Consider the following 54,804-nt stretch of genomic DNA (forward strand, 5'->3'; position numbering starts at 1 on the left):
ACGAGGTGGAGACCTTCCTGACGCTGGCCGGGGAGTTGCATTTCGGGCGTACCGCCGAGCGTCTGCGGGTCACGACCGGGCGGGTCAGCCACGTGATCAAGAAGTTGGAACGCCGGATCGGTGCACCGCTGTTCGAGCGCACCAGCCGGGTCGTCCACCTCACCTCGATCGGGCGTCGACTGGCCGACGACCTGACACCGCTGGTGGCACAGATGGACGCGGCCGTACGCCGGGCCGTCGACGCCGGGCGCGGCATCGCCGGAGAACTGCGGGTGGCGTTCCTGGGGGAGTGGACCGCGCCCGTACTACTCAGGGCCGTCAGCCTCTTCACCGAACGTCATCCCGACTGCGAGGTGCACGTCCACGAGGCCCAGCTGTCCAACTCCCGGGCGAGCCTGCTCGACGGGTCGATCGACATTCTCATCGCCTCGTACCCGTTCGACGGCATGGCCTGCGGACCGGCCCTGCTGTCGGAGGAGCGGGTACTGGCCGTCGCCGCCGGGCATCCGTTGGCCGGTAGGGAATCGGTCTCTCTCGAAGCCCTCGCTGAACACCCCGTCGTGCAGTACCCGACGGTCACCTCCGCGGATTTCAAGCGTGACCGCACACCCGAGCACACCCCGTCGGGCCGGCCCGTTCCGAAGGGGCCGATGGGCAACACGTTCTCCGAGATGCTGTCCCTGGTTGCGATGGGCAAGGGGGTCCTGCCGGTCGGCGAGCACACCCGGCGTTACTACCCCCGACCGGACGTCGCGTACGTGCCGATCCACGATGCGCCACCGATCCGACGCGGGCCGGTCTGGTTGGAGACCAACACGACCGCGCGGGTACGCGAGTTCGTCCGGGCCGCGACCGACGCCAACCTTCCCCTGACGTCAGGCGTTCAGTAGGACGCCAACGGCGATCAGCGGAAGGGAAACGAAGAGGAAGATGCCGACTCCGGTGAGGACCATGCCGCCGCCGGCATCGCCCAGTTCGGGAGCTGCTCCGAACCAGGCTCTCATGTCCGCCGTCCCCATTCGGCTGAGGCTCAGGGTGCCGGTTATGGCCAGCAGCGCGCCAATCGCGATCAGCGACATGCCGAGCCGGGTGGTGAACTCCCCGTCGCCGGCAAGGACCCAGATCAGCGCCGCAACGGCAGCGAGGATCGCCGCGGCCACTCCGAGCACGAGCGCTTCGAGTAGGCCCCGCAATACGGTCGTCATCGTCGTTCCCTTCCGCTCGACAGAGCCCATTCGGCGGTGGCTTTCGACCCGGGAGTTTTCCGGCCGCCCGACCGTCCCATCGATCTGGATGGTTCCAGGTGGATCGGTGTCGGGCAACGTACCCGATGACAGTCCGATCCGGGCGGGGCGAACCGGAATGTTCTAGGCGGCTGGCGTCGATGCCGGCTGATACTTTGGCGCGTATGCGCCCGGAGCGTCACCTGACCCTCGATGTCTCGGCTGCCGACTTCGTCGTTGACCTGTCCAACATCATGCGGGAACGGGGGATCTGCTCCGATCGGGAGGTGGATCCGCAGCGGTTCGACGCGCTGATCGCAGCCCTGGCGGCGTATACCAGTGACGAGTCGGTGCAGGTGTACGCCGTCGCGGACGGCTCGCTGCTGCGCCACCGTGGCCTCACCGCCACGGAACGGGGCACCCTGAACCGCTGGTTCCACCGTGGCCGGATCGAGGTGCGGCCCGGTGCCGACGACCGCATCCTCGAGTTGGCCGACACGGCTGAGCTGCGGGTGGTCAGTGGCGACAACTACCTGGATGCCTACCGTACGTATCCGTGGCTGGCGGACAACCGGGACCGGTTCGTCTGGGTGGCCGCGAAGTCCGACGGCGACGGGCTCGTCATCGTGCCGCGCATCATGCCGAGTCCGCCCGAGTGGCAGATCTCCCGCAAGGAGGAGGAGAGCAAACTGCTGGTCGCGGGCATGTACGACCGGCGCAACGGCACCGGTGTCCGCCGTGGACTGCTCAAGCGGCTATGGCGCTGCCCGGTCGACGACTGTCCGCTGTTCGGGGCCGACGGTCCCGCCGATCAGCCTCTTCCGGTGTTCCGTGACGGGGTCGTACGCTGCCCCACCCACCGCAGCCCGATGACCGACATCGGCCCGGCCGACTCGCGCATCCAGGTGAAGGTTCGTATCGACGGTGTGGTGCGGACCCGGTTCATGGTCCGTACCGGGATCCAGACGGTGGTGGGACGCTCCCCGGGGGAGCCGGGGGTCGCCCTGCCCAGGTTGACCGGGGCGGCACGGGAGTGGGTCAGTCGTCGTCACGTGCAGCTGACCTGGAACGGCTCGGTGCTGGTGGTCCGTGACGTCAGCGCCAACGGCACCCGCGTACGCCGTGAGGGTGTCTCGGGCAGGGGCCGGCGCATCGACCGGTGGCGGGACTGGAACCTGCGTAAAGGGGAGGTGATCGTGCTGTACGACGGCGTGGAGTTGCTGGTCAGCGGCCGTACCTTCGTCTTCGATGCCGATCCGGGCGTACCGGTGCAGCCGGCTGAGGTGGCATCCGAGGCGGATCTGTCGACGATGGTCCGTCGTCGTCCGGGCATCCGATGACAGGGCACGGGAGCCGGCTGCCGGAGCGGTACCGGATTCTGCGACGTCTCGGCGGTGGCGGGCAGGGGATCGTCTACGCCGCCCACGACGAGGTGCTGAATCGCGAGGTCGCGATAAAGGTGCTGGCGGCCGACTCGGATCCCGGCCACCTCGCCCGGTTCCAGCGCGAGGCGCAGGTCCTGGCGATGATCAAGCATCCGAACGTCGTGTCGATCTTCGATCTCGGTTGGCACGACGGCGGCGCGTTCGTGGTGATGGAACAACTGACCGGCCCGGACCTCGGCCGTATCCAGTACGACGCCGGCTGCCTGCCGGTGACCCGGGTCCTGCACTACACCGTACCGGTCGCCGACGCCCTGACCCGCCTGCACCAGCCGCCGACGCCGGTGGTGCACCGTGACATCAAGCCGCAGAACCTCGTCCTGGACGGTGACGGCACGGTGAAGGTCTGCGACTTCGGACTGGCGGCCCTGCCGGAGGCGTCACTGACCCGGTTGACCGAGCCGGGGGTGCCGATGGGCACCGCCGCCTACATGTCGCCGGAGCAGTGTCGCGGTGACGACCCTGGTACGGCCACCGACATCTACTCCTTCGGCGCCGTGCTCTACTCGTTGCTGGCCGGTGGGCCGCCGTTCGCCGGGCCGGGACCGTTCGCCGCGTACGCCAGGCGGATCATCCACGATGTGCCCGATTCGATCGTCGACTACTGTCCCGATGTCCCACCGGATCTGGCCGACCTGATCCACGGGATGCTGGCCAAGGAACCTGCGACCCGGCCCACCGCCGGGGAGGTCCATGACGCCCTGCGGGCGCTCGCGGTGTCGACCGCCGATCCGCGGCACGACCTGGTCCGGGAACGGGAGAACCCCACCGGCGTACGGCTGCCCGTCGACCAGCCCGATCCCGCGTACGATCCGGCCGCCGGTGAGCTGTTGCTCAGCCAGGGGCGGTACGCCGAAGCGAACCGGTTCTTCACCGCTCTGGCACATCGCCTGCGGGCCGATGGCCTCGACGCGGACCCGAGACGGTTCGCCGCCGAGCTTGGCCGGGTCCGCAGCCGGTACGGCCTCGGTGACGAGGAGGTCGCCGCCCTGCGACTGATCCGGCTGGTGGCGGGGGCCGAGGCGGCGTTGGGGCCGGATCATCCCCAGGTACGGGAGATCCGGGCCTATCTGGACCTCAAGAGCCGTCCGGGTTGGGCCACACCGTCGCCGTCGCGGTGAGCCCATAGGTGAAGCTGTTGGAGTGGGTCTTGATGACCAGCACCGCTGTGCGCTTCTTGTCGGTGATGAGGCAGACGACATCCCGGACGGCGACGCCTGCCTGGTGCGCGCCCTGAGTGGAGACCAGTTCGGCGCACTGGGCAGGGGTGGGGATGCCGGCACCGGTCCATTTGAAGAGCGTCGGCCCGGCATGGCTGTAGAGCGTCCCGTCACGTTCCCCAACCAGCCCGAGATGGACGTCGTTTTCGGTCCTGCTGGTGGGCTTGACGACCGGTGGCACCAGGTCGAGGTCGATCCCGTCATCGGTGATCCGGACGACCCCGGTCCATTGCGGTGCCGGGGCCGAGGCCGGGGTAGTACCAGTCGGGGTGGTGGTTGGCGTTGGCGGGGCGGTCGACGTGGCAACCGGGGGCTGGCTGGTGTCCGTACCCGGCCCTGGTGTGGTCGCCCCGCCGAGGGACTGTCCGGACCGGTCCGGGTCCCTGCGGTCGGCCCAGTTCACGGCGAGGGCCGCCCCACCGACCATTCCCAACGCCACCAGCGCCGCAGCCAGCGGGATCAGCCAGGCCCGCCGTCGTCTGGCCGGACCCGGACCGGGATTCGCTGGGTTGGCTGCGCCGGGACGATCGACGCGAGGGGGTGCGGGTGGCAGGGTCGACAACGCCGCGGTCTGCGCCTGGATCATCGCGGTGACCGGTGGCGGCAACCAGCCCGGGCCGAGCCGTGGGACACCGCCCCACGCGGCGACGATCTGCGCGGTGCTCGGCCGGTCGGCCGGATTCCTGACCAGACACGCTTCGATCAGCGGGCGCAGTTCCGGTGGGCAGCCGGTCAGGTCCGCCTTGGCGTCCGCCACGCGGCGCAGCACGCTGAGATAGTTGCCGTCGCCGAAGGCGGACCGACCGGTGGCGGCGAAGTAGGCGACCGCACCCAGGGAGAACACGTCGGCCGCCGGGGTGACCCGTTCGCCGTTGGCCTGTTCCGGTGCCATGAAGGCGGGGGTGCCGACCGGGGTGTGGCTGATGGTGACGTGCGTGGTGTCGACGGCCCGGGCGATGCCGAAGTCGATGACCCGTGGTCCGTCGGCGGCCAGCATGACGTTGCGCGGAGTCAGGTCCCGGTGCACCACGTCTGCCGCGTGGATCGCCTGTAACGACAGCGCGACGGCGGTGACCAGGGGACGGACCGAGGCGACCGGCAGTGGCCCGTGGGTACGTACGGTGTCGAGCAGGGTCGGACCGGGTACGTACGTGCTGGCCAGCCAGGGCGTCGGGGCGTCCGGGCCGGCGTCGAGCAACTGTGCGGTGTAGACACCGTTGACCCGTTGCGCCGCCCTGACCTCCCGGGCGAAGCGTTCCCGGAAGTCGCGGTCGTTGGCGTACTCCTGGCGAATGATTTTGAGGGCCACGGGCCGACCACCGGGGGTGAACGAGAGGTACACCTGTCCCATGCCGCCGGCACCCAGTCGGGCCCGCAGTTGGTAGCCGCTGATTTCGGCCGGGTCGTCACTGGCCATGGGTGTGAACATCGGCTTCCCTCGAGTCGTGCCGTTGGTCGGCATCCGTGCGGGGTCGGGTGGAGTGCAGGGTCGGGTGGAGTGCGGCGGATGGTGCGTCGTCGATATCTCGTCCGGGGCAGGCATCCGGATTCATCTTAGAGATCGTCCACTTGGTCGGTTTGCCCGCCGGCTCGTCGGTCGGTGCCGAGCTGTGATGATCAGGAATGCCGCCGGATGGCGCGCCAGTCGGATGAACACTGTGGAAGCCGTGATACATCTGTTTCGCCAATTGGCAATTCTGCTGCCCGGGTCGGTTGTCGAAGTCGTACGTGAATGAAACTAGATCACTGGCTGATGAGCAGCTCAGGGTCGGTGTTGTCCGTCGCGATCATTTTCGTCGGCGCATCGGAATGCGGAGTTGCCGGCAACGTCGAACGCACTGGTCGCAAAATTTCACAAATCCATAACCGTGAATGTCCTTGTAGGATCTTCCCAACCGTTCAGGATCACCTTCCCCGGGTCTGGGGCCCGATGGAAGCTGATCCAAAGTGAGGGAGGGCTGGAAGTTGACACTTCCACACACGTACCGGCGCAGACTGGCTGCCGTGGGCGTAGCCGTCGCCACGACCGTGGCCACCGTCATGGTGGGCGGTCCCGCTGCGGCGGCACCCGCCACCGGCGAGATCATGTACGCCGACAGCGCCACCGCGATCGCGGACAGCTACATCGTGGTGCTCAAGGACAGCGCGGTCGGCGGCCGGGCCGGCACCCAGCAGGCCGCGGTGGCCAGCACGGCCAGGTCACTGGCTGATCGCTATGACGGCAAGGTCGGCCACGTCTACGGCGACGCGTTGAACGGCTTCGAGGCGCAGATGTCGGAGAAGGCCGCCAAGCGGTTGGCCGCCGACCCGGCTGTGGCCTACGTCGAGCAGAACCAGACCGTCACGGTGGCGGCCACGCAGACCAACCCGCCGTGGGGCCTGGACCGGATCGACCAGCCGAACCTGCCGCTGAGCAACACCTACACCTACAACAGCATGGGTACCGGGGTGACGGCGTACATCATCGACACCGGTATCCGGATCGCGCACACCGACTTCGGCGGCCGGGCCGTCTACGGCTACGACGCCACCGACGGCTCCCTGCCGGCGGACGACTGCAACGGTCACGGCACCCACGTCGCCGGCACCGTCGGTGGTCGGACGTACGGTGTGGCCAAGAACGTCCGCCTCGTCGCCGTACGGGTCTTCGGCTGCGGCAGCAGCGGCTCGCTCTCCGTCATCATCGCCGGCGTCAACTGGGTGACCGGCAACCACGCCGCCGGCCAGCCGGCGGTGGCGAACATGAGCCTCGGTGGCAGCCTGAACACCTCGCTCAACACCGCCGTCTCGAACTCGATCCTCGACGGTGTCAGCTACGTGGTGGCGGCCGGTAACAGCAACGCCAACGCCTGCAACTACTCGCCGGCCTCGGTCTCGACTGCGTTGACCGTGGGTGCGACGGACAGCACCGACACGCGGGCCTCCTTCTCCAACTACGGCCAGTGCCTGGACCTCTTCGCCCCCGGCGTGAGTGTCCTCTCGGCCTGGTACACCAGCAACACCGCGACCAACACCATCAGCGGCACCTCGATGGCCGCCCCGCACGTGGCCGGTGTCGCCGCCCGGGTGCTCCAGAACAACCCGGGCTGGACCCCGGCCCAGGTGCACAGCTACGTGGTCAGCACCGCCACCCCCGGCGTGGTGATCAACCCGGGTCCCGGTTCGCCGAACCGCCTGCTCTACATGTCTCCCACTGCCTGAGTCGACCCGACAGCCCGGCCCCGAGGCGGATCCCGCCCGGGGCCGGGCCTGCCTGAACGGAAGGGACGAGTCATGATCACATCAGGATTCCATGGTCGTCTCCGGCTGGCCGTCAGTCTCGTCGCCGCCCTGGCCGCCGTACTCGCCCCCGGCCAGGCCGATCCGGCCCCGGCGACGAGCGGAACCAGCGGCGAGATCCTGCGAGCCGGCGGGGCCACCGCCGTACCCGACAGCTACATCGTGGTGCTGCGCGATTCGGCGGTACGGCCAGCAGCCGGCGCGTCCGCGACCTCGGCCACGGTCGCCACCGTGGCGGACCGGCTCAGCACCGGCTACGGCGGGACCGTCGCCCGCGTCTACCACGCCGCCCTCACCGGATTCGAGGTACGGATGCCGGAGGCGGCGGCCCGTCGACTGGCCGCCGACCCGGCGGTGGCGTACGTCGAACAGAACCACGTCGTCACCCTGCCCGGGAAGACCACGGCCGGCGGAGCCCTGTCCGGGGTGCAGCCCAACCCACCGTCCTGGGGGCTGGACCGGATCGACCAGCGCTTCCTGCCGTTGGACCAGCAGTACGTCTACCCGAACACCGGGCAGGGCGTACGCACCTACGTCATCGACACCGGTATCCGGCGGGCGCACGTCGACTTCGGCGGCTCAGTCACCTACGGCTTCGACGCGACCGACGGGAGCCTGCCGGCGGACGACTGCAACGGGCACGGTACCCACCTCGCCGGCACCGTCGGCGGCCAGTTGCACGGGGTGGCCAAGGACGTGCAACTGATCGCGGTCCGGGTGCTCGACTGCCTCGGTACGGGCACCTACGGGCAGGTGATCGCCGGAGTCGACTGGACCACCAGCAACGCGGTCCAACCGGCGGTGGCGCTCATGGGCATCGGCGGCCCTGCCAACACCGCACTGGACAACGCGGTGCGCAACTCGATCAACTCCGGGATCATCTACGTCGTGCCGGCGGGCAGCTCCAACAGCAACGCCTGCAACTACTCGCCGGCCCGGGTCACGCAGGCGATCACCGTCGCCGGCACCACACCCACCGACGAACGGATGGGGCCGATGAACTACGGCAGTTGCCTGGACCTCTTCGCGCCCGGTCAGGGCATCACCTCGACCTGGCACACCAGCAACACGGCCACCAACACCCTCAGCGGCACCTCGATGGCGGCGGCCCACGTCGCGGGCTGTGTCGCGCTGGTCTACTCGGCCCATCCGGACTGGCCGCCCGGCATGGTGATGAACCACGTGCTCGTCAACGCGACGACCGGAATCGTCGGCAACCCGGGAACGGGCTCACCAAACCGGCTGCTCTACTGCGGGGAATGACCCGGACTGCGGGGAATGACCCGACCCGCCGGTCAGGAGGGTCGACGTACCGAGGGTGTCCAGTCGGGCCGACCGGACACCCTCACCTGTCACCCGAGCCAGTCGGGCAGCGGCTCCCGGGCCGCCAACCAGTCCCGGGGTACGCCCCGCACCCCGGCACGCTCACCGATCCCGGTGTACGCAGCGACGATTCCACCGACGATCGCCGAGGTGGTGTCGATGTCCCCGCCGACGCGTACGCACGAGGTCACCGCCGCCGGATAGTCGTCAAGGTGGGTCGCGGCGACCCACAGACAGAACGGGACGGTGTCCTGGGCGGTCACCTGTGAGCCGTTGCCCAGCTTGTACGCAGCCTCTTCGACGTCGCGGCCGAGCAGCTCACGCGCTCGCCGTATGCCCCGGCCGACCTGTCCCTTGTCGAGCTGGTCGCCCACGACAGCCAGGAATTCCACAGCGGACGGTCGGACGTCGCCCCAGCGGGCCGCCCCGGCCAGCGCGGCACCCACGGCCACCGCGACCGCACCGGTGATGCCCTCCGGGTGGGCGTGGGTCACCTCCGCCGAGCGTGCCGCCTGCTCGGCCGCCGTCTCCAATTCGTCGGCGAAGTACGCCCCGAGCGGCGCGACCCGCATCGCCGCCCCGTTGCCGCAGGAGCCCTGCCCGCCGAACAGCTCACCGGCGGCCGTACGCCAGTGCGCGCCGTCCCGGATCCGGTGCAGCAGCACCACCGCGCCCGGACCGTAACCACGGTAGGGCTCACACCGCTGCGCGAACGCCTCGGCCAGCAGGTCCTGGTCGATCGTGCCGAATTCGCGCAGTATTGCCGCGACAGAACAGGCCATCTCGGTGTCGTCGGTCCAGTCCCAGAGCCCGCCCGGAACCCTGCCTTCGACGAGGTCGGCACTGTGGTGACCGGGGACGAAGTACTGTGCCCCCAGCGCGTCACCGACCGACAACCCGACCAGCGCGTCGTGGCACAGTTCCCGCCGGTCCTCGTCGTGCATTCCGCAATCCTGCCATGTCCACCGGCCGGGGCGGGCCGCCCGTTAAGCCATCGGTCTGGTTGGCCGGCGGGGTCCCGGCTGACCAGACCGCTCTTTACGCCATCGGTCTGGTTGGCCGGTGGGGTCCCGGCTGACCAGACCGCTCTTTACGCCATCGGTCTGGTTGGCCGGTGGGGTCCCGGCTGACCGGACCGCCCGTTAAGCCAACCGTGAACGGGCTTGGGTGTCCCGGAACATCGGTGCTTGAGTGGCCCGATGGAGATTCTGGTACTGGGTGGTACGGCGTGGCTCGGGCGGGAGGTGGCCCGACAGGCGGTGGGCCGGGGCCACTCGGTGACCTGTCTGGCCCGGGGCGAGAGCGGCGACGTGGCCGACGGGGCGGTGCTGGTCACCGCCGACCGGAGCACACCCACGGCGTACGAAAAGTTGGTCGACCGTGACTGGGACGCGGTGATCGAGGTGTCCTGGCAGCCGGGGTTCGTCCGGGGTGCCCTGGCGGCGCTGGGTGACCGGGCCCGACACTGGTCGTACGTCTCCTCGGGCAACGTCTACGCCTCACAGGCCACCCCGGGTGCGGACGAGTCCGCCGAGACGCTACCGCCGACCGACCTGGACGTGGTCGACCGCGAGTTGTACGGCGAGGCGAAGTCCGCCTGCGAGCAGGCGTCGCGGGCCGCAGTCGGGGACCGGTTGCTGGTGGCCCGCGCCGGGCTCATCGGCGGTCCGGGAGACGCCAGCGACCGTGCCGGCTACTGGGTGGCCCGGGCCGCCCGCGATCCGGGTACGCCGATGCTGGTCCCGGCCACGCCCGACCTGCCGACGCAGGTCGTCGACGTACGCGACCTCGCTGCCTGGTTGCTCGACTCGGCGGCGGCGGGAACCGTCGGGACGTACAACGCGGTCGGGCCGGTCGGCACCTTCGCGGAGTGGATCGAGTTGTCCCGTTCACTCGGCGGGCACACCGGACCGGTGGTCCCGGCCGACTCGGACTGGCTGCTGAAGCAGGGCGTGGCGGAATACATGGGGCCGGAGTCGCTGCCGATGTGGCTGGTCGAGCCGGGCTGGGAGGGCTGGTCGGCCCGCAGTGGCGCGGCGGCCGTCGCGGCCGGTCTGCGTCACCGGCCCCGTGCGGAACTGCTGGCCGACACCCTGGCCTGGGAGCGTGAGCTGGGGCTGGACCGGGTACGCCGGGCCGGGCTCAGCGCGGCCCGTGAGCAGGAGTTGCTGGACCTGCTCAGCTGAGGCGATCAGGGGTTTCTGGCCGCTCCGTGGGGATATGCCGACACGGTGCGATCCACCCAGAGCGATACGGCGACGTGTTCGCAGCCCGACCGGCCAGGATCACTTCGTTCTGATGTTCGTCCTGCTGCTGGCCAGTTTTGTTCTTTCGGCGTTCCTGCCCGGCCGGCAGATCCAGGTCCTTCCCCTCTGTCTCTACCTGGCTGCGCTGCTGTTGGTGATGCGGGCGGCGAAGCCACGGTCCCGGGCGTCGAAGTGGTGGAGATGGGCTCTGGTCACCGGGTCGGTGTCTGCTGCGGCAGTCGCTTCGACCAGTGGTGTCCGGGCCGTGCACGGCGTCGTCGCGCTGTGGCTGGCTGTCATCCTTTTCTACACCATTGTGGTGCTGCTACGACGGGTGCTGGTCGGGCACCGGGTCGTCACCCTACAGACGATCTTCGGTGCCCTCAGCGCGTATCTGCTGATCGGGTCCTTCTTCGCGGCGGTGCTCTCCGCTGTCTCGCTGTTGCAGAGCCAGCCGCTGTTCGCGTTGGGGCAGCCGGCCACCGTCAGCAGCATCCAGTACTTCAGTTTCAGCACCCTCGCCACGGTTGGCTACGGTGACTACACGGCCGCCGGGGAGCCGGCCCGAACCCTTGCCGTGCTCGAAGCCCTGGGTGGGCAGATCTTCCTGGTGACCCTGGTCGCCCGCCTGGTGACGATCTTCGGAACACCACGTCGGCAGGTAGCTGGCGATACCTCGGCGTCCGCTGACTGACGAGTTGTCCTAACTGTCCTCGGTGGCGGCCCCGGACAGAAACGCCTCGATGGCGACCAGGTCGTCGGGCTGCAACCCCCGTCGGGGTGACGGTGCGATGAGCAGGGCCCGGCCGTCCTGAACCAGTTCGTCGCGGTCCGGCCCGTCGGGTGGGACCGCCTCGTCGTCGGTCCAGACCAGTCGGCGGCCGGAGGCCAGGACCTTGCGGGCTGCGGCCAGTTTCAGCGGCCACCCGTACGAGCCCTTCGGTACCGGGTTTTCCGCCAGCGCCCGGTCCAGTGGAGGGAACCGCCACAGCCGTTCCAACTGGTCCGCATCCGGGCACCACGTGGTGCACCAGCGCACCTCGACGGATTTCGCGACGTGCAGGGCGCGGATCCGGTCGACGAGGGTCGGTGCCCAGCGAAGGGGGTATTGGCAGTGGTCGGTGGGGGACCAGACGTCGGCCCGGTGGGGAGCGGCGCTCCATCCGGGCCGGGCCGCGTTGATCACACCGTCCACATCGAGCAGCCACACCGGGGGTTGGGACATCGTGACTCCTTCGAACGACCGGCCGGACCCGAAGAACGGGCGTGCCGAGGGGCCGATTCGGCTTCCCCCGCGTGGCCAGCGTCGATGCTAGTGGCGCTCGGCAAGCCGGTCAGGCGGTCCGTGTGGACCTCCACTCGTCGGCCAGCAGCGACCAGATTTCGAGGTCGATACGGACGCCGTTGAGTGGGAACACCTCACGTAGGACGCCGTCCCGGGTCATGCCGAGCCGCTTGGCGACGGCGATGCTACGGGCATTGGTGGCGTCCACCCGCCATTCCACCCGGGCCATTCCCCGTACCTCGACCGCCCAGGCGATCATCCGCCGGGCGGCGCGGGTGACGAGTCCCTGCCCCTCGGCCTCGGGGGAAAGCCAGACGCCCACCTCGCAGACGCCGCTGGCCGTGTCGAAGACCCGGAACAGCGTGCCGCCGACGAGGGTGCCGTCGAGCCAGATGGCGTTGATCCGGCCTTCGTCGGCCGCCTGCCGGTCGGCGTAGCGCTGGAGGAACTGCCGTGCCGTCTCCGTGTCGGTGACGATCTGCGCCCACGGCAGCCAGGGGGCGAGGTGGGCGCGGTTGCGCTCGACGTACGCAGCGAACTCGGTCGCCTGCCACGGTTCGAGCGGACGAAGCTCGGCGTTGTCGGTGAGTGGGTACGCGAACACTGGATCCCCTTCGGTCCACATGCCAAACGTTTGTTACGTACTATACGACCGCCCGACCCACCGCCCGACGCGGCCGGTGCCCGGCGGTGGGCCTACGGCTTCCCGGCGCGGGCGCGCAGCGCGTCGGCGGTCTGCGCGTCGGCCGGATAGAACGACTCGATCGACAGCTCGGCGAGGGTGATGTCCAGCGGGGTGCCGAAGGTGGCGACGGTGCTGAAGAAGGTGAGCACGGCGTCGCCGTACTGGAAGCGCAGCGGCACGACGATCTCCCCGGGGCCCGGCAGGTCCACCTCGGGTTCGGGCTGGTCGCAGGGGTAGTCGGCCAGTTCAGCGGCGAGCGCGACCAACTCGGCGTCACCGCTGATCTCCACCTGCCGGCGCAGTCGGCTGAGCAGGTGGGCCCGCCACTCGCCGAGGTTGACGATGTGCGGCGCCATGCCCTCGGGATGCAGGCTGGCCCGGAGCACGTTGACCGGCGGCTTCAGCAGGTGCGGAGCGACCGTGTCGGTGAACAGGGCCAGGCTGGCGTTGGCGTCCAGCAGGTGCCACCGGCGGTCGACCACCACCGCCGGGTACGGCTCGTGCCCGGTCAGCACCTGACGGACGGCGTCGCGTACCGCCGACATCTGTGGGGCGTCGAGCGAGTTCTCCGAGTACGCCGGGGCGTACCCGGCCGCCAGCAGCAGTCGGTTGCGTTCCCGCAGCGGCAGGTCGAGCTGCTCGGCGAGTTGGAGCACCATGTTGCGGCTCGGCGTCGACCGGCCGGTCTCGACGAAGCTGAGGTGCCGGGTGGAAACCTCGGCCTGGATGGAGAGTTCGAGTTGACTGACCCGTCGACGTTCCCGCCACTGACGCAGCAACTCGCCGAAGGGTCGGGGTGGATGGGCGACTGCGCTGGTCATGACGTCCTCACCCGGACGATCCTACGTGTTGCCGTGGGCCGGGCCGCCGGGCCGCCGAGCCGCTGATCGCGACGATTCCCGGCACGGACCGGACCGGGTTACCTCCGAGGTAATCGACAGTGCCGCGGAACCGGGAAATGATTCCTTCAGCGCCGACGAGCGAGCCGGAAAGGCTACTTCGTGAGGGCGTCGATTCGTTATGTGGATTACCGAGGAAGGGCAGAGAAATGGCTGAGTTCAACGAGTTGGTCGACCGTTACCTCGCTGTCTGGAACGAAGGGGACGATCAGGCTCGGGCCGCAGCGGTCGCGGCACTGTGGACCGAGGACGCCACCTACACCGACCCGATGGCCGAGGTCACCGGCCATGCCGGGATCGCTGCGGTCATCGGTGGTGTGCAGGGCATGTTCCCCGGGTACGTCTTCCGGGTGCACGGCAGGGTCGACGGCCACCACGACGTCGTACGGTTCGGGTGGGAACTGGTACCCGCCACCGGCGGCGAGTCGCTGGTGATCGGATTCGACGTCGCGGTGCTGGCGGAGGACGGTCGGATCCGGGCCGTACACGGTTTTCTCGACAAGGTGCCGGCCGCCGTCTGAGCGCCTGTCGCCACGGCTGAATATCTGATTAGTCGCCGGCGCGGAATCGTCGGACGAGCGCTGAATACGATGCTGCGGCGGCGTACCTCGAATATGGTGGTCACACACGATATTCGAGGTACGCCGCCGCGTGATCGGGTCAGCCGGGTGGACGCGGAACTCTCGGTAGCCAGCCGAGGAACCGCTGGAAGAGCACCCCTGGATCGGGACCCTCGTAGGGGTGGATCTGATGCAGGTCGGTGGCCGCCTGTACGTAGAGCGTGGCGAGGTGGAAGCTGAGCCCGATCCGGTCGTCGGCGTACTCGCGCAGCAGTTCCAGCCGGCCGTCACCGCAGGGCCAGGGGGCGGCGCAGACCCGGCAGAGCCAGAACGGCTGAATTGCCCGGTGTGGTGCCCGGGTCATGCCGAGGGTGCGGGGCCGTCCGCTTCGGCTTCGGCTTCCACTTCCGGTTCGGATTCCGGTTCCGGTTCCGGTGTGGCGGGCCCGTTCGCCGGTACGCCGGACGACTCGCCGCCGGCCACAGAAGTGGAGGTGGGGTGCCGTACGGGGTGGGGGATCTGCTCGTAGTCGCCGCTGAACATGGCCGGGTCCTCTCTGCCGTGTCGGATGGGTGGGAGGGGCCGCCGTCGGTTTGGGGAGACCTGCTGGGACGGCGGCCCCGGATCGGGTGCGTCCCTTGTCGTGGTCTTGCCGAACCACCGCAACCCGATGGTCACAGTCTGCTGACCCGGGGACTACTGTCGGAAGGGATCAGCAGCTCGCGCGGCGGATCGGTGGGGGATCGCCGGACCCGTCGGGCGTGAGCGTCACGACCAGCACGGACACTGTGGAGGAAGTGTGGCGACTGATGGCGAGTCCACGGCAGACCTCATCCGCGCCCAGTTGCGCCGGATGCGTAACGCGGCCGGGCTGAGTCAGGAGGAGTTCGGTCGGCGGGCGCACTTCTCCCCGTCGATGGTGTCGGCGGTGGAGTTGGGGCAGCGACCGCTGGACGATTCCTATCTGGCCCGCGCGGACGAGGTGCTTGATACGGGTGGCCTCTTCGTCAGGCTGTTGAAGCTGGCCAAGCGGGACGGGGAGCCGTTGTGGTTCCGGCCGTGGTTGGACGCCGAACGCCGGGCCAGCCAACTGCGCTGTTTCGAGCCGAATCTGATTCCCGGGCTGCTCCAGACGGCTAACTACGCCCGGACCCTGTTCCGGGGGGACACCAGCCTGACCGACGACCAGGTCGAGGAGTTGGTGGCGGCCCGGCTGGCGCGGCAGGCCATCCTGGACCGAAGCGATCCGCCGCAGTTCGTCGCGGTGATCGACGAGTCGGCACTGAACCGGTTCGCCGAGGGCTGCGCCGAGGTGATGGCCGAGCAGTTGGTGCACCTGCTGGCCTGCGCCGAGCGGCCGAACATCAGCGTGCACGTCATCCCCCGCACGGTCGGCCTGCACATCGGGCTGACCGGTCCGTTCGTCCTGGCCAGGTCGGCGGACGGCGGCTGGGTCGGCTTCATGGACAACCAGCTCGAAGGGGTCGCCAAGGACCGGGTCGAGGATGTGGCCACGCTTCTGGCGAGGTGGGAGAGTGTGCGTAACGACGCGCTGCCCCGACGGCAGTCGATCGAGCTGATCAAGGAGTTGGTGAGGCCATGGATCTGAGCGGTGCCCGGTGGCGCAAGTCCACCCGCAGCGGCGCGAACGGCGGCAACTGCGTCGAGGTGGCCGACAACCTGCCCGGTGTGGTGCTGGTGCGGGACACCAAGGACCGTGACGGCGGCACCTTGGCCTTCGCTCCGGCCGTGTGGCGGGCGTTCGTGTCGTACGCCGCGCCGCGCGACTGACGTCCACCTGGCCGTAGCCACCCCCGTCGGCGGTGCCGGCGGGGGTGGTGCCGGTCGTCGACCCGTACGGACCCTCCGGTCGACAGTACCCAACGCTCGTTACGTACTATGGGCGTGGTTACGACAGGTGAGGTGAACCGGGATGCCCGCACGGGGAGATCATGACGCCCGACGTGCCGATGTCTCCGCGGCCGTCTGGCGGGTGCTGGCCGCCCGGGGTTTCGGTGGGCTGACGCTACGGGCGGTCGCCGCCGAGATGGACGCCACGACCGGCCTGCTCACCCACTACTTTCCCAACAAGCAGACCCTGGTACGGCACGCGCTCAAGGTCGCCGAGGAACACAGCGAGACCAGGGCCCGGTGGGCTGCCGAAGAACCGGGTCTGGCGGCACTGCGGGCCGCCCTGCTCGACGTACTGCCGCTGACCCCGGAGGCGGTGGCGATGAGCCGGGTCTGGGTGAGCTTCTGGGACGCGGCGCTCGGCGACGCCGACCTCGGGGCCAGCCAGACCGGACGGTACGAACGCTGGCGGGGACGGCTGCGGGGCCACGTCGAGGCGGCCCAGGACCGGGGTGAGCTGCCCGCCGACGTCGACCCGGAGGAGTTGGCCACGACAGCCGCCGCGTTCGCGCACGGGCTGGTCGTACAGGTGCTGTTCGACCAGGACCGCTTTCCGTCGGCGCGGCAGGTCAGGCTGCTGGACGACTTCCTGACCGGGCTGCGGACCGGCCGCTCGGCGTAGGGGCCGCAGCGGCGGACGGCGTCAGGGCCGGCTGCTGGGTGGCGGGCGCGCTGAACCGGTCGACGACCACCAGCGACGTTCCCGGACGGATCTCGGTCAGCAACTCCCGCTGCCCCTTCTTCGTCAGCCGGATGCAGCCGTCGGTGGTGTTCCTGCCCAGCTCCCGGTCGTGGTACCACGTGTGCACCCCGATGTGTGCGCCCTTCAGCGCGGGCGGGATCGCCCCGGGGTCGTCCGGCACCGCCCCGAGGGCGAACACGTCGGTGTCGGCGTACACCTCGCCGGCCAGGGTGGACCGGCCGAGCACGAAGGTACGCCCCAGCGGGGTCGGCGTCTGCCGCACGCCGAGGCTGACCCGCCAGGAGCGTACGAGCCCGCCGTCGCGGAGCCAGAACAGCTGATGTGTCCGGCGGGCCACGACGAGCTGGTCCCGCAGCGGCACGGTCGTCCAGCCACCGGGCGGCACCCAGGCCACGCTCCGGTTGACCGAGGGCAGCAGCACCGCTGCCCAGCCGGCGCGGCGCTCGATGACGGGCATCGTCAGTTCGACCCCCCGGATGGTCGGGGCCAGCCATGCCAGCGGCCGACCACCCGGTGCGTCGTACGCCCCGACCGGGACGGTCGGATGGAGGGCTTCGCGTAGTGGCGTGGTCGACAGTGGTGCCGGATCGCTCGGGAACCCGGCGGGCGGCGGTGGCCAGTAGTCCACGGTGGGCAGGTTGGCCGGTGGCGGCGTCGCGACCAGAGGTGCTTCGGGCGGTGGCCCGCTCCGCCCCGCGTCGTCGGCGCCCGGGACCGGCATCGCCATCCGCTGCTCGGTCGGGGGGTTCCGCAGGTCGGGGACGATTACGAAGGTCAGTGCGGCCGTACTGCCGACCAGCAGGACCATGCCGATGCTGAAGAGCAGCCAGGGTCGGACAAAAGCCACATTCCAACTGTACGGCAGTGCGCCGCCCCCGGGCTGGCGCTAAGGAAACTCTCAGTTACATGATCGGTTGCATTGCGGCGAAGGAAGATCCTCATTGCGCTACGCAGTGCAACCGTTGCGGAGGAAATTGTTCTGGGGCTGGCGGGGGCGGATGTGGTGGTCGGTAACGCGCCGGAGGTAGGGGTTCGTGGATGCCGTCGACCGATGATCCCGCAGCGGAAGCTGAGGATCGTTCAGGTCCCGGAGAGGTCGGGATGCTTGCTGCAGATCTCTCTCAGGAGGTCCACCAGCGGGCGGATGTGTTTCGGGCGAGGGTTGACCGTGGTGGCGTAGACCCCTAGCTTCAGTTGCTCCCCGTCATGGTGGAGTGGTATCCGCCGGGAATGGTCGGTCCCGGATCCACCGAATCGATATCCCGGTTTGTAGAGTAGGGCGACGTCCGAGGCGGCGACGACGACACGTCTCGATTTCGCGCCGAACTGCCGATGGTCGTCGGACGTACGTTGAACGCTCATCGTTATCTCGTACGTCTCGGCCGCTATTCGCTGTTCCTTCGGTGGTGCGTCGATTTTCTTCTCCGCTATCCGGCGCTCAAGCAATTTGCGGGAACGCGCGGTCTCCGGTGCCAGTAGCGCGCGGTGGTTGGTGACCAGTTCGGTGATGCTCATCTGGTTGGGCTCGTAGGAGCTCGGGACCATCACCTCCAGCCGGGCGGTGTAGAGCAGGTCAGACTGGAGATCCTCCTTGTCCGTGGTGCCCTTCCCGCCGATGGCGATCGCATGGTGGCCGAGGGTGAGTGGGAACAGTGCCTCGTCCTCGAATCCGTCGTCGCTGCGATCGCTGTGCCCGAGTTCCTCGACGGTTATCTGGTCCTCGTGGTTGGGGTCCTGTTCGCGTAGGTGGCATTCGAGGAGACTGGTTATGTAGACGTGATGGGGCAGGCAGACAATCTTGGGTAACGAGCGCTGGCTCGTCGGCATCCGCTCTTCTTCGTACGTGGCCACGATCTTGTTGGCGAATCTGAGGAAACGCTTCCCACGAACGGTCAGTTCGAGACTTCCCTTACGCCCCTCGGTGAATGCATCCTCGCCGATCCAACCGTCGATCTTCCGGAGGATGCTTTCGACGCCCTTGGTGCTGATGCTCTCGTTGTGCTCCGTCGCCAGGTGTTCGACGGCCTTCTTCTTGTTCTTGAACCTGGCGATCGTCGTGAAGACAACGCAGTCCCACTGGGAGGGGGCGCCGTCGCGAACTTTTCCCATCCGGTAACCCTATGGCTACGCCTTGTGCGTGGCGAAGGCTAACTTCCGACAGGAAGAAGTTTTTGTTCCAGAGGCGCGAAAATTAGCCTGCGCTCTGACTGTGTGTAACCGTAACTCAAGGTGAAAAATGATCGGGCCCGCTGTTGGCGCAGCGGGCCCGATCATCTCTGCAATCCCGCATCATCGAACGTCTTGAGGAGACCGATGCTGCTCCAGAAACGTACCGCCCCCGACGGGGCATGGAAAGTAGCCGTTCCGTTACTTCGCGACTCGGGTGGCGGGCGGTTGTACGTCTCGTTCGTCCGACCGACCTGGCACTCGGCCATCCTCTTCGGGGGTCTGGCCAGCATGACCAGGGAGGGTCTGACGATCGGCGGCATGGCGGACGACGTCGCGTTCTCGTGTCTCGCCTACGGGGCCGCGGCAGTCACCGCGCTGGCCGGTGGTCAGTTCGTCAGCTGGTACGCCGGCAGCGAGCGGACCTCCCGGATCCTCAGTGGCCTGCTGAGTCTCGCCGGATTCGGGCTGGCCGGCACCTTCGGCGGCTTCTCGGTGCTGCCACCGGCGGTGGCGTTCGCCTTCGTACTGGGGCTGACCGGGGCCGGGGAACTCGGCTACCGCCTCGGTCGGGTCGGGGTTCCGGAGCCGGTCGGGGTCGCAGACGAGCCGCAGCCCGCAGCGGGCGCGCTCGATGGGAAGGGACAGGTGGCGGGGCGTCCTCGGAAGGCCCCGGCGGTGCGGAGAAGGGGGCTGAAATGACGGCGATACCGGTTCTGTCCGAGGTAGTCATGGAGCGCAACGGCCGGGTGCTCGCGGCCTACCACGTCCACCGGGACGTACAGGGTGACCTGGTGCTTCTGGACCAGGAGAAACCACGGGTCGACACGACCGGACTGTGGAACACGGCGGTGACGCTCGTCGCCGCGTTGCTGGCACAGGGCTCCCGTCTTTCCCACGAGTGCCAGTCGGGAGGCGATCAGTAGGGCCGGGCGGACCAGGTACTGCGGAGGCCCCCGGTCGGCCGGTTCGCAGCTGTGCCAGACTCCGGCGCGACAGCCACCGAGTGTGGATGCCTACCCCCGACAGGAACCCCCGATGAATCTGCAACAGCTTCAGGCCCAGACGCAGCTGATCATTCGGCAGCGGATCCGGCTGATGGTCAACCAGTACGAGGTCCACTCGGCCCTGGGCGACGGGACCGAGGGAGAGCTGCTGGCGTTCGCGCAGCAGAAGCGGATGGCCTTCAAGGAGCAGGTCACCCTCTACACCGACGACACCAAGCAGGTGCCGGTGCTCGGCTTCAAGGCCCGTCAGGTGCTGGACCTCGGCGCGACCTACGACATCGTGGACGCCAACGGAACCGCGCTGGGGTTGTTCCGGAAGGACTTCAAGAAGTCGCTGCTGCGTTCCACCTGGCACGTCGAGCAGCCCGGGGTCGGGATGGCCACCGGCCAGGAGCGCAACGCGACGGTGGCCATCCTGCGCCGGTTCGTCGACTCGCTGTCCTGGCTGCCGTACCACTTCGACTTCACCATCGAGGGGCAGCTCGCCTTCTCGGTGGTGAAGAAGTGGGGCCTACGTGACAAGTACGTCGTCGACATCCACCACCCCGGCCTGGACCGTCGGGTGGTCATCGCCATGGCCGTCGGACTGGACGCGCTACAGAGCCGCTGACCAGCACCGCAGGCCCTGGCCGTAACAGCGGGGACGACCGGCGGGGTGCCAGTGGAAGGTCCCGCCGGCTTCCTTTCGAGCTGACGTCAGGAACGACTCACCGCCCGGCCGGTACGTCACTGGGACGTGATGTGTCACTGGGACGCGGCGCGGAGCCGGCTCAGGACGTACCCGAGGAAGGCGGCGACCTCGGCGGCGGGCACGGCGCGGCCGGCGGCCCGACCGGCGGCGTGGCTGGCGATGGCCGCGTCGATCAGCCCGGCGTGGGCCGGGGCGGCGGACCGGGCCCACCGGGCGGCGTCCGGCTTGGCATGCCACCGGCGCTGGGCCGCGAACCGTAACGCCCGGCACCCGTTGAGCACCGAATTGTCACCGTGCTCGGCGGTCGCCGCCAGATGCGCCTCGATCGACTCGACCACCACAGGCAGCAGCGCGTCGAACGGCACCGGTCGCAGCACGGTACGCGGATCCGGCCCGGTCAGCGCCGTGCCGCTCTGACAGGTAATCGACCGGTCGATGGCGTACCAGAAACCCGGTCCGTCGGACGGATCGAGGCTGACCTTCGACGGCAGCTCGCGGCCGGTGTTGAGGTCCAGCACGTAGCCGGCGTCGACCCTGCCGGCGCGGGCCGTACCGCTCGGATAGAGCACGAACTCCAGTCCGGTCGCCGGGCACGGCAGCCGGTCGTGGGCCAACCGGGACGCGATTTCGGTCAATGTCTCCGGTGGTGGTGTGCGATCGACCACGGCGATAAGGTCGATGTCACTTCGGCCCGGGGTGTAGCCGTCCAGGGCGAGCGAACCGGTCGGGTACACCCCGATCAGCTCCTCGCCCAGCATGGCCCGTAACCGGCGCACGACCGAGTCGACGTAGGCGGCCTCGGCCGGGGGCACGCGGATCGTCACCGGCCAACCCTAGGTCGCCGTGGTCGATCTTCCAACGCTGTGGTCGATCTTCCAACGCCATGGTTGGTCTTCGAACCGAGGAGGAGAGCGTGGGCCAGGAAGTGCGTGGGGTCATCGCCCGGACCAGGGGCGCACCGGTCGAACTCGCCACCATCGTGGTGCCCGACCCCGGGCCGGGGGAGGCGCTGGTCCGGATACAGGCCTGCGGGGTGTGCCACACCGACCTGCACTACCGCGAGGGTGGTATCAACGACAACTTCCCGTTCCTGCTCGGCCACGAGGCGGCCGGCATCGTCGAACAGGTCGGCGACGGGGTCACCGACGTCGAACCGGGCGACTTCGTGGTGCTCAACTGGCGGGCGGTCTGCGGCACCTGTCGGGCCTGCCGGCGCGGTCGCCCCTGGTACTGCTTCAACACCCACAACGCCGCCCGGAAGATGACCCTCACCGACGGTACGGTGCTGTCCCCAGCCCTCGGAATCGGCGCGTTCGTCGAGAAGACGCTGGTCCATGCCGGCCAGTGCACGAAGGTGGATCCCGCCGCCCGGCCGGCGGCAGTGGGCCTGCTCGGCTGCGGGGTGATGGCCGGCCTCGGCGCGGCGATGAACACCGGAGGGGTGGGCCGGGGCGACTCGGTGGCGGTCATCGGCTGCGGCGGAGTGGGCGACGGCGCGGTGGCCGGGGCGGTCCTCGCCGGCGCGACGACGATCATCGCGGTGGACACCGACCCCCGGAAACTGGAGTGGGCCAGGGGATTCGGTGCCACCCACACCGTCGACGCCCGGGAGAGCGACCCGGTCGAGGTGATCCGGGAGCTGACCGGGGGTCACGGTGCCGACGTGGTGATCGACGCGGTCGGTCGCCCGGAGACCTGGCGACAGGCGTTCTACGCCCGTGACCTGGCCGGCACGGTGGTGCTGGTCGGGGTGCCCACCCCGGAGATGACCATCGAGCTGCCGCTGCTGGACGTCTTCGGCCGGGGCGGCGCACTCAAGTCCAGCTGGTACGGCGACTGTCTGCCCAGCCGGGACTTTCCCCTGCTCACCGAGCTGTACCTACAGGGCCGGCTCGACCTGGACGCCTTCGTCTCCGAGGAGATCGCACTGGACCAGGTCGAGGCGGCGTTCAGCAGGATGCACCACGGCGACGTACTGCGTTCCGTGGTCGTCTTCTGATCGGCCTGCGCGGTCGTCTGCCCGGTCGGGGCGGTCCGACTGATCCGGGCACTCGCCTGTCGACGGTGCCGACCGTACGGTTCAGCAGGTCCGTTGCACGGTGACGACGTTCTTCAACGGGACATGGTTGGCCGGCAGGCTCGGCCGGCCGTTGTTCCAGTGGCCCGCCGACATCTCCGCCTCAAGCTGGCGGTGGTCGTCGGCGTACAGGTAAATCGCCTGGACCTGCCAGGTTCCCCGGTCCAGGTTACGTTGGTCCCGACCGAGTTGGACGCCGTTCAACATCCACGTGTCCTGGGTACGGATGGCCGCCCGATAGGCGGGAAAGTACGCCTTCGCGGGATTGCGTACGAAGAACCAGACCGCGCCAGGGTCGTCATGCGGAATGTAGCCGGGCATGGTGATCTGTACGATCACCCGACTGTTCACCTTCGTACCGTCGGCAGTGTCGCCGATGACGATTCCCACCGCGCCGGACGGGCATTCTCCGGCGGGGCCGGGTTGTGCCGGGGCGCCGGGCGGATTCCGCGTCGTCGTCCCCGGCGCCGGGCCACCGCCGGCGACCGGAGTCGTCTCGGTTGTCGGAAGAACCGTCGACGACGGGTCGGACGGTTGCCCCTCGGGTGTCGACGACAGCGGTGTCGCGCTCCCGGTCACCGCGGCCGGGGAGGGCCCTGCCGAGCCGGCCTCGTCGCGGGGCGGCCTCGGCCAGAAGTACTGCCCGACAGCGGCCACCAGGAGCAGTACGGCCAGCGAGAGCAGGCCCATCCGGGCGGCGATCGGCAACCGGCGTCCGGGGCCTGCCGGTCGTCGGGCCGCCGACGGGGTTCCGGTCCCGCTCGGGTTGCCGGCCTCCGGGGTGCCGGACGTCGGGGTGCCCGTCGCCGGTCCGTCCGGCGTCGGGTCTCCCCGACCCAGCGGCTTCCTGCGGTTGTTCAGCCAGATGTCATAAAGGGGAACCAGGGCCGTGACCAAACCGGCAATTGCGGTGATGAGGGCGGGGGCGTCATTCAACCGACTGCGCTCCGAGGGCTCAGACGATGGATTGACCCGAGGCTATAGTCCGCTGTCCAGCCCCGTCGATTGCCCGAATCGACCGGCGTCCTCAACCCGGCGGCAGTTCCCGGTCAGCCGTCCCGCCTTTCCGGCAGTGCCGGTGGGAATCGTTCAAGTCGATCCGAACGGGTCAGGCGGTGACGCCCAGTACCCGCTCCTCGGCCTCCTCGATGCGACGGTTCCATTCACCCTTGGACGTCTGCCAACCGTCCTCGTTGACGCCGCGTCGCCAGTAGCCGGAGATGGACAGCGCCTCCCGGGGCAGGCCCCGCTCGATCCGCAGCAGGTGGCGCAGTTCCTTGACGAAGTTGGCCTCGCCGTGCACGAATGCCTGCACCGCACCGGACGGGAAGTCCAGTCCACGGACCGCCTCGACCAGGGCCTCGCCGACGACGCGATCGCCCCGGTGCAGCCAGACGACCTCGGCTGCCCCCTCGGTGGGCAGCTTCTGCTCCTCGTCCGGACCGCTGACCTCGATGAAGACCCGGGCCGGTGCGCCGACCGGTAGCCGTTCCAACGCGACGGCGATGGCCGGTAGCGCGCTCTCGTCGCCCGCCAGCAGGTGCCAGTCGGCGTCCGGGTTCGGGGCGTACGCGCCGCCCGGCCCGCGCAGCATGACCCGGTCGCCCGGACGGGCCTGGGCCGCCCACGGCCCGGCCAGGCCCACGTCCCCGTGGTGGACGAAGTCGATGGTCAACTCCAGCGTCGTCGGATTCCAGGCCCGGACGGTGTACGTGCGGGTGGTGGGCCACTGCTCGCGGGGCAGGTCCCGGCGTACCGCCGCCAGGTCGAGCGGCACGGGGTACTCGACACCGGCCGGCGGGAAGATCAGCTTGACGTAGTGGTCGGTGAAGGCGCCAGCGCCGAAACCGGAGAGCCCTTCGCCGCCCAGCACCACGCGGATCATGTGGGGCGTCAGCCACTCGGTACGCTGAACAGTGGCATAGATGACCTGGGATTTGTTCCTGGCGTCCGTCACGAAGTAAGGCTAACCTAATCGAGCATCCGACCGGATCGGGGTGCGGCATCGTGCGGATACTGATGATTGGTGGATCTGGCCTGGTCGGGACGATGATCCTGCCCCACCTGGGTGGTGAGCACGAGATCCGGATCCTGGATCCCAAACCACCCGCGCCCGGCCCGTGGGATTACGCGCCCGGGGACGCGACCGACTTCGCCCGGGTGACCTCGGCCGCCAGCGGGATGGACGCGATGGTCTATCTGGCGATGGGACCGCTGGCTGGCTGGGGAGAGACGGCCAACGTCGCCGCGCACTTCGACGCCAACGTCAAGGGACTGCACCTGGCGCTCTGGGCAGCCGCTCAGGCCGGCGTACGGCACGCGGTGCTGGCCAGTTCGATGTCGGTCTACCCGAACCCGCCCGACGACGAGGCGTATCCCGATCCGGACACCCCGCCAACCGCCACCGACTTCTACGGGCTGACCAAACGCCTCGGAGAGCAGGTGGGGCAGGCCGCCGTCGCCGAGTACGGGATCAGCGTGGTGGCGCTGCGGCTCTGCCTGCCCACCCCGGACGAGCAGTGGCCACGCGACGGCGACCGGTGGAGTCGGACCATCGCCACCTCGGCCCGGGACACCGCCTCGGCCGTCGACGCCGCGCTGGCGTACCGGGGGCACGGGTTCACCGCCGTGACGATCAGTGGAGACGCGGCCGGACGGATGGCCGATATCGGGGCCGCCCGCCGGCTGCTCGGCTGGATCCCGCAGGACCCGACCAACCCGTGAGCTGGACGCGGGTGCGGACCTGATCGCGGTGATCCGGCCGACCGGCCACCCGGCTCGGTCAGGGTCAGGACAACCGGACCGGCATCAGGATCGAGAAGGTCCGCTCGTCGGTGGGGGGCCGGATCGCCAGCGGCCGGATCGGCCCGTCGAGTTCAAGCACCAGTTGCGCCTGACCTCCCGCATCGAGGGCGTCGAGTAGAAATTCCCGATTGACGCCAACATATCCGGCGACGCCGGTGCCCGGACCGCCCGGACCGCCCGGAGCGGCTGTCGGCTCCAGCCCGAACACGGCTTCCTCACCGACCACGGCCAGGGTGCCGGCATCGTCCACGGCCAGGAGCGCGACGTCGTACGGCACGCCGTCCTGCTCCCGTACGACGGTGGGTGCGACGCCCGGTGCCAACGCTTCGCGCAGCGCCGCCACGTCGACCGTGACCCGCCGGGCACCGTGCCCCCGAACCTGGTCGCCGAGCAGTCGCCGGTAGTCGGGAAAGTCGTAGTCCAGCGGCACAGCGGTCAGCCGCTGCGCCAACGTCTCGAAAATGATCGTGTCCGGAGCCACGGTGACGGTGACCGGCTCCTCGTCGACCAGCAGCGTACGTACCTGGTCGAACAGTGCCACCGGCACGAGCGCTCGCGCCGGATGGCCGGCGACCTGACCGGCCGCTGCTCCGGCGACGGCCAGCCGGTAGCGGTCGGTGGCGACCAGCCGCAGCCCGTCCGACTCGACCTCGATCAGGACACCGTTGAGCATGGGCAGGTCGGCCGCGTTGCTGACGGCGAACCGGACGGCGTCGTACGCGGCAGCCAACGCCGAGCCGGGCACCGTGAGTCGGGTGGCCGTGGCGCGGGGAAGCTCGACCTGGTCGAGCAGGGCGTGCACGCGGGAGAGTTCCCGACGGGCGTCGGCCAGACCATCCTCGAGACGACGCAGGTGGGCGTCGAGCAGACGGCGGACCGCAGGCGGATCGGCCCGGTGTCCCAGCACCTCGGTGATCTCGGCCAGCGGCATGCCGACCCGGCGCAGACCCGCCACCATCCGGGCCGGTCCGATCTGCTCCGTCGCGTACCACCGGTAGCCCGTCGACCGGTCCACCTCGGCCGGCATCAGCACCCCTGCCCCGTCGTAGAACCGCAGGGCGCTCACGCTCAGCCCGCTGGCCCGAGCCATCCCGCCGATGCTGAGCAGATCACCACCACTAGGGCTGGGCAGGTCACCACCGATCTTGACCAGGTCGCCGTCCACCCCGTGATGGTGCAGCCTCGACCAGGTAGAGAGTCAACCCGGATGCGGGGCAGGGAAGGCCACTTCCTGTCGCTTTCTGCCTGAAAAGGGCCCGTCCAGACAGCGAAGCGCTGGCCTAACCGGCTGATCCGTCCGGCTGGAAGACCGCCCGGACGCAGCCGTCGACCTTGTCCCTGAACATGGCGTAGCCCTCCGGGGCCCGGTCCAGTGGCAGGCGGTGGGTGGCCAGGTGTTCGGTTCGGAGTTCGCCACTGCGCATCCGGTCCAACAGCATCGGGATGTAGCGCTGGCCATGCTGTTGGGCGGCCCGTACGGTCAGCCCCTTGTTCATCACCGCGCCGAGCGGGAACTTGTCCACCAGCCCGGCGAACACCCCGAGGACGAACACGCTGCCCCCCTTACGGCAGGCGTGGATCGCCTCCCGTACCGCGATCGGCCGGTCGGTCTCGATCCGCAACTGCTGTTTGACCTGGTCGTACAGGAACCGTGGGCCGGGGCTGTGCGCCTCCATGCCGACCGCCTCGATGCACACGTCCGGGCCACGTCCGCCGGTACGCTCACGCAACTCGCCGCCGACGTCGGTGCGCTCGTAGTTGATGGTGTCCGCGCCGATGTGCCGTTCGGTCATCCGTAGCCGTTCGTCGAACCGGTCGATGCAGATCACCCGCTCCGCACCGAGCAGCATCGCGGCCCGCGCCGCCATCTGCCCGACCGCGCCGCAACCCCAGACCGCGACCACGTCGCCGGGGCGTACGTCGCCCAGGTCCGCGCCCATCCAGCCGGTCGGCGCGGCGTCCGAGGCGAACAGGGCCCGATCGTCGCTGACCTCGTCCGGCACCCGGAACGCTCCGGTGTCGGCGTACGGAACCCGGACGTATTCGGCGTGGCTGCCGGCGAAGCCGCCCATCGCGTGCGAGTAGCCGTAGCAGCCGCCGGGGGCGAACCCCCAGGCCTGCTCGGTGATCGCCGGGTTCGTGTTGCCGTTGTCGCAGCACGCGAAGAGCCCCTGCCGGCAGAACCAGCACCGGCCGCAGGAGATGAACGAACAGACCACCACCCGGTCACCCACCGAGTGTCGGCGTACGTCCGGACCGACCTCGACGACTTCGCCCAGGAACTCGTGGCCGAGTACGTCGCCGGCCTGCATGAACGGGATGTAACCGGCGAGCAGGTGCAGGTCGGAGCCGCAGGTCGAGGTCTGTCGTACCTTGACGATGATGTCCTGCGCGTTGCGGATCTGCGGGTCCGGGACCTGCTCCACCGTCAACTCGTCGACGCCCTCCCAGCACAGCGCCTTCATGCGGCTGCCCTCACAGCCGGCCCTCCTCGCGGGCGTGCCGGACGGCCGACTCCAACGGACGGTTGAGCAGCGTACGGCGGGTCGTGGGCGGGCAGTCCGGGCTGAGCAGTTCGCCCGTCTCGACCAGTTGCTTGGCCTGTCGCAGCGCGGTACGCAGCACATGACGCGGGTCGTCACCGGTGATGTGCACCGCCATGCCGGTCAGCCCCCGGGACTCGCCGGGGCACAGCCGTACGGCGAGTTCGGTGCCCCGGCCACCCGGGGCCGGACGCATTCGTGACTCCACGGTGTGGCCGAGCCGGACGATCGGTTCGGGCAACCGGCCGTCGGGAGCCACCTCCTCGGGGGACCGGTCGATGGTGACCACCTGCCAACGGGACTGCCACTCGTCGGTGAGGTGCGGTGCGGGCCAGTTGCCCCGACCGGGCCGGGACAGGGCGCGATGAACCGCGTAGCCGCCCGCGGTGACCGCCGCTGCCGCCGCGCCTTTCGCCACCCGTCCCATCCGCACCACCCGTCTTCGTGGTCAGGGCCGTAGCCGGTGGTCCTTGTCGTAGCCGCTGCTCTTCGCCCCAGCCGGTGGTCTCTTCGTTCCGGCCGCTGGTCTTTCCGGGAACCATCGTCGGACGGGCCGGGGTGAAGCGATTTCCCCCCGAAGGGGTGAACCGCGACCGGCCGGGTATCCGCCGTCGAACGATCGTTCGTTGCCGAGGTGGTGATGAGGCGGATATGTCTGTCAGGACGACTCAGGCAACCGGCGAGACGGGCCCTGCCCCGCTGCTGACCGCCAAGCTGGCCGCGTCGGCGTTGCCCGAGGCGACGGTGATCCGTCCCCGGCTGTTCCGGTCGCTCGACAACGGCGTCACCGGCCCGGTCACCCTGGTCTCCGGGCCGGCTGGCTGGGGCAAGACCACGCTGCTCAGCTCGTGGTACCGGACCCGGGCGGGGCAGGCATCGGCCCCCTGGGCACCGGCCGGGCCGGCGGCGGTCGGATCCGCACCGGCCGGGCAGGGCGCGCTGGCCTGGCTCACGGTCGAGCCGGGGGACGCCGGCACCCGGCTCTGGGCCTACCTACAGGCGGCGTTGTGCGCCGGGACAGTCGGCCACGAACCGGACCCGGGGATCGGGCCGGTGCCGGACGACCCGGCCGGGGCCGGCTTCCTCGACCGGCTCGCCTCGATGGTCGCCGCCCGTCCCGAGCCGACCATCCTGGTGATCGACGATGTCGACCGGATCGACGATCCGGAGGTGCTCGACGGTCTGGAGTTCCTGCTCCGGCACACGGGACAGCGGCTGCGGCTGGTGCTCGGTGCCCGCAACGATCCGACCCTGGCGTTGCACCGGCGACGACTGAACGGTGAACTGACCGAGATCAGGGAAGCCGACCTGGCCTTCACTATGGCCGAGACCGCTGAACTGCTGGCCGCACACGAACTGGACCTGCCCACCGACCAGGCGTACGACCTGCGCGCCCGCGCCGAGGGCTGGCCCGCCGGTCTGCGGTTCGCAGCCCGATGCCTACGCGGCCGAACCGATCCGGCCCAGTTCATCGCCACGTTCGCTGGTGACCATCCGGATGTCGCCGACTATCTGACCGAGGAGGTGTTAGCCGCCCTGCCCGACGGGAACCGGGACGTACTGCGCCGGATCGCGATCATGGAACCGGTCTGCGGGGAACTCGTCGACGCCCTGACCGGTCGTGCCGACGGCGACCAGTTGCTGGCCGACCTCAGCCGGGACACCGGGTTCGTGATCGAACTCGGCACCCGTCCACCGTCGTACCGGTGTCATCGGATGCTCCGCGAACTGCTCCAGGCCGACCTCCGGCGCTGGCCGACCGACCGGGTACGGGACCTGCACCATCGGGCAGCAGCCTGGTACGCCGGCTACGGACTGCCCCGGGAGGCAATGCAACACGCCATCGCGGCCGGCGACCGGGAACAAGCCGTCGGACTGCTGGTCGCCCACTGGGCCGACCTGCTGCCGTACCGCCCCGGTGGCCGGCGCGCCGAGGCTCCGGGATCGTCGGCGGGGCCGGAGCCGTCGGCGGCCGTACCCGGCGATCCGGAGTTTGCCCTGGCCCGGGCCGCGTACCTGCTGGACCGGTACGACCTGCCGGCCGCCTCGGACTGGCTACGCTTCGCCACCAGCCTCGCCAGCGGGGACGGGCACCCGGTGGCCGTCATGGACGGGCACCCGGTGGCCGCCATGGACGGCGATACGTTCACCGCCGACCGGCGGAACCGGTTCGAGGTGCTGGCGGCGGCCCTGGACCTGGCCCGGGTACGGGTGGCAAACGGCCAACCCGAGCAGGTACGCCTGGCGGTGAGCCGCCTGCTCGACCTGGCGGCATCGACGGCTCGCCCGGCCACGTCATCGGGTTCCCCGACCGCCGATCAACCGCCGCCGGTCGACCGGGCACAGCCAGTCGACCGGGCACAGCCGTCCGGATCGACCGTACGGGCGGTTGCCCACACCATGCTCGGAACCGCCCGGCTGGGAGTCGGCGACCTGGCGAGCGCCGGAGCCGAGTTGGCCCGCGGCAGGACGTACGCGGAACAGGCCGACCTGTCACGTCCACTACGGGCCTGCATCAGCGGACTGGCCCTCTGCCACGCGCTCCAGGGGCGACTACGGGACGCGGAGCAGGCCGCCCGGGCGGCGTTGAGCATGGTGCCGCACCACGAGCGGTCGTACCCCGGGGAATGCGCCCATGCGCACCTGGCCCTCGCGGTCGTCGCCATCGCCCGGGACCGGCCGGCGGACGCCGAGGCCAATCTCGCCCTGGCCGGCCAGCCGGTCTGCCCGACCGACGAGCCCACCTCCGTCGTACTCGCCGCCCTGGTCCAGGCCCAGCTCCTGCGGAGCCGGGGTGATCTCGCCGGCGGTCAGCGGACCGTCCGTGCCGCGCGGGAACGGTTGACCGACCGACCGCATTCGCGGGAGCTGACACACTGGCTTCTGGCCGCCGAGGCCGACCTGCACACGGCCCACGGTGACCTGGAAGCCGCCCGCAGGTTGCTGTCGCCGCTGGTGGAGAGTGGAACCGCCCCGGTCGAGCCGTTGGCGGTCGCGCTGGCCCGTACCCATCTGCACGGCGGCCAACCGGGCACCGCCGTCCAGACCCTGCCCGACTGGGCCGATTCGACGGCGCAGCGGTGGCCGCTGGGGACACGACTGGACGCCGGTCTGCTCGACGCGCTGGCCGCCCGGCAACTCGGGGACGGGCGACGGGCAGCCCGCCTCCTGGAACGGGTGCTGGAGTTGGCCGAGCCGGAGGGCTTCCGACGTCCCTTCGTATCCGGTGGTCCGGCGGTGCGGGACCTGCTGGCGGCGCACCTCGACACCGGAACCGCGTACTGGCCCCTGATCAGTGAGCTGATCGTCGATCGCGACGCGCCGACACCCCGGGAGCAGCAGGTCGGTCCGTTGGTGCCCGGTGAGCCGCTGACCGAGCGGGAACTGACGATCCTGCGCTACCTACAGAGCATCCTGTCCAACGTGGAGATCGCCAGCGAACTGTCCCTGTCGGTCAACACCGTGAAGACCCACGTACGCAACATCTACCGCAAGCTCGACGCCACCCGGCGGCGGGAGGCGGTACGCCGGGCCCGCGAGCTGCGCCTGCTCTGACCGTTCCACCCGCCGGCCGGACGAGGGCACGTGCGACCCGGCCGGGGGCACCCGTGTTGACTGGCCGGGCTTCACCTGCGGGCTGGCCGGGCTCACCTGTGGGCTGGCCGGGGTCAGGTGTTGGCGGCCTGGTCGACGGCGGCCAGCAGATCAGGCAGGGCGTACGAGCCGTCGTGACGGATGCCGTTGAGGAAGAACGTCGGGGCATGGTTCACCCCGCTGCGGATGCCGCTGACGAAGTTGTCCCGTACCCGGCCCAGGTGGGTGTGGGACTGCAACTCCTCACCGATCTCGTCCACCGGCAGTCCGAGTTGCTGCACGCCGAGGGAGAGGTGGACCGGGTCGAGCTGGTCCTGATGCTCGAACAACCAGTCGTGCATGGCCCAGAACCTGCCCCGGGCCCCGGCCGCCTCGGCGGTCTCGGCAGCATCCTCGGCGTACGGGTGGACGTTGATGATCGGAAAGTGTCGGAACACCATCCGCACCAAACTGGACCGCTGGCGCAGCACCTCGTTCAGGTTGGGATAGGCGGCGCCGCAGTGCGGGCACTGGAAGTCGCCGTAGACCACCACCGTCACGGCTGCATCGGCGGCACCCCGGATGTGGTCTTCCTCGGTCACCGGTGTCCGTAGCCGGCTGACGGTGATCTGTAGGGGAGTGCCCATCTGTCACAGCCGGACGGTGATGTGGTTGTGCACGTCCACGATGCCCGGTGCCGACCAGGCGATCCGTTCGGCCGTCTCACGTTCCAGCCAGGAACGGACCGTGCCCTCCAACATGATGACGTCACCCTGGACCTGGATGTCGATCCGTTCGGCGTCGGTCTCGGCATTGCGGGTCAACGCGCTGCGGAGACGTTGCTTCAGGTCCTCCGGCGACGGGCGGGACCGGGGGCGTACGAAGATCCCGTTGGTGACGCCCCGGACACTGGTCAGCCGGCGTACCGCGCGATCCGCCGCACGCTTCTGGTACTCCCACTCGACCTCTCCGTGCAGCACGATCCAGCCATTGGAGACGGTCACGTCGAGGTTCTCGATCGGGACGAAGGCATCCCACTCCAGGGTGCGGGTGACCGCCGTGGCGATCTCGGCGTCGGTACGTTCACCGGCCGTCGGTAGCCGTACCTCGATGTCGTTGGCCACCGCCCGGACCCGGTTCACCCGGTGTGCGGCCCGTTCGGCCGCCCACTTCTTCGCGTAGTTGTCCACCCAGCCGGCCAGGGTCACGATGCCTTCGGTCACCGAGACTCCGATCTCGTTCGGCTGGATCCGGGGTTCCCAGCTCAGCTCGGCGAGTACGTCGTTCTGGATGTCCCGGTCGGTACGGGTGATCGATGCTGTGGACATGCGCCTGACACCTCCAGCGAGAAGTCCGTCAGAGGTGATCCTGGGGCAACTTCGGATGAGTGTTCATCCTCCGGAACGGGTGAGCCGGGCTTCACCACCGTTCGGTGTGACAGGCTCCGCCGTATCGGGGATCATCGACTGCCGGAGGGGACAACCGGCAGTGACGGTGAGGATGCAATGACCACGGAACAGGACGCGCGGCCGGGTGACGTCGACGATACGGAGCCGACCGTGCCAGCCGACGGCACACCGGCCGAGCGCACATCCACCGACCGCACACCGGGCGGGCGATGGCGGGCGCGGGGACGGGCCGCCGTCCGTCGTACCCTCCATCTGCTGCGGCACGAATGGACCCTGGCGGTGCTCGGCGGGCTGCTGCTGGCGATCGTCCTCACCTGGCCGACGCTGCGCGACATCACCCGGACGATCCCGCAGGACATCGGTGACCCGATTCTCCAGGCCTGGCAGATCGCCTGGGGTGGGCACGTCCTGCTCACCGACCCGACCCAGCTCTGGCACTCCAACACGTTCTATCCCGAGCCGTACACCTACGCCTACTCCGACACGCTGCTCGGCTACGCCCCGGCCGGCATGATCGGCGAGGGTCCGGTTGCGGCCGTGGTGCGGTACAACATCCTGTACGTCCTGGTGCACGCGCTCGCCTTCGTCGGGGCGTACGCCCTGGTCCGTCAGCTCGGCGCGAGCCGGATCGGTGGGGCGGTGGCCGGGGTGGCGTTCGCCTATGCGCCGTGGCGGTTGTCCCAGGCCGGACACCTGCACGTGCTCTCCGTCGGTGGGATCGCGTTGGCCCTGGCGATGCTGGCCAGGGGACACGGCTGGTCGCTGCGGCACGGTTACCGGCCGGAGCGCCGCCGACCCGGCTGGGCCCTGGCCGGCTGGCTGGTCGCCGCCTGGCAGATCAGCCTGGGTTTCGGCATCGGGTTGCCGTTCGGGTACGCCCTCGGTCTGCTCTGCGTGGCGGGTCTGATCGGGTACGGCTGGTCGTGGTGGCGGCGGTCGACCCGCCCCGTGTTCGGTGGCCGGCTGCTGGCGGCCGACCTGGTCGGCGGCGCGGTGTTCGGCGCGGTGACGCTCTTCATGGCCCTGCCCTACCTGGAAGTGGTGAAGCTGCACCCGTCCGGGCGGCGCACCCTGGCACACATCGAGATGTTCTCCCCGCCGTTGCGGGGTTTCGGCACCGCGCCGCCCGAGTCGTGGCTGTGGGGCGAGTGGCACGCCACCGCGCGGGAGAGCCTGTCGTTTCCCGGGGAGATGACCCTGCTGCCCGGGGTCACGTTGATCGGGCTGGCGTTCGCGGGACTGTTCCTGTCCGCGTGGTGTCTGCGGCACCGGTTGCTGCTGGCGGCCGGGGTGCTGGTGAGCGTCGTACTGGCCTCGGGTACCCAGATCGGCGGAGCCGACGGCCCCTACGCCATCCTGGTCAGGTACTTCCCGGGTTGGGACGCGATCCGCACACCGGGACGACTGGTGCTCTGGACCACGTTGCTGCTGGGTGTCCTGGCGGCCGGTGCGCTCAGCGCCGACCTGACCCGGCCGGCGGCGTCACCGGGGGCCGACCCGTCGCGGTCGATCGACCCGTCGCAGTCGACCGACATCACGCCCGCCCGACGCCGGTCTGCGCGTCGATGGCCCGTACGGCTGGCCCTGCTGGTGCCGTTGGCCCTGGTGACCGTCGAGGGGGTCAACCTCACTCCACATGCGACGGTGCTCCCGCAGCCGGCCGCGCTGCGTGACGCGACCGGCCCGCTGCTGGTACTGCCGAGCGACGGCATCCTGGAGTTCAGCGTCATGCTGTGGGCCACCGACGGGTTTCCCCAGATCACCAATGGGCTGGCCTCGTTCACCCCGCCCTCCCAGGCACAGACCCGGGCGATGACGTTGACCTTTCCCGACGCACAGAGCGTGGCCTATCTGCGCGATGTCGGCATCCGGACGGTTGTCGTGCTTCCCGAGTACGTGGTGGGAACGCCATGGCAGGATGTCATTTACCGGCCGGTGGACGGACTTGGTGTCCGACGCGAGGAGATCGCTGGCGCGGTGGTGTTCCGCATCAGCTGACCCCGCACCGGCCGGTCAGGTGGCTGCTGTCGGCAGCTGATCAAGGCGCGTGCCGCGGAGGTGTGGGATGGATCGGCAGGTGGCAGCGCTGTTCGGGGGCATCGTGGCGGTAGGGCTCGGCCCCGCCGTCTGGCTCGGGGGCACCCTGTTCCGGGTGGAGCCGGACTACGGCAGACCGGTGCCCATGGTGACCCAACTGCCGACCGAGTCGCCGACCACCCGGCAGGAGCAGACGAGCGACCCGCTGCCCACCGTTCCGGCGGGGCCGGTGCGGGGCGGTCCGGGGCTGTACCCGACCGAGACTCCGCTGCTGGACGATCCGGGTCACTCGTCGACTCCAGCGCCGACCGGACCGGTTTCACCGACTCCGGAGCCGACGTCACCGGCACCGGAGTCACCGTCGCCGTCGACCAGCCCGTCGCCGCGTGATCCGGCCTCCGAGCATCCGAGGCCGGGCCGGCCAAGGCCGGGGCGCCCGGGACCGGAGCGCCCAGGACCGGGTCATCCGGGGCCGGGGCAACCCTCCGGCGGATGGTCATCGTGGCCGTGGCACTCGGAGCGGCAGCCGGACCACCATCGGGGCCGTTGACAGTTGCCACATCGATATGTGAATGTCGGCGCGTGGCCGGCGCGGGAGCCGGATCGGTACGGGAGCCAGGGCAGCTCCCGGGGCCAGTCAGTTCCCGTTTTCCGCACGCGCCCGGCGTGACACGTCACGCCCCCTCGCCCACCTCCGGAGTCTCCCCCGGCGAGTCGTGACCCGTCGTCCGGCGCAGGTGCGGAACCTCTGAGAGGAAGCCGTACATGCGTAGAAGTCCTGGCGGTGCCCTGGCGTCCGCCGTGACCGTGGTGGCGGTCGCCATCGCCACCGGGTCGGTGGCGATGGCTGCCCGGTTGGCCACCGGCCCGGCGGCGTCGGCCGCCCCGGTCGAGTCGTACTCGTGGAAGAACGTCCGGATCGACGGCGGTGGGTTCGTCCCGGGCATCGTCTTCAACCAGACCGAACGAAACCTGATCTACGCCCGTACCGACATCGGTGGTGCGTACCGCTGGGAGCAGGCCAGCCAGTCGTGGACCCCGCTGCTGGACTGGGTGGGGTGGGACCGGTGGGGCTGGAACGGGGTGTTGAGCCTCGCCACCGACCCGGTCCAGACCAACCGGGTGTACGCGGCCGTCGGTATGTACACCAACGGTTGGGACCCCAACAACGGTGCGATCCTGCGTTCGAGCGACAGGGGTGCCACCTGGCAGGCCACCGGGCTGCCGTTCAAGGTCGGCGGCAACATGCCGGGCCGGGGGCAGGGCGAGCGGCTCGCCATCGACCCGAACAGCAACAACGTCCTCTACTACGGCGCGGAGGGCGGCAACGGGCTGTGGCGCAGCACCGACCACGGCGTCACCTGGGCGAAGGTGACCAGCTTCCCGAATCCCGGCAACTACGTGCAGGACCCGGGCGACAGCAGCGGCTATCTCAGCCAGAACCAGGGGGTCACCTGGGTCAGCTTCGACTCCGGTACCGGCACGCCCGGCAGCCCGACCCGGACCGTCTACGTCGGGGTCGCGGACAAGCAGAATCCGGTCTACCGAAGCACGGATGCGGGGGTCTCCTGGGAACGGATCGCCGGCTCGCCGACCGGCTACCTCGCCCACAAGGGGGTGGTGGACCCGGTGGGTGGCCATCTCTACATCGCCACCAGCGACACCGGCGGGCCGTACGACGGCGGCAAGGGTGACGTCTGGAGGTTCAGTCGGGCCACGGGCACCTGGACCATGATCAGCCCGATCCCGTCGAGCAGCGCCGACGACTACTTCGGCTACAGCGGGCTGACCATCGACCGGCAGAACCCGAACACGATCATGGTGGCCACCCAGGTCTCCTGGTGGCCCGACGCGATCTTCTTCCGCAGTACGGACGGCGGCGCGAACTGGACCCGGATCTGGGACTGGACGAGCTACCCCAACCGCAGCAAGCGTTACACGATGAACGTCGCCACGGTGCCGTGGCTGACCTTCGGCGGCAACCCGGCACCACCGGAGGAGACCCCGAAGCTGGGCTGGATGAACGAGTCACTGGAGATCGACCCGTTCGACGGCAACCGGATGATGTACGGCACCGGCGCGACCATCTACGGCACCACGAACCTGCGCGACTGGGACTCCGGTGGCCAGGTCGTCATCCGGCCGATGGTCGAGGGGCTGGAGGAGACCGCCGTGCTCGACCTGGTCAGCCCGCCGACCGGGGCACCGCTGATCAGCGGGTTGGGCGACATCGGCGGCTTCCGACACACCGATCTGGATGCCGTACCACCGATGATGTTCACCGGCCCCAACTTCACCTCCACCACCAGCCTGGACTACGCCGGGTCGAACCCGGCGATCATGGTGCGGGCCGGCAACTTCACCGACGCCGACCGGCCGAACGACAGCCATGTCGCCTTCTCCACCGACGGTGGGGCCAACTGGTTCCAGGGCACCGAGCCGGGGGGAGTCAACAGTGGCGGTACGGTCGCCGTCTCGGCCGATGGCAGCCGGTTCGTCTGGGCGCCGGGCGATTCCGGCCAGTCGGTGGTCCGCTCGGTCGGCTTCGGCAACTCGTGGACCCCGGTGACCGGCATCCCGGCCAACGCCCGGATCGAGTCCGACCGGGTCGACCCGAACCGGTTCTACGGGGCCAGCGGGGGCAGGTTCTACGTCAGCACCGACGGCGGGGCGAGTTTCACCGCCACCGCCGCGACCGGGTTGCCGGCGGACGGGCGGTTCAAGGCACTGCCCGGGACCGCCGGGGACATCTGGTTGACCGGTGGGGAGGCGGCCAGCGGCGGCATCTGGCGTTCGACCGATGCCGGGGCGAGCTTCACGAAGCTCACCACCATCACCGGTGCGGTCAGCGTCGGCTTCGGCCGGGCGGCACCGGGCCGGACGTACCCGGCGGTCTTCACGATGGGCACGGTCGACGGCCGGACCGGCGTGTACCGCTCCGACGATGCCGGAGCCAGTTGGGTACGCATCAACGACGACCAGCACCAGTACGGGAACGCGGGCGAGGCGATCACCGGTGATCCCCGGGTCTACGGTCGGGTGTACCTGGGGACCAACGGCCGGGGCATCCTGTACGCCGACCGGTTGGGCGGCCCGACCCCGACCAGCAGCCCGACCAGTGGCCCGACGGCCGGGCCGACCGGTTCGCCGACCACGGTTCCGCCGACGACACCGCCCACCTCGGGGCCGCCGACCTCGGCACCGCCCGGCGGTTGTTCGGCGACCTACCGCGTGACCAACTCGTGGTCGGGTGGCTTCCAGGCCGAGGTGACGGTACGCAACTCCGGCGCGTCGGCGATGACCGGCTGGACGGTCGCCTGGACCTTCCCCACCGGCCAGACGATCTCCCAGCTCTGGGCCGGCACCCACACCCAGACCGGCGCGAACGTCTCGGTACGGAACCTCTCCTACAACGGTGGCCTCGGACCGGGTGCGACGACGACGTTCGGCTTCCTCGGCAGTTGGAGCGGGGTCAACGGCGTACCGGAGGTCGTCGGCTGCCAACGAGCCTGATGCCGGGCCCTGGCACGGGGTAGGGGCCTGGCCGGGGTAGGGGCTGAGGCCCCTGGTCACGGAGTGGCCGACAGGGGTGGGTCGGGGTGTCCGGCGGCTGCGCGGCAGGGGAGGGTCGGTGTCTTCGCCAGCCAGAGATGATCAGACGGGTGGCCGCAGCGGGTCGACGTCGATGAACTCCAGTTGTTCGGCGTCGCGGGACGCCTCGACGCGCCTCAGCACGGCCTGGGTGACCGTGCCGACGGCCCAGCCGACCACCGCGCCGGCCAGGGCAGCGCCAGCGACCCAGGCCCAGGGGAGTCCGGGTCGTCGGCCAGCCAGCGCGTCAACGGCCGACGTGGCCCGGTACCAGGCCTCGTTCGCGACCGGGCCGACCCGGTTGCCCGCCCCGTCGGTCAGGTGGGTGGCGACCCGTTTGGCGGAGCGTACGGTGTCCCGGGCGGTGTCGCCGGCCGAGTTGATCGCGGTGAGCATCTGCTCCCGCGCCTGGTCGGCGATCCGTTCGGGCTTGCTCCGGCGGTCCAGCAGACTGGTTGCGAACATGTTGCGACCTCCTCGGGTGGCCGACAGCAGCAACGTTCCGGGATAGCGGTATCTGTGGTGCCCACACATCTTTCTCGGCAAACCCGTTGCCCCAGCGAAGTCTCCGTGACCTGCGGTTTTGTCGACACGCTGAGTCAGTGACGGCGATTTGTGGGATGTCAGTCAGTATCATGCGAGCTATGGTGATCGTCCGCTTGCGCGCAAGCTTGCGGAGATTAATGCTTTTCCTAAGCTTTCTGACGCTGGTTGGGGTGCTGGTCTGCACCGCACACCCGGGCTCTCCCGGCCACGGCGAAGATGTGGTGCCACTGCTGGGCACCGGCGTACACCAGCAGCACGATGAGCATCACCACGCCTCCACCCAGTGCAACTCGACCACGACCAAGGACCGTCGGACGTCGGTCGACGTGGCGGGGCCGGAGGGTGGAGGGCTTCCGCCGGCCGCGAGCCGGATGACGGATGCCACCGGTACGCGGACCGCGGCCGAACGGCTCGGCCGGAACCCCAGCGGCCGGCAACGCCTCCTGCTGACCTGCGTCGCGCGGAACTGAGCGGACGAACGTCCACGTTCGTCCGTCGATCAGTTTCCGTCGCGAAAGGTCCCGTTCATGCGTTCCATGGTCAGTACCCGTCCACGCCCGTTGCCGGGCCCAGCACAGTTGCTCGGGCATCCCACCGGCGTACACCACTCATCAGCCGACCTGGTCGGCAACACCCCACTGCTGTGGGTCGACGAACCGTTCGCCTCCGACGGCCGGGGCTTCTGGGCCAAGCTGGAGGGCTTCAACCCCGGCGGCATCAAGGACCGCACCGGACTACACCTGGTCGAGTGTGGCCGGGGCCGGGGGGAGCTGCGTCCGGGTGGGCTGATCGTCGAGTCCACCAGCGGCACCCTGGGGTTGGGGCTGGCGCTGGCGGCCAGCACGTACGGCCATCCGCTCATGCTGGTCACCGATCCCGGCCTGGAACCGATCATGCATCGGCTGCTGGCCGCCGCGGGCGCGACCGTCACCGTCGTCGACCGGCCGCATCCCACCGGGGGATGGCAGCAGGCCCGTCGGGACCGGGTCGGGGAGATCCTGGCGGAGACACCGGGTGCCTGGTGCCCCGACCAGTACCACAACCCGGACAACGTCGACGCCTACGAGAGCCTCGGTCTGGAACTCGTCGCACAGTTGGGGCGCATTGACGTACTCGTCTGCAGCGTCGGCACCGGCGGTCACTCCGCCGGTAGCTTCGCACCGATCCGGCGCTACTTTCCCGACGCCCGCCTGGTCGGCGTCGATGCCGTCGGTTCCACCATCTTCGGCCAGCCGGCCCGTACCCGCCTGATGCGTGGGCTCGGCAGCAGCATCCATCCCCGCAACGTCCGCTACGGCTGGTTCAGCGAGGTCCACTGGGTGGCCCCCGCCGAGTCGGTCTGGGCCTGTCGGCAGTTGGCCGCCCACGGTTACGTCAGCGGTGGTTGGAGCGTCGGCGGGGTCGCGCTCGTCGCGGGTTGGCTGGCCCGGACGTTGCACCCCGATGCCCGTGTGGTGGCGGTCTTCCCCGATGGCCCGCAGCGCTACTGGAACACCGTCTTCGACGACGGGTACTGCCGCCAGCACGCGCTGCTGGACACCGTTCCGGCGACCGAACCGGATCACATCCCCTCACCGACGAGTCGGGAGGTCCGCCGTTGGACACGGTGTACGACGGTCGTCGACCCGGCCGGGGGTGAGGTGTGATGCGTCGGCTCGTCAGCCAGGTACGGTCGTTCGACCGGCCGATGCACCTGTTGCTGCTCAACCAGTTCGGTATCAACCTCGGCTTCTACATGTTGATGCCCTACCTGGCGAACCATCTCTCCATCCATCTGCTGTTGGCGAGTTGGCTGGTCGGGCTCATCCTCGGCGTACGGAACCTCAGCCAGCAGGGGATGTTCGCGGTCGGCGGCGCGTTGGCCGACCGGTTCGGCGACAAGCCGCTGATCCTCGCCGGCTGTGCGCTGCGTACGGTGGGCTTCGCACTACTCGGCCTGGTCGACTCGGTTCCGGTGCTCATCGTCGGTGCAGCCGCCACCGGTCTGGCTGGTGCGCTGTTCAACCCGGCGGTACGCGCCTACGTGGCGGCGGAGGCGGGCGACCGCCGGGTCGAGGCCTTCGCGTTGTTCAACGTCTTCTATCAGGCCGGCATCCTGGTGGGACCGGTGGTCGGGCTGGCCCTGACCACTCTGGACTTTCGCCTGACGTGCCTGGTCGCCGCAGCTGTGTTCGCCTTCCTCACAGTTCTCCAGGCCCGTGCCCTGCCGGTTCGTGGCCGTCCCGCGACGGCTGACCGGGGAGTTCTCGGCGACCTGCTGCGGTCGTGGCGGCAGGTCACGACCAACCGGGCGTTCATGCTCTTCACCGGGGCGATGGCCGGCTCGTACGTCCTGTCGTTCCAGGTGTACCTGGCGCTGCCGTTGGCGATCGAGGCAGCAGCCGGTACGGAGAAGACCCGGACCGTCGCGGTGGCGATCATGTTCGCGGTCTCGGGGCTGCTGTCCGTACTCGGGCAGCTGAAGGTCACCGAGTGGTGCCGGCGGCGCTGGTCCCAGCACGATGCGCTGCTGCGCGGCGTCGCACTGATGGGGGCGGCGTTCCTGCCCATGGCCGTGGCCGGCCTCGGGCCGGACCCGGTCGTCGTCGTGGCTGCGGTGCTGTCCGGGGCCCTGATCGCGGTGGCGACGATGGTCGCCTACCCGTTCGAGATGGCCACGGTGGTCGCCCTGGCGGGTGGCGGCCGCATCGCCACCCACTACGGCGTCTACCACACGGTCTCCGGAATCACGATCGCGCTCGGGAATCTACTCGCTGGCGCAGCGTTGGATCTGGCCCACGAGGTGCGGCTACCCGCCGTGCCGTGGTTGGCCTTCGCGGCCCTTGGCACGGGATGCGCGCTCATGATCCATCAGTTGCGTCGCCGGGGCCTGCTCGATCCGGCGCCGCCCGGCCAGCCGGCCGTGCCGTCGACCGTATGACGTGGCCCGTCGTTCCGGTGCACCGTTCTCTCGCGGTGCACCGTTCTCTCCCGGTGCCGTCGGCTGGTGGCGGTCAGTGGATGGCGACGACGGCGGTGGCGGTGCGGAGAGCGAAGTCGTCGTCATCGTCATCGTCGTCGTCACCGCCGGGGCCGAACCCGCAGGCCAGCACCAGGGCCAGCAGTGCACCTACACCGGCCAGGCCAAGCAGCTTCTTCAACATGGTCAGTACTCCCTCAACTCGCGAACCGGATCGGTCGGACCTGGGCGCTGGATCGTCGGAGCATGGTGAGCCCATCCGGCCAGATGGTAGTTCCGTGTGTCCAGCCCCGCCGGTGTGGAAACGGCCGGGGTGCACGTGTCGGCCCCGGCCGGGGTGGAAGATCGGTGGCCGAGGTTGTCTGATCGGTGGTTGTCGACCTGCCCGATCGACCGTTGATCGACTCCTGTCAGTCTGCGGTAGTCTGCGGCTGTCGACCCGGTCGATCGCCTCGGGAGGGCTGCTGGTCGCCACGCCGGAACGCTGCGACCGCTTCCGGAGTCTGCCCCGTCGGGGCGGCGGGCTAGGCTGATGGCTGTCGCGGTACCAGGGGCTAGGCCTGAACCGTGATTACGTGATATCGATTGTCCATATTTAGGCGGTTTTGGGGCTTCCTGTCACATAGATTGCCCCCTCCGAGGGGTGGCGACCGAGGCCAGCGGAGGAATACTCTCGGTCGCGGCCCGCGTACTGCTGAGGCGCCCGGTTACGGGCGAGTGGAGGTGCTCTCGCGTGAGCCTGTCGATCGTCAAGTCGGCCCTGCCAAATGGTGTAGTGGAGATCGCCCCGCGCGGCGAGATCGATGTCGACACGGCGTACGAGGTGCGTGAGGCGATTGCCGGAGTGCTGGCCAAGAGCCGGCCCTCCCGTATCGAGCTCAACATGCGACTCGTTAGCTTCATCGACTCGGTTGGTATCAGTGCGATGGTTGCCGGTTTCCAGACCGCCGAAGTGAGCGGTGTGAAGCTGGTGGTAACCGAGCCGAGCCGGTTCGTACACCGGCAGCTGTGGGTTACCGGACTCCTCGGCCTCTTCGGCGCACCGGAGCCCTACTACTCCGGAGCCGGAACAGCGTCCGAGGCGCCCGTACCCGGCGTTTGATCGTTGCGGTCGGCGGGTCCGCCCGCCGACCGCTCAAGCTCCGACAGGTCCACGTCGTACGCCTCGGCGATGGCGCGGACCGCACTCACCGAGGCGTACCCCTGCGCCAGCCATGCGACGTCCGTGCCCGGTTCCACCGGCTGGCCCGACTCCTCCAGCGCTGTCTGGATGTATCCGTGACCCGTCTCGGCCACCGTCATCTGCACCTGACCGAAGCCGGACAACGAGCCGCGTCGCACCCCGCGCAACTGTTCGTACGGGATGTCCGGCGAGTTGACGTTGAGTACGCACTCCAGCGGGGCGGACGTGAGCCGGGGCAGCATGTCCAGGGCCACCCGGGCGGCCGTCGACCAGTGCCGGCTGTCGTCGCTGACCAGGTCGGCCTCGGCCACCGCCGCGCCACCACTTCCCGCGGTGGCGGCCGTGGCGGACAGGACGTCCAGGGACACCGCCATGGCCCGACAGCCGTTGGCCGCCGCCGTGAACGCGGCACCCACGGTGCCCGAGTGCAGGATCGCCCGGCCGGCGTTGGCGCCCCGGTTGACGCCGGAGAGCACCACCGTGGGGGGCGGCCCGAACGCGCCGTGGATGGCGATCAGCGTGATGAAGCCGGGCGAACCGGCAACGCCGTACGACTGAACGTCCGGCAGGTTCTCCAGGACCCGTGGCTCGACCACCACCCGGCCGTTGTCCTCGACCGCCGTCATGCCGGCGCTGGTACCGCTGGCCTCGGCTGCGGGGGCTGCGACGACGACGTCCAGTCCACGCTCGACCGCCGCCTCGGCCAGCCATCGGATGCCCGGGGCGGCAATCCCGTCGTCGTTGGTGATCAGGACTCGCATGTCAGGCCGGGCCCGTGAGGCCGGCGAACTGGTCCGGGGTCATCCGGTCCTGGCGCTCGGCGCCGAGCGGTTCGAGTCGTACCCGGTCGACCAGGCCGGCGATCGACTCCGGCCGGCCGGTCCCGAGGCCGTGCCGGGTCACGTTGAGGGCACCGGCCGCCGCGCCGGTACGTACCGCCGTCTGGATGTCACCGCCGCGCGCGAGTACGGCGGCCACACCGGCGGTCAGCGAGTCGCCCGCGCCACGCGGGTCCGCTGCCTGTAGTCGGGGCATCCGGACCTCGAACACCTCGCCGTCGAGCAGGGCCAGGGAGGGCTGGTCCCCCCGGCTGATCACCACCGCCGCCGCGCCGTCGACGTGCAACCTGTGCAGTGCCTGGACGAGTTCGTCCTCGCTGTCGTCGGCGGCCCGGCCATCGTTGATCAACTCTTCGTGGCTGACCTTGAGGAAGCACAGCCCGCTGTCGAGTACCGCGGCCAGATGCTGGCCGGACAGGTCGGCGATCACCAGGCTGCCGTTGCCGCCGAGGTCGGCGGCGAGTCGGCGATAGGTGTCCGGTGGGGCCAGCGACCGGTTTCCGGGGCCACTGAGCACGCTCACCCGGGCCAGTAGGCCTTCGCCGAGAGCCAGGTTGTAGAGCTCGTCCAGTTCGTGGCGACTCAACGGGTGCCCCGGCACGTCCGCGACCTCCCTACGCTGACCGCTACGGCGGTCGTGCACGTATCCGCCGCTGCTGGAGTCCCGGCGTACCACCTTGAGGTCGACTCCTTCACCGGCCAGCAGTGGCTCGAGGACCTGGCCGATCTCCCCGCCGAGACTGGCGCAGAGCACCACCGGGGTGCCGAGCGAGCTGATCATCCTGGCCTGCCAGACGCCCTGACCGCCGGGATGCAGGTGCATCTCCGGATCGCTGTTCGTCTGGTCGAGTGTGACCGTCAGTTGCGGTGCCGGCGCGAAGACCATCACGTGGTCGCTCATACCGCTTCGTTTCCCCTGGTTGGCGCGCCTCATGCGGCAGCCGCGCCCTCCGGTGGGACAAACCACGCTTCCGGTTCGAGTGTCGCTTGACGGAGTGCCGGGTCTCCTCTATGTTTAACACATCGGTTAATTAACAAGGAGGCTAAATGCGGTGACAGCCGACCGCCTCAGCGTCATCTTCGCGGCGTTGGCGGATCCGACCCGCCGGGCGATCCTGGCCCGGTTGGCCGAAGGGGATGCGACCGTCTCGGAACTGGCCGAGCCGTTCTCGATCAGCCTTCCGGCGATATCGCGGCACCTGAAGGTGCTCGAACAGGCGGGTCTCATCTCGCGAAGCCGTACGGCGCAGTGGCGCTCCAGCAGCCTCAACGCCGAGCCGCTGCGGGAGGCGACCGCGTGGATGGAGCGTTACCGGCAGTTCTGGGACGCCAACTTCGAACGGCTCGACGCGCACCTGCGGCGGGTCATGCAGGAACAGAACCAGCAGGCAAGTGACCAAGCGAAACAGGCAAGCGACCAAGCTGAAAGGACACAGCAATGACCGAGGCGGCAGCCACCCAGGAACTCGTCATCACCCGGATCTTCGACGCGCCGCGTGAGCTGGTCTTCCGGGCCTTCACCGACCCTGACCAGCTGGCCCAGTGGTTCGGTCCGGTTGGCTTCTCGGTGCCCCGGGAGACCGTCGACATCGACGCGCGTACGGGTGGCCACCAGCGGTTCGTGATGGTCAGCGAGCAGGACCCGAACATGAAGGCACCGGTCGCGGCCAGGTTCACCGAGGTCGTCGAGAACGAACTCATCGTGGGCGTCGAGGACTGGGAGAACGTTCCCGGGCAGACGGAGAGCAGCGGGATGTCCCTGCGCGTCGAGTTCCACGACGAGGGGGGCAAGACCCGCCTCGTGCTGCGTCAGGGCCCCTACGTCGACGAGATGGTCGGCATGGCCCGGGCCGGTTGGGAAAGCTCGTTCACCAAGCTCGACACGCTGCTGACGGCCTGACGGACTCCCTCGCCGATCCAGGGCATGTCGTGGGACATGTGTCCCTCAGTCGACAGTCCCTGGATCGGCGAGGGGTGACTCAGGTCGTGGGGGACAGGTACAACAGGCGGTTGGGTGAGCCGACACCCGGGTTGGTCACCACGCCGATGGTGGCGGTGCTGGTCAGATAGCTCGCTACCTGGGCCGGGGTCCAGGTCGGGTTGTTGCTGAGTACGCGGGCGGCGGCGCCGGCCAGGTGGGGTGCGGCCTGCGACGTTCCGCTCAGCGTGGCGGTGGCGCTGTTGCTCGTGTGCCAGGCCGAGATGACACCTGAGCCCGGAGCGAAGATGTCCAGACAGGTGCCGTAGTTGGAGTAGCTGGCCCGAGCGTCGTTGCTGGTCGTCGCGCCGACGGTGATCGCATTCGGGACCGAGGCGGGTGAGTGGTTGCAGGCGTTGCCGTTGGAGTTGCCCGCAGCCACCGTGTACGTCACGCCGTCGGCGATGCTGTTCGTCACCGCGGCGTTGAGTGCGGCGCTGTAGCCGGTCTGGACCCCCAGGTTCGCCACGGCCGGCTGGCCGGAAAGGTGGTCGGCGGTGACCCAGTTGATGCCGTCGAGGATCATGGCGAGATTGCCGGGAACGAGGCAGTCGTACACCTTGACGGCAACCAGTACGACATTCTTGGCCACGCCGTACAGCGATCCGCCGGTGACCCCGGCGGCGTGCGTACCGTGGCCGTTGCAGTCGTTGGCCGGTGGCAGGCCGTCGACCGCATCGTAACCGTAGATGGCCTGGCCACCGAAGTCCTGGTGGCCGATCTGCACCCCGCTGTCGATGATGTACGCCTTGACCCCGGTGCCCTGGCTCGTGTAGTCGTAGGTCGTGGTCAGCGGAGGGCTGGCCTGGTCGATGCGGTCCAGGTTCCACGGTGCGTTGAACTGGGTGGTGGTCAGCTGCACGGTGTGGTCCTGTTCGACATAGGCCACCGCCGGGTCTGCGGCCAGGCGTCGGGCGGCCGGCTCCGCCAGGTGGGCCTGGAAGCCGTTGAGGGCGTCGCCGTACACGCGGTCCAGGGTGGCGCCGTAGCGCTCGGCCAGACGGCTTGCCAGGGTGGACACGGTCGCGTGTCGGGTGCCGGCCCGGCCGCCGACGGCGCTGTCCTTGAGTACCACGATGTAGCTGTCCGGAATCGCGGTGGCGCTTCCGGCATGCCGGATCTCGTGGCTGCCGACAGCCGAGGTCGCCGGAGCGGCGATCATGGTGGCAGCCGCAGCGGTGACCGTGGCGACCAGGAAGCCGCCCAGTCGGCGTCGATGTGCGTGGGGGAGTGTCATGTCAAAGCCCTCCCTTGTCGGTCCATCCGTCGGCTGGCGGACCCCAGCGGCTTCCGGCCCGTGCCAGCCGGTGGCGTCCGTGCACCTGGGAATGGGTCGATCGGTTGGGCAAATCCTATAGTTATATTTATGAAGCACGATGCCTTTGGGTTGAATGCGACAAGTGTCAGAACGGGCTCCGTGGTGCGTGGACCGGTCCGGTACGCCGGGTGCCGGCCGACCGGCTGCCGGTGGGGCCGACTGCCTGGACACGATGATGCGGCACCGGGTCGCGTTCCCCGAACGGGAGCACGACCCGGTGCCGGACATCCGACCGGTGCCGGCGACCTTCGTCGTCGACCCGGCCCGGTAGCCGGTCGGTCTAGTAGACCGACAGGTGCACGTGGTTGGTGTGGTCGCTCGACGGGTCCCCGTTACCGCCGTTGTACGCCTTCCAGCCACTGCTCGGCAGCCAGATCTGTTTGAACCAGATCACGTACAGCACGCCGAGCCGGCTGGCGTTCTTCACGTAGTACGCCGCCAGGTTGTTGCCGTACGTCCGGTCGCCACCGGTCGCCACGCCACCGAAGCCGCCCTTCTGCGCGGCGAAGTCGCAGGCCCGCCCCTTCGGGTGCTCGCCGGAACCGCCGCTGCGGTAGCAGGAGACGTACCGGGTGTAGCCGGCAGCCTTGGCCTGGTTCAACGCGTGCAGCGTACGGGGAGTGATGCAACCCGAGGTCGTGGGATCGTTCACGCTGCACGACTCCCGGGGCCAGGAACCGTCGGAGTTGCGTGGCGCGGGCTTCGCGGTGCCGGTGTTGGTGCCGCGTACGCCACTGCTGGTGCCTCCGCTGCCGACCGCGGCCAACGCCCGTTCGGCCTGCTGTTTGCGGCTGGCCATGACCGCGACCTGCTTACGCTGCTCGCGGATCTCGTTGTCGAGCGCTGTCTTCGCCCGGGTCTCCTCCTCGCGTGTCTCGATCAGCTTCCGGACCTGCCGTTCCTCGCTGCTGGCCACCACGCCGAGGGTGGTGGCGCGGTCGAAGAAACCGTCCGGGGAGTTGCTGTTGAGCAGGGCCGCCACCGGCCCGAGCCGACCGGTTCGGTAGGCCGCTCCGGCCAACTCGCCGACCGAGCCGGAGCGGACGCCCAGCTCGGCTTCGATGGCGGCCAGGTGGGCGGTGAGTTCCTTCTGCCGCTTGATGGAGTTGTCGAGTGCGGCCTGGGCGTCGAGGTAGCCCTTGGACGCCGCCTCGAGCTGTTTGCGGAGGCTGGGGCTGACCCCTTCGTCGTCGTTGCCGTCAGGTGCGGCAGCGAGCATTCCGGGGCCGGCGGCGAGGGCCCCGTTGACAGTCGTCGTTGCCGCGCCGACCGGACCGGTGGCCGGGCTGAGCGCGACGGTCATGAAGACCGTGAGTACGGCCGCCACCAGCGTGGTCAGGCGGGCGGCCGTCCGTCGTACGGGTGCCGTGAATGGCATGTAGTTGTCCTTCCGTCAGCCGCCGGCCGGGTTAGCTGACGGGTTCGGGACGGAAGATCCCTACCGCTGACGCGGATGCACCCCACGAGGTGGTTCCCCGGCTCGCACATGGCGATTAGGCGACAGTCGCCACAAGCGCCGGAGGGCGCCGCCCAATGACGACCGGAGCCGAGCCTACCGGTGCCGGTGAACGGAGCCCGGGAACCGGGTGCAAATTTAAGGTGTCGCTAATCCAGTTCGTCACCACTCGGTCGGGCCGCACGCGCCCGTTTCGGCGGCCGGCTCGACCTGTAGCGTCGCGTGCTCGATGTGGAAGTCGTCGTGCAGCGCCACCCGGGCGGCGGCCAGCACCTTGGCCGGCTCCGTGCCCGGTTCGATGGTGAGGTGCGCCGAGGCGACCTCCATTCCGGAGGTGAGTGTCCAAACGTGCAGGTCGTGGACGTCGGTGACCCCGGGTACGGCGGACAGTCGGGCCTGCACCTGGGGGACCTGGAGGTGTTCCGGGGCTGCCTGCACCAGGATGCGTACGGCGGCCCGGCCCAACCGCCAGGTGCGGGGCAGGATGAACAGGCCGATCCCGACGGCGACCAGCGGGTCGACCCACCACCAGCCGGTCAGCGCGATGACGACGGCGGCGATGATGACCCCCACCGAGCCGAGCAGGTCCCCGAGTACCTCCAGATACGCGCCGCGCATGTTGATGCTCTCCTTCGCACCCGAACGCAGCAGTGCGAAGGCGGCGATGTTGGCCAGCAGGCCGAGTACCGCCACGGCCAGCATCGGCCCGGTGAGCACGTGCGGCGGTTCGCCGAACCGGCGTACCGCCTCGATCAGCACGTAGATCGCGACGCCGAAGAGCAGCACCGCGTTGGCCAACGCGGCCAGTACCTCCAGGCGGTAGTGCCCGAAGGTCCGCTGCGGGTTACGGGAAGCCCGCCGGGCCGCCGTGATCGCGGCCAGGGCCATGCCGATGCCGAGTACGTCGGTGAACATGTGCCCGGCGTCGGAGAGCAGGGCCAGTGAACCGGTGGCCAGCGCGGCGACCGCCTCCACGATCATGAAGACGGTCAGCAGGGCGAATGCGGCCCAGAGCCGTCCCCGGTGCCGTTCTGCGGCGCGTAGCACCTGCCCGCCGTGATCGTGTCCTGCGCCCATCAGTACAACCCTCCGTCGCCCCTTCGCGTCCGGCCCAACCTATGCTCACATTGCTATGTATGCAAGCAAAATGTTGGCAGCGATCCGGTGATCAGGGACTCGTCGCGGCGACACGCCGACGACACGCGGGAGTTACTCCCGGATCACGCAGCAGTGATCTCGATGGTGGTGAGGCGCTGGGTGGCCCGGGACAGGGCGACGTACAGCGTCCGTACGCCCGACTCGGAGTCGGCCCGGATCTCGGCACCGGCCACCAGGACGACTCCGTCGTACTCCATGCCCTTGGCCTGGAGGCTGGTCACCACCTGTAGGCGCGGTCCGGCCAGGCCAGCCAGCCAGCCGGCGACCTCGTCCCGGCGGGGGACCGGGGTGATCACACCGACGGTGCCCTCGACCTCGGCCAGCAGCCGGGCGGTGGCCTCCCGGGTGGCGTCCGCCAGTCGTGCGGCGGGGACATGCAGGGAGAGCGGTTCGACGCCGGTCGAGCGTACGGCGGTGGGCAGCGGCAGATCGGGGTGGACCTCGCGGATCACCTGCGCGGCCACCGCGAAGATCTCCGCCGGGTTGCGGTAGTTGGTGGAGAGCGTGTACTCGTGCCGGGGCCGACGACCCAGCGCCTTGTCCCGGGCCTGGGCCAGCTCCCGGGGGTCGCCCGTCCACGCCGTCTGTGCCGGATCACCCACCACGGTCCAGGAGGCCAGCCGACCCCGCCGACCGATCATCCGCCACTGCATCGGCGACACGTCCTGGGACTCGTCCACCACCACGTGGGCGTACTCGCGGTAGTCCTCCGAGCGTTGCCGTTGCGCCCGGTCGGCCCGCTGCCGGTCGGCGTACGTGGTCAGTTCGCGGATCCCGCCCGCGACGTGGAACGGGTCACGTTTGCGCTTGACCGGCTTCATCGGCCGACCGAGCAACTCGTCCAACTCGTCGAGCAGGGCCACGTCGGCGATCGTCGGCCCGTCCGCCTCCAGGTTGCGGTACGACTCGGCCAGCAGCCGGGTCTCGGCCCGGGACAGGATTCCCGCCGAGTACGCCCGCAGCCGCTCGGGCCGGGCCAGCCAGCCGAGTACGTGCCACGGGTGCAGCCGGGGCCACCACGCCTTCAGGAAGTCGCGGAACTCCTCCCGCTCGGACAGGTCGTCCTCGAACTCCCGCTGGCCGGGCAGCCGGCCGACAGGCAACCGTCGGACCTGTGCCCACAGCGCGTTGAAGATCCCGTCGAAGCCGGCGCGGCGTACCTCGTTGCGCCGACCGCCCCCGGACAGCGCCCGGGTCCGGATCGTGTCCAGTTCGGCCGTGGTCAACCGGAGCAGCTCACCCCGATAGAGGAGCCGGAGTTCGCCCGGACCGTCCGGTACCGCGTCCCGTACCGCCCGGCGCAGCACCTGACGCATCCGCAGGGAACCCTTGACCGCAGCCGTCGCGGCGGGGTCGGTCCGGACCGCCACCACGCCCGGAAAGAGCGAGCCCAGCGAGTGCAGGGTGGCGGTCTCCTCGCCGAGCGAGGGCAGCACCGAGGCGATGTACTCGACGAAGACCCCGGACGGGCCGACCACCAGGACGCCGCCACCGGCGAACCGGTTGCGGTCGGAGTAGAGCAGGTACGCCGCCCGGTGCAGGGCGACCGCGGTCTTGCCGGTGCCCGGCCCACCGGACACGATCGTCACCCCGGAGCCGGGGGAGCGGATCGCCTGGTCCTGTTCCCGCTGGATGGTGGCGATGATGTCCCGCATGCCCCGACCGGTGGCCCGGGACAGGGTGGCCAGCAGCGCGCCGTCACCGACCACCCGCATCCCGGCCGGTGCGGCGGCCGGGTCGAGCAGGTCGTCCTCGATCCGGGTCACCCGCTCACCGGTCGACTGGATCATCCGACGCCGGATCACGCCGAGCGGCTCGGCGGCGGTGGCCTGGTAGAAGGCGGCGGCAGCCGGGGCCCGCCAGTCGATCACGAGTGGTTCGGAGTTCTCCCCCCGTACCCCGAGGCGTCCGACGTGCATCACCGAACCGTCGCGCAGGTCCAGCCGGCCGAAGACCAGCCCCTCGTGTTCCGCGTCCAGCGCGTGTCGGCGGCGGGCGGCGTGGAAGACCATGGCGTCGCGTTCCACCAGCGCACCGAAGTTGCCCACCCGGGCCAGCCGGTAGCCCTCCTGCTCCGCCAGGGCGGCCGACTGGCGCAGCCGCGCCAGCCGGGCGTAGACCCGGTCGAGATGGCGCTGCTCGGCGGCGATCTCCTGCTCGAGGACGGTACGGTCGGTCAACGCGCTGGCTCCCGGACGGTTCGGCGGTGGCTCACCGCCACGTCCGGCGGCCAGGTCAGTGGGCGTCGGTCCGTATCGGTGACCAGAGCGAGGGTACGGGTAGTAGCGGCGGTCCGCCCCAGCGATCAAGGTATGTCGGGCGGTATTTGATCTCCGTCACGTTTGATGGCGTACTGCCAGCGTGCGGCGGCGCAGTGCCAGCAGTGCCCAGGGCACCCAGACCAGCTCCAGCAGCAGGCGCGGCCACACCGGCCCGACCGGGGTGAACGGGAGCATGACCAGGCCCCGGTCGACCGCGCCGAGCAGCGCGAGGACACCGAGCGTCACGGTGAGCCAGCCGAGGCCGACCCGTCCGGCGGCACGCAGCGACCAGCCGGTGCCCAACCAGCCGAACCCGAGCAGCGCCAGCCCGGCCGGGGTCCACCAGGTCGCCTCCGCCGCCGTGCCGTACACACCGGCGGTCAGGCCGCCGACCAGCAGCGCCAGGGCGCCTGCGGACAGCGCCGTACGCCGGGTCGCGCGTACCCACAGCGCCAGGGCGACCAGGCCGAGCAGCAGCGCCTCCCCGAGCGCCCACTGCACCTCGATCCGGGCCAGTCCACGTGCGCCGTACCAGTCGCAGTTGCCCGGCATCCGGCGCTCGCCGAGGGAGTAGTCGGAGCAGGCGTAGAGCTTGACGAGCTTGCCCGGCTCGGCGACCGCCCGGTTGACCCCGAGTCCGGCGGGCAGGTCGTCGGCCCCGCAGGCGGGCAGCGCCAGCGGCTCGGAACCGGCCCCGGAGGGCCGCTGCCAGCACGACCCGCGCCCCTGACCGTCCCACCAGAAGTCCATCCGGTTGGGCGAGGTCGTGCCGTCCTGGCGGACGCCCAGTTCGTTGCCGAGGTACCGGTTGTGGTGCGAGGTGTCGAACTGGGCGTCGAACGACGAGTCGCCACGTACCTGGCCGGGCACCCAGGAGGTGACAAAGCCGGCATATTTGTGCCCGTAGACCCAGTTGTCCCGCCAGATGTTGTAGTTGCCGCCCGGGTTGATCACTCCGGTCCCCACCGGCAACCCCACCGCCGGGCAGACCACGCCCTGCTCGTAGCCCCGCTCGGCGTACGGACGGGCGCAGGTGCCGTCCCGTACGTACCGGTAGTAGTCCTCGTTGTTGTCGCCGATCACGTTCCGCTCGAACCTGGCGTGGTTCTGCGGCATGCCCGGATGGTTGGGAAAGGCCGAGTCGGTGCCCACCCCGGCCGCGTTGCCGGTGAAGACGTTGTCGTGCGCCCAGACCGAGTCCCCGGCCGTGCCGGAGTAGCCGAGCAGGTTGTGGTGGGAGTAGCAGCCCCGGATCTCGATGGCGTAGCGGTCGACCCGGTGACCCCGGTCGGCGTTGATGTTGGAGGCGGCCCCCGGATAGACGCCGGAGTCGCCGTTGCCGTACGCCTCGCAGTCGGTGTAGAGGCCGTGGTCGTCGGCGAAGGTGAGGAACCCGTACTCGTCGTTCCAGCGGCCGGTGACCCGGTCGATGACGAAGCCGTCGGTCTCCAGGATGTAGACGGCGTTGAAGGTGGTCCGCTGGGCGGTCAGGTTACGCAGGTAGAAGCCGTTGGCCCGGTCGGCGCGGATGGCGTTGAGCTTCTGGTAGCCGGCGTCAACGATCACGTCCAGCGGGCCCGCGCCGGTGCCCTCGATCTGTAGGTCCGGCTTGCCGATCACGGCGACGAGGTTCTGTACGTGCGGGCAGTTCCGCTGCTGCTCGAAGGAGAGCACCTGGTAGAGCTGGTTGCCCGCCATCGGTGCGTCGAGCGAGGCGCAGGCCGCCGTCTGCGGAGCGAGGCTCGGCTCCTCGCGGTAGGTGCCGGGCAGCACCAGGATCCGGGTGCCGGGCAGTCGTACGGCGTTCACCGCAGTCTGGATGTGCCGGTAACCGGAGCGTCGGCACTCGGCGAACAGCTCCTGGTTGCGGGTCCTGACCTCGGTCGGGAAGCCGGCGATCCGGGTGGCGAAGTCGGCCGGATCGTCCTTGCAGACCAGGAGCCGGGGACCGTCCGTACGGTAGGTCGGCACGCTGCCGGTGCCGTCCGGATAGACCGGATCACGCTCGGCGTGGGCGGATGCCGGGGCCGAGGGGGCGAGGACGAGCAGCAGGAGCACGGCCGTGCCGATGATGCGCGTCGATGTCGCCATTCGCGCAGATTAGAGGAACACTCGCGTTTGGGCTAGGGGCTGCCCGGTCGCTGGAGGCTGCCCGGCCACGCTGTGCCCGTTCGTTCGGTCAGGGTGTGCCCGTCCGGCCAGGCTGTGCCCGTCCGACCGCTCCCGGTCCTGTTACCTGACATGACGCCACCGGCCCGGTACGGATCGATCGATCCGTACCGGGCCGGGTGGGTGACTACGGGGTGACTCAGGCCTCGAAGACGCCGGCCTCGACCAGGCGCTTCTCGGTGGTGTCCCAGCCGTGGGTCGGGAAGGCAGCGGCCAGGCCGTTGATCTCAGCCCGGATCTTGGCCGCGTGACCGGCACCGGC

54 protein-coding genes and 1 riboswitch (2 of these 55 cut by a window edge) are annotated in these 54,804 nt (G+C 69.7%); of the genes, 27 read left to right on the plus strand and 27 right to left on the minus strand.

Annotated features, from left to right (window positions below; genetic code table 11):
- Positions 1–890: the 3' portion of a LysR family transcriptional regulator gene (locus tag ACFQ4H_RS03550; RefSeq protein ID WP_377567045.1), read on the plus strand. 13 nt of this gene lie to the left of the window's left edge; the window shows 890 of its 903 coding nt (coding positions 14–903); the start codon falls outside the window, past its left edge; it ends in the stop codon at positions 888–890.
- Here the strand turns inward: ACFQ4H_RS03550 and ACFQ4H_RS03555 are convergent.
- Positions 876–1,205 carry a hypothetical protein gene (locus ACFQ4H_RS03555; protein WP_377566865.1) on the minus strand — a complete coding sequence of 110 codons (330 nt, stop codon included), beginning with the start codon at positions 1,203–1,205 and terminating at the stop codon, positions 876–878. The genes ACFQ4H_RS03550 and ACFQ4H_RS03555 overlap by 15 nt on opposite strands.
- A gap of 203 nt (positions 1,206–1,408) precedes the next feature.
- On the opposite strand from ACFQ4H_RS03555, the gene ACFQ4H_RS03560 reads away from it, so the two are divergent.
- Positions 1,409–2,563: an FHA domain-containing protein gene (locus ACFQ4H_RS03560; RefSeq protein ID WP_377566867.1), complete on the plus strand. Its 1,155-nt coding sequence runs from the start codon at positions 1,409–1,411 to the stop codon at positions 2,561–2,563.
- Positions 2,560–3,786, plus strand: a complete 1,227-nt coding sequence (locus tag ACFQ4H_RS03565) for a serine/threonine-protein kinase (RefSeq protein ID WP_377566869.1) — start codon at positions 2,560–2,562, stop codon at positions 3,784–3,786. The genes ACFQ4H_RS03560 and ACFQ4H_RS03565 overlap by 4 nt, the downstream gene beginning before the upstream one ends.
- Here ACFQ4H_RS03565 and ACFQ4H_RS03570 read toward each other — a convergent pair.
- Positions 3,743–5,314: a serine/threonine-protein kinase gene (locus tag ACFQ4H_RS03570; RefSeq protein ID WP_377566871.1), complete on the minus strand. Its 1,572-nt coding sequence runs from the start codon at positions 5,312–5,314 to the stop codon at positions 3,743–3,745. The genes ACFQ4H_RS03565 and ACFQ4H_RS03570 overlap by 44 nt on opposite strands.
- A 536-nt stretch (positions 5,315–5,850) precedes the next feature.
- On the opposite strand from ACFQ4H_RS03570, the gene ACFQ4H_RS03575 reads away from it, so the two are divergent.
- Together ACFQ4H_RS03575 and ACFQ4H_RS03580 are read left to right on the plus strand one after the other, a co-directional pair.
- A complete protein-coding gene (locus ACFQ4H_RS03575) occupies positions 5,851–7,086 on the plus strand; it encodes a S8 family peptidase (RefSeq protein WP_377566873.1) in 1,236 nt (411 codons plus the stop codon).
- A 72-nt stretch (positions 7,087–7,158) separates the two neighbouring features.
- Positions 7,159–8,427: a S8 family peptidase gene (locus tag ACFQ4H_RS03580; RefSeq protein ID WP_377566875.1), complete on the plus strand. Its 1,269-nt coding sequence runs from the start codon at positions 7,159–7,161 to the stop codon at positions 8,425–8,427.
- Positions 8,428–8,516: 89 nt separating this feature from the next.
- Here the strand turns inward: ACFQ4H_RS03580 and ACFQ4H_RS03585 are convergent, their stop codons facing one another.
- Positions 8,517–9,431 (minus strand): ADP-ribosylglycohydrolase family protein, encoded by a 915-nt coding sequence (locus ACFQ4H_RS03585; protein WP_377566877.1) that lies wholly within the window; start codon positions 9,429–9,431, stop codon positions 8,517–8,519.
- Between the two features lie 255 nt (positions 9,432–9,686).
- On the opposite strand from ACFQ4H_RS03585, the gene ACFQ4H_RS03590 reads away from it, so the two are divergent.
- On the plus strand, positions 9,687–10,673 hold the full coding sequence (locus ACFQ4H_RS03590) for an NAD-dependent epimerase/dehydratase family protein (RefSeq protein ID WP_377566879.1): 987 nt from the start codon (positions 9,687–9,689) through the stop codon (positions 10,671–10,673).
- A 112-nt stretch (positions 10,674–10,785) separates the two neighbouring features.
- Positions 10,786–11,427: an ion channel gene (locus ACFQ4H_RS03595; RefSeq protein ID WP_377566881.1), complete on the plus strand. Its 642-nt coding sequence runs from the start codon at positions 10,786–10,788 to the stop codon at positions 11,425–11,427.
- Positions 11,428–11,436: 9 nt separating this feature from the next.
- Here the strand turns inward: ACFQ4H_RS03595 and ACFQ4H_RS03600 are convergent, their stop codons facing one another.
- From ACFQ4H_RS03600 to ACFQ4H_RS03610, 3 genes are all read right to left on the minus strand, one after another.
- The gene (locus ACFQ4H_RS03600) at positions 11,437–11,958 is read right to left on the minus strand and encodes a hypothetical protein (RefSeq protein ID WP_377566883.1); all 522 of its coding nucleotides are present in this window, start codon (positions 11,956–11,958) and stop codon (positions 11,437–11,439) included.
- Between the two features lie 109 nt (positions 11,959–12,067).
- Positions 12,068–12,622, minus strand: coding sequence for a GNAT family N-acetyltransferase (locus ACFQ4H_RS03605; RefSeq protein WP_377566885.1), 555 nt, complete (start codon positions 12,620–12,622; stop codon positions 12,068–12,070).
- A gap of 92 nt (positions 12,623–12,714) precedes the next feature.
- Positions 12,715–13,524 carry a helix-turn-helix domain-containing protein gene (locus ACFQ4H_RS03610; RefSeq protein WP_377566887.1) on the minus strand — a complete coding sequence of 270 codons (810 nt, stop codon included), beginning with the start codon at positions 13,522–13,524 and terminating at the stop codon, positions 12,715–12,717.
- A gap of 227 nt (positions 13,525–13,751) precedes the next feature.
- Between ACFQ4H_RS03610 and ACFQ4H_RS03615 the strand changes: the two genes are divergently transcribed.
- On the plus strand, positions 13,752–14,123 hold the full coding sequence (locus tag ACFQ4H_RS03615; RefSeq protein ID WP_377566889.1) for a nuclear transport factor 2 family protein: 372 nt from the start codon (positions 13,752–13,754) through the stop codon (positions 14,121–14,123).
- 139 nt (positions 14,124–14,262) lie between these two features.
- Here ACFQ4H_RS03615 and ACFQ4H_RS03620 read toward each other — a convergent pair whose 3' ends face one another.
- Positions 14,263–14,526, minus strand: a complete 264-nt coding sequence (locus ACFQ4H_RS03620) for a hypothetical protein (protein ID WP_377566891.1) — start codon at positions 14,524–14,526, stop codon at positions 14,263–14,265.
- 435 nt (positions 14,527–14,961) lie between these two features.
- Between ACFQ4H_RS03620 and ACFQ4H_RS03625 the strand changes: the two genes are divergently transcribed.
- From ACFQ4H_RS03625 to ACFQ4H_RS03635, 3 genes are all read left to right on the plus strand, one after another.
- Complete coding sequence (locus ACFQ4H_RS03625; RefSeq protein ID WP_377566893.1) at positions 14,962–15,771, plus strand: helix-turn-helix domain-containing protein; 810 nt, start codon at positions 14,962–14,964, stop codon at positions 15,769–15,771.
- Positions 15,762–15,953 carry a DUF397 domain-containing protein gene (locus ACFQ4H_RS03630; protein ID WP_377566895.1) on the plus strand — a complete coding sequence of 64 codons (192 nt, stop codon included), beginning with the start codon at positions 15,762–15,764 and terminating at the stop codon, positions 15,951–15,953. The genes ACFQ4H_RS03625 and ACFQ4H_RS03630 overlap by 10 nt, the downstream gene beginning before the upstream one ends.
- 142 nt (positions 15,954–16,095) lie before the next feature.
- Positions 16,096–16,695 carry a TetR/AcrR family transcriptional regulator gene (locus tag ACFQ4H_RS03635; RefSeq protein WP_377566897.1) on the plus strand — a complete coding sequence of 200 codons (600 nt, stop codon included), beginning with the start codon at positions 16,096–16,098 and terminating at the stop codon, positions 16,693–16,695.
- On the opposite strand, the gene ACFQ4H_RS03640 is transcribed toward ACFQ4H_RS03635, so the two are convergent.
- The gene (locus tag ACFQ4H_RS03640) at positions 16,643–17,623 is read right to left on the minus strand and encodes a L,D-transpeptidase family protein (protein ID WP_377566899.1); all 981 of its coding nucleotides are present in this window, start codon (positions 17,621–17,623) and stop codon (positions 16,643–16,645) included. The genes ACFQ4H_RS03635 and ACFQ4H_RS03640 overlap by 53 nt on opposite strands.
- 233 nt (positions 17,624–17,856) lie before the next feature.
- Positions 17,857–18,885 (minus strand): hypothetical protein, encoded by a 1,029-nt coding sequence (locus tag ACFQ4H_RS03645; protein WP_377566901.1) that lies wholly within the window; start codon positions 18,883–18,885, stop codon positions 17,857–17,859.
- A gap of 204 nt (positions 18,886–19,089) precedes the next feature.
- On the opposite strand from ACFQ4H_RS03645, the gene ACFQ4H_RS03650 reads away from it, so the two are divergent.
- The 3 genes from ACFQ4H_RS03650 (at position 19,090) to ACFQ4H_RS03660 (ending at position 20,559) form a co-directional block, all read left to right on the plus strand.
- Positions 19,090–19,644: a hypothetical protein gene (locus ACFQ4H_RS03650; RefSeq protein WP_377566903.1), complete on the plus strand. Its 555-nt coding sequence runs from the start codon at positions 19,090–19,092 to the stop codon at positions 19,642–19,644.
- A complete protein-coding gene (locus tag ACFQ4H_RS03655; RefSeq protein WP_377566905.1) occupies positions 19,641–19,868 on the plus strand; it encodes a hypothetical protein in 228 nt (75 codons plus the stop codon). The genes ACFQ4H_RS03650 and ACFQ4H_RS03655 overlap by 4 nt, the downstream gene beginning before the upstream one ends.
- 112 nt (positions 19,869–19,980) lie before the next feature.
- Positions 19,981–20,559, plus strand: coding sequence for an LURP-one-related/scramblase family protein (locus ACFQ4H_RS03660; RefSeq protein ID WP_377566907.1), 579 nt, complete (start codon positions 19,981–19,983; stop codon positions 20,557–20,559).
- Between the two features lie 134 nt (positions 20,560–20,693).
- Here ACFQ4H_RS03660 and ACFQ4H_RS03665 read toward each other — a convergent pair whose 3' ends face one another.
- Positions 20,694–21,464: an aminoglycoside adenylyltransferase domain-containing protein gene (locus tag ACFQ4H_RS03665; RefSeq protein ID WP_377566909.1), complete on the minus strand. Its 771-nt coding sequence runs from the start codon at positions 21,462–21,464 to the stop codon at positions 20,694–20,696.
- An 89-nt stretch (positions 21,465–21,553) separates the two neighbouring features.
- Here ACFQ4H_RS03665 and ACFQ4H_RS03670 point away from each other — a divergent pair, with 89 nt between their 5' ends.
- A complete protein-coding gene (locus tag ACFQ4H_RS03670; protein ID WP_377566911.1) occupies positions 21,554–22,639 on the plus strand; it encodes an S-(hydroxymethyl)mycothiol dehydrogenase in 1,086 nt (361 codons plus the stop codon).
- 81 nt (positions 22,640–22,720) lie between these two features.
- Here ACFQ4H_RS03670 and ACFQ4H_RS03675 read toward each other — a convergent pair whose 3' ends face one another.
- Complete coding sequence (locus ACFQ4H_RS03675; RefSeq protein WP_377566913.1) at positions 22,721–23,653, minus strand: hypothetical protein; 933 nt, start codon at positions 23,651–23,653, stop codon at positions 22,721–22,723.
- 172 nt (positions 23,654–23,825) lie between these two features.
- The gene (locus ACFQ4H_RS03680) at positions 23,826–24,674 is read right to left on the minus strand and encodes a siderophore-interacting protein (protein ID WP_377566915.1); all 849 of its coding nucleotides are present in this window, start codon (positions 24,672–24,674) and stop codon (positions 23,826–23,828) included.
- 62 nt (positions 24,675–24,736) lie between these two features.
- On the opposite strand from ACFQ4H_RS03680, the gene ACFQ4H_RS03685 reads away from it, so the two are divergent.
- Positions 24,737–25,441 (plus strand): NAD-dependent epimerase/dehydratase family protein, encoded by a 705-nt coding sequence (locus ACFQ4H_RS03685; RefSeq protein WP_377566917.1) that lies wholly within the window; start codon positions 24,737–24,739, stop codon positions 25,439–25,441.
- A 64-nt stretch (positions 25,442–25,505) separates the two neighbouring features.
- On the opposite strand, the gene ACFQ4H_RS03690 is transcribed toward ACFQ4H_RS03685, so the two are convergent.
- The 3 genes from ACFQ4H_RS03690 to ACFQ4H_RS03700 all read right to left on the minus strand — a co-directional run bounded on the left by ACFQ4H_RS03690 (position 25,506) and on the right by ACFQ4H_RS03700 (position 28,492).
- Positions 25,506–26,612, minus strand: coding sequence for a DNA polymerase III subunit beta family protein (locus ACFQ4H_RS03690; protein ID WP_377567047.1), 1,107 nt, complete (start codon positions 26,610–26,612; stop codon positions 25,506–25,508).
- Positions 26,613–26,802: 190 nt separating this feature from the next.
- Positions 26,803–27,987 carry a zinc-dependent alcohol dehydrogenase gene (locus tag ACFQ4H_RS03695; RefSeq protein ID WP_377566919.1) on the minus strand — a complete coding sequence of 395 codons (1,185 nt, stop codon included), beginning with the start codon at positions 27,985–27,987 and terminating at the stop codon, positions 26,803–26,805.
- A 10-nt stretch (positions 27,988–27,997) separates the two neighbouring features.
- Positions 27,998–28,492: a hypothetical protein gene (locus ACFQ4H_RS03700; protein ID WP_377566921.1), complete on the minus strand. Its 495-nt coding sequence runs from the start codon at positions 28,490–28,492 to the stop codon at positions 27,998–28,000.
- A 224-nt stretch (positions 28,493–28,716) separates the two neighbouring features.
- On the opposite strand from ACFQ4H_RS03700, the gene ACFQ4H_RS03705 reads away from it, so the two are divergent.
- On the plus strand, positions 28,717–31,620 hold the full coding sequence (locus ACFQ4H_RS03705; RefSeq protein ID WP_377566923.1) for a LuxR C-terminal-related transcriptional regulator: 2,904 nt from the start codon (positions 28,717–28,719) through the stop codon (positions 31,618–31,620).
- A 113-nt stretch (positions 31,621–31,733) separates the two neighbouring features.
- Here the strand turns inward: ACFQ4H_RS03705 and ACFQ4H_RS03710 are convergent, their stop codons facing one another.
- Together ACFQ4H_RS03710 and ACFQ4H_RS03715 are read right to left on the minus strand one after the other, a co-directional pair.
- A complete protein-coding gene (locus ACFQ4H_RS03710) occupies positions 31,734–32,285 on the minus strand; it encodes a DsbA family protein (RefSeq protein WP_377566925.1) in 552 nt (183 codons plus the stop codon).
- A 3-nt stretch (positions 32,286–32,288) separates the two neighbouring features.
- Positions 32,289–32,966 carry a BON domain-containing protein gene (locus ACFQ4H_RS03715; protein ID WP_377566927.1) on the minus strand — a complete coding sequence of 226 codons (678 nt, stop codon included), beginning with the start codon at positions 32,964–32,966 and terminating at the stop codon, positions 32,289–32,291.
- A 177-nt stretch (positions 32,967–33,143) separates the two neighbouring features.
- Between ACFQ4H_RS03715 and ACFQ4H_RS03720 the strand changes: the two genes are divergently transcribed.
- The 3 genes from ACFQ4H_RS03720 (at position 33,144) to ACFQ4H_RS03730 (ending at position 38,597) form a co-directional block, all read left to right on the plus strand.
- Entirely contained in the window at positions 33,144–35,045 is a 1,902-nt protein-coding gene (locus ACFQ4H_RS03720) for a hypothetical protein (protein WP_377566929.1), read from the plus strand.
- 67 nt (positions 35,046–35,112) lie between these two features.
- Positions 35,113–35,634, plus strand: coding sequence for a hypothetical protein (locus ACFQ4H_RS03725; protein WP_377566931.1), 522 nt, complete (start codon positions 35,113–35,115; stop codon positions 35,632–35,634).
- Positions 35,635–35,849: 215 nt separating this feature from the next.
- On the plus strand, positions 35,850–38,597 hold the full coding sequence (locus tag ACFQ4H_RS03730; protein ID WP_377566933.1) for a cellulose binding domain-containing protein: 2,748 nt from the start codon (positions 35,850–35,852) through the stop codon (positions 38,595–38,597).
- Positions 38,598–38,738: 141 nt separating this feature from the next.
- On the opposite strand, the gene ACFQ4H_RS03735 is transcribed toward ACFQ4H_RS03730, so the two are convergent.
- The gene (locus ACFQ4H_RS03735) at positions 38,739–39,140 is read right to left on the minus strand and encodes a hypothetical protein (protein WP_377566935.1); all 402 of its coding nucleotides are present in this window, start codon (positions 39,138–39,140) and stop codon (positions 38,739–38,741) included.
- A gap of 218 nt (positions 39,141–39,358) precedes the next feature.
- On the opposite strand from ACFQ4H_RS03735, the gene ACFQ4H_RS03740 reads away from it, so the two are divergent.
- The 3 genes from ACFQ4H_RS03740 to ACFQ4H_RS03750 are packed head-to-tail and all read left to right on the plus strand — an operon-like array spanning position 39,359 to position 42,141.
- On the plus strand, positions 39,359–39,691 hold the full coding sequence (locus tag ACFQ4H_RS03740; protein ID WP_377566937.1) for a hypothetical protein: 333 nt from the start codon (positions 39,359–39,361) through the stop codon (positions 39,689–39,691).
- A gap of 57 nt (positions 39,692–39,748) precedes the next feature.
- Entirely contained in the window at positions 39,749–40,867 is a 1,119-nt protein-coding gene (locus ACFQ4H_RS03745) for a PLP-dependent cysteine synthase family protein (RefSeq protein WP_377566939.1), read from the plus strand.
- Positions 40,867–42,141 (plus strand): MFS transporter, encoded by a 1,275-nt coding sequence (locus ACFQ4H_RS03750; protein ID WP_377566941.1) that lies wholly within the window; start codon positions 40,867–40,869, stop codon positions 42,139–42,141. Before ACFQ4H_RS03745 ends, ACFQ4H_RS03750 begins: the two co-directional genes overlap by 1 nt.
- A 73-nt stretch (positions 42,142–42,214) precedes the next feature.
- Here ACFQ4H_RS03750 and ACFQ4H_RS03755 read toward each other — a convergent pair whose 3' ends face one another.
- On the minus strand, positions 42,215–42,364 hold the full coding sequence (locus tag ACFQ4H_RS03755; protein WP_377566943.1) for a hypothetical protein: 150 nt from the start codon (positions 42,362–42,364) through the stop codon (positions 42,215–42,217).
- Positions 42,365–42,913: 549 nt separating this feature from the next.
- Here ACFQ4H_RS03755 and ACFQ4H_RS03760 point away from each other — a divergent pair.
- Positions 42,914–43,282 (plus strand): STAS domain-containing protein, encoded by a 369-nt coding sequence (locus ACFQ4H_RS03760; RefSeq protein WP_377566945.1) that lies wholly within the window; start codon positions 42,914–42,916, stop codon positions 43,280–43,282.
- Here ACFQ4H_RS03760 and surE read toward each other — a convergent pair.
- Both surE and ACFQ4H_RS03770 read right to left on the minus strand, forming a co-directional pair.
- Positions 43,234–44,124 (minus strand): 5'/3'-nucleotidase SurE, encoded by an 891-nt coding sequence (gene surE / locus ACFQ4H_RS03765; RefSeq protein WP_377566947.1) that lies wholly within the window; start codon positions 44,122–44,124, stop codon positions 43,234–43,236. The genes ACFQ4H_RS03760 and surE overlap by 49 nt on opposite strands.
- A 1-nt stretch (position 44,125) precedes the next feature.
- Positions 44,126–45,103, minus strand: coding sequence for a 1-phosphofructokinase family hexose kinase (locus ACFQ4H_RS03770; protein ID WP_377566949.1), 978 nt, complete (start codon positions 45,101–45,103; stop codon positions 44,126–44,128).
- Between the two features lie 151 nt (positions 45,104–45,254).
- Here ACFQ4H_RS03770 and ACFQ4H_RS03775 point away from each other — a divergent pair, with 151 nt between their 5' ends.
- Together ACFQ4H_RS03775 and ACFQ4H_RS03780 are read left to right on the plus strand one after the other, a co-directional pair.
- Positions 45,255–45,644, plus strand: a complete 390-nt coding sequence (locus ACFQ4H_RS03775) for an ArsR/SmtB family transcription factor (RefSeq protein ID WP_377566951.1) — start codon at positions 45,255–45,257, stop codon at positions 45,642–45,644.
- Positions 45,641–46,102: an SRPBCC family protein gene (locus ACFQ4H_RS03780; RefSeq protein WP_377566953.1), complete on the plus strand. Its 462-nt coding sequence runs from the start codon at positions 45,641–45,643 to the stop codon at positions 46,100–46,102. Before ACFQ4H_RS03775 ends, ACFQ4H_RS03780 begins: the two co-directional genes overlap by 4 nt.
- 79 nt (positions 46,103–46,181) lie before the next feature.
- Here the strand turns inward: ACFQ4H_RS03780 and ACFQ4H_RS03785 are convergent, their stop codons facing one another.
- Positions 46,182–47,417, minus strand: a complete 1,236-nt coding sequence (locus ACFQ4H_RS03785) for a S8 family peptidase (RefSeq protein ID WP_377566955.1) — start codon at positions 47,415–47,417, stop codon at positions 46,182–46,184.
- 163 nt (positions 47,418–47,580) lie between these two features.
- Between ACFQ4H_RS03785 and ACFQ4H_RS03790 the strand changes: the two genes are divergently transcribed.
- A complete protein-coding gene (locus tag ACFQ4H_RS03790) occupies positions 47,581–47,769 on the plus strand; it encodes a hypothetical protein (RefSeq protein WP_377566957.1) in 189 nt (62 codons plus the stop codon).
- Positions 47,770–47,778: 9 nt separating this feature from the next.
- Here ACFQ4H_RS03790 and ACFQ4H_RS03795 read toward each other — a convergent pair whose 3' ends face one another.
- The 5 genes from ACFQ4H_RS03795 to ACFQ4H_RS03815 form a co-directional block, all read right to left on the minus strand.
- Positions 47,779–48,876, minus strand: coding sequence for a coiled-coil domain-containing protein (locus tag ACFQ4H_RS03795; RefSeq protein ID WP_377566959.1), 1,098 nt, complete (start codon positions 48,874–48,876; stop codon positions 47,779–47,781).
- 4 nt (positions 48,877–48,880) lie between these two features.
- Positions 48,881–49,008, minus strand: a riboswitch (cyclic di-AMP (ydaO/yuaA leader).
- Between the two features lie 108 nt (positions 49,009–49,116).
- On the minus strand, positions 49,117–50,031 hold the full coding sequence (locus ACFQ4H_RS03800) for a cation diffusion facilitator family transporter (RefSeq protein ID WP_377566961.1): 915 nt from the start codon (positions 50,029–50,031) through the stop codon (positions 49,117–49,119).
- A gap of 143 nt (positions 50,032–50,174) precedes the next feature.
- Positions 50,175–52,292 (minus strand): HelD family protein, encoded by a 2,118-nt coding sequence (locus ACFQ4H_RS03805; RefSeq protein WP_377566962.1) that lies wholly within the window; start codon positions 52,290–52,292, stop codon positions 50,175–50,177.
- 156 nt (positions 52,293–52,448) lie between these two features.
- On the minus strand, positions 52,449–54,464 hold the full coding sequence (locus ACFQ4H_RS03810) for a right-handed parallel beta-helix repeat-containing protein (protein ID WP_377566964.1): 2,016 nt from the start codon (positions 54,462–54,464) through the stop codon (positions 52,449–52,451).
- Positions 54,465–54,681: 217 nt separating this feature from the next.
- On the minus strand, positions 54,682–54,804 hold the 3' end of the coding sequence (locus ACFQ4H_RS03815) for a hypothetical protein (protein WP_377566966.1). Its footprint extends 207 nt past the window's final position; 123 of the gene's 330 nt are visible here — the last part of the coding sequence; the start codon falls outside the window, past its right edge; it ends in the stop codon at positions 54,682–54,684.

The sequence above is a fragment of the Micromonospora sonneratiae genome (assembly GCF_042679305.1).
Taxonomy (GTDB): Bacteria; Actinomycetota; Actinomycetes; order Mycobacteriales; family Micromonosporaceae; genus Micromonospora_H; species Micromonospora_H sonneratiae.

What these genes read in the sequence shown, in the direction of transcription:
- ACFQ4H_RS03555 (WP_377566865.1), bottom strand. Translation starts at nt 1,205, where the DNA reads ATGACGACCGTATTGCGGGGCCTACTCGAAGCGCTCGTGCTCGGAGTG.
- ACFQ4H_RS03560 (WP_377566867.1), top strand. Translation starts at nt 1,409, where the DNA reads ATGCGCCCGGAGCGTCACCTGACCCTCGATGTCTCGGCTGCCGACTTC.
- ACFQ4H_RS03565 (WP_377566869.1), top strand. Translation starts at nt 2,560, where the DNA reads ATGACAGGGCACGGGAGCCGGCTGCCGGAGCGGTACCGGATTCTGCGA.
- ACFQ4H_RS03570 (WP_377566871.1), bottom strand. Translation starts at nt 5,314, where the DNA reads ATGTTCACACCCATGGCCAGTGACGACCCGGCCGAAATCAGCGGCTAC.
- ACFQ4H_RS03580 (WP_377566875.1), top strand. Translation starts at nt 7,159, where the DNA reads ATGATCACATCAGGATTCCATGGTCGTCTCCGGCTGGCCGTCAGTCTC.
- ACFQ4H_RS03585 (WP_377566877.1), bottom strand. Translation starts at nt 9,431, where the DNA reads ATGCACGACGAGGACCGGCGGGAACTGTGCCACGACGCGCTGGTCGGG.
- ACFQ4H_RS03590 (WP_377566879.1), top strand. Translation starts at nt 9,687, where the DNA reads ATGGAGATTCTGGTACTGGGTGGTACGGCGTGGCTCGGGCGGGAGGTG.
- ACFQ4H_RS03595 (WP_377566881.1), top strand. Translation starts at nt 10,786, where the DNA reads ATGTTCGTCCTGCTGCTGGCCAGTTTTGTTCTTTCGGCGTTCCTGCCC.
- ACFQ4H_RS03600 (WP_377566883.1), bottom strand. Translation starts at nt 11,958, where the DNA reads ATGTCCCAACCCCCGGTGTGGCTGCTCGATGTGGACGGTGTGATCAAC.
- ACFQ4H_RS03610 (WP_377566887.1), bottom strand. Translation starts at nt 13,524, where the DNA reads ATGACCAGCGCAGTCGCCCATCCACCCCGACCCTTCGGCGAGTTGCTG.
- ACFQ4H_RS03615 (WP_377566889.1), top strand. Translation starts at nt 13,752, where the DNA reads ATGGCTGAGTTCAACGAGTTGGTCGACCGTTACCTCGCTGTCTGGAAC.
- ACFQ4H_RS03620 (WP_377566891.1), bottom strand. Translation starts at nt 14,526, where the DNA reads ATGACCCGGGCACCACACCGGGCAATTCAGCCGTTCTGGCTCTGCCGG.
- ACFQ4H_RS03630 (WP_377566895.1), top strand. Translation starts at nt 15,762, where the DNA reads ATGGATCTGAGCGGTGCCCGGTGGCGCAAGTCCACCCGCAGCGGCGCG.
- ACFQ4H_RS03635 (WP_377566897.1), top strand. Translation starts at nt 16,096, where the DNA reads ATGCCCGCACGGGGAGATCATGACGCCCGACGTGCCGATGTCTCCGCG.
- ACFQ4H_RS03645 (WP_377566901.1), bottom strand. Translation starts at nt 18,885, where the DNA reads ATGGGAAAAGTTCGCGACGGCGCCCCCTCCCAGTGGGACTGCGTTGTC.
- ACFQ4H_RS03650 (WP_377566903.1), top strand. Translation starts at nt 19,090, where the DNA reads ATGCTGCTCCAGAAACGTACCGCCCCCGACGGGGCATGGAAAGTAGCC.
- ACFQ4H_RS03655 (WP_377566905.1), top strand. Translation starts at nt 19,641, where the DNA reads ATGACGGCGATACCGGTTCTGTCCGAGGTAGTCATGGAGCGCAACGGC.
- ACFQ4H_RS03660 (WP_377566907.1), top strand. Translation starts at nt 19,981, where the DNA reads ATGAATCTGCAACAGCTTCAGGCCCAGACGCAGCTGATCATTCGGCAG.
- ACFQ4H_RS03685 (WP_377566917.1), top strand. Translation starts at nt 24,737, where the DNA reads ATGATTGGTGGATCTGGCCTGGTCGGGACGATGATCCTGCCCCACCTG.
- ACFQ4H_RS03690 (WP_377567047.1), bottom strand. Translation starts at nt 26,612, where the DNA reads ATGGCTCGGGCCAGCGGGCTGAGCGTGAGCGCCCTGCGGTTCTACGAC.
- ACFQ4H_RS03695 (WP_377566919.1), bottom strand. Translation starts at nt 27,987, where the DNA reads ATGAAGGCGCTGTGCTGGGAGGGCGTCGACGAGTTGACGGTGGAGCAG.
- ACFQ4H_RS03700 (WP_377566921.1), bottom strand. Translation starts at nt 28,492, where the DNA reads ATGGGACGGGTGGCGAAAGGCGCGGCGGCAGCGGCGGTCACCGCGGGC.
- ACFQ4H_RS03705 (WP_377566923.1), top strand. Translation starts at nt 28,717, where the DNA reads ATGTCTGTCAGGACGACTCAGGCAACCGGCGAGACGGGCCCTGCCCCG.
- ACFQ4H_RS03710 (WP_377566925.1), bottom strand. Translation starts at nt 32,285, where the DNA reads ATGGGCACTCCCCTACAGATCACCGTCAGCCGGCTACGGACACCGGTG.
- ACFQ4H_RS03715 (WP_377566927.1), bottom strand. Translation starts at nt 32,966, where the DNA reads ATGTCCACAGCATCGATCACCCGTACCGACCGGGACATCCAGAACGAC.
- ACFQ4H_RS03720 (WP_377566929.1), top strand. Translation starts at nt 33,144, where the DNA reads ATGACCACGGAACAGGACGCGCGGCCGGGTGACGTCGACGATACGGAG.
- ACFQ4H_RS03725 (WP_377566931.1), top strand. Translation starts at nt 35,113, where the DNA reads ATGGATCGGCAGGTGGCAGCGCTGTTCGGGGGCATCGTGGCGGTAGGG.
- ACFQ4H_RS03730 (WP_377566933.1), top strand. Translation starts at nt 35,850, where the DNA reads ATGCGTAGAAGTCCTGGCGGTGCCCTGGCGTCCGCCGTGACCGTGGTG.
- ACFQ4H_RS03735 (WP_377566935.1), bottom strand. Translation starts at nt 39,140, where the DNA reads ATGTTCGCAACCAGTCTGCTGGACCGCCGGAGCAAGCCCGAACGGATC.
- ACFQ4H_RS03740 (WP_377566937.1), top strand. Translation starts at nt 39,359, where the DNA reads ATGCTTTTCCTAAGCTTTCTGACGCTGGTTGGGGTGCTGGTCTGCACC.
- ACFQ4H_RS03745 (WP_377566939.1), top strand. Translation starts at nt 39,749, where the DNA reads ATGCGTTCCATGGTCAGTACCCGTCCACGCCCGTTGCCGGGCCCAGCA.
- ACFQ4H_RS03750 (WP_377566941.1), top strand. Translation starts at nt 40,867, where the DNA reads ATGCGTCGGCTCGTCAGCCAGGTACGGTCGTTCGACCGGCCGATGCAC.
- ACFQ4H_RS03755 (WP_377566943.1), bottom strand. Translation starts at nt 42,364, where the DNA reads ATGTTGAAGAAGCTGCTTGGCCTGGCCGGTGTAGGTGCACTGCTGGCC.
- surE (WP_377566947.1), bottom strand. Translation starts at nt 44,124, where the DNA reads ATGCGAGTCCTGATCACCAACGACGACGGGATTGCCGCCCCGGGCATC.
- ACFQ4H_RS03770 (WP_377566949.1), bottom strand. Translation starts at nt 45,103, where the DNA reads ATGAGCGACCACGTGATGGTCTTCGCGCCGGCACCGCAACTGACGGTC.
- ACFQ4H_RS03780 (WP_377566953.1), top strand. Translation starts at nt 45,641, where the DNA reads ATGACCGAGGCGGCAGCCACCCAGGAACTCGTCATCACCCGGATCTTC.
- ACFQ4H_RS03785 (WP_377566955.1), bottom strand. Translation starts at nt 47,417, where the DNA reads ATGACACTCCCCCACGCACATCGACGCCGACTGGGCGGCTTCCTGGTC.
- ACFQ4H_RS03795 (WP_377566959.1), bottom strand. Translation starts at nt 48,876, where the DNA reads ATGCCATTCACGGCACCCGTACGACGGACGGCCGCCCGCCTGACCACG.
- ACFQ4H_RS03800 (WP_377566961.1), bottom strand. Translation starts at nt 50,031, where the DNA reads ATGGGCGCAGGACACGATCACGGCGGGCAGGTGCTACGCGCCGCAGAA.
- ACFQ4H_RS03810 (WP_377566964.1), bottom strand. Translation starts at nt 54,464, where the DNA reads ATGGCGACATCGACGCGCATCATCGGCACGGCCGTGCTCCTGCTGCTC.